At 65.1% G+C, this 54,729-nt stretch carries 61 protein-coding genes (1 of these 61 only partly in view); 33 read left to right on the forward strand and 28 right to left on the reverse strand.

What is annotated here, in order from left to right:
* Positions 1-313, reverse strand: a 313-nt coding sequence (locus EEB15_RS22020; protein ID WP_141512096.1) for a LysR family transcriptional regulator, incomplete at its 3' end; no start/stop codon positions are given.
* Between the two features lie 99 nt (positions 314-412).
* Between EEB15_RS22020 and EEB15_RS22025 the strand changes: the two genes are divergently transcribed.
* The 21 genes from EEB15_RS22025 (at position 413) to EEB15_RS22125 (ending at position 22,704) form a co-directional block, all read left to right on the forward strand.
* Complete coding sequence (locus tag EEB15_RS22025) at positions 413-1,369, forward strand: tripartite tricarboxylate transporter substrate binding protein (RefSeq protein WP_141512097.1); 957 nt, start codon at positions 413-415, stop codon at positions 1,367-1,369.
* Positions 1,370-1,386: 17 nt separating this feature from the next.
* Positions 1,387-2,430, forward strand: coding sequence for a 4-hydroxythreonine-4-phosphate dehydrogenase PdxA (locus EEB15_RS22030; RefSeq protein ID WP_141512098.1), 1,044 nt, complete (start codon positions 1,387-1,389; stop codon positions 2,428-2,430).
* Between the two features lie 15 nt (positions 2,431-2,445).
* Positions 2,446-3,621 (forward strand): L-rhamnonate dehydratase, encoded by a 1,176-nt coding sequence (locus EEB15_RS22035; RefSeq protein ID WP_141512099.1) that lies wholly within the window; start codon positions 2,446-2,448, stop codon positions 3,619-3,621.
* A 5-nt stretch (positions 3,622-3,626) separates the two neighbouring features.
* Positions 3,627-4,622, forward strand: a complete 996-nt coding sequence (gene araD1, locus EEB15_RS22040; RefSeq protein ID WP_141512100.1) for an AraD1 family protein — start codon at positions 3,627-3,629, stop codon at positions 4,620-4,622.
* A 31-nt stretch (positions 4,623-4,653) separates the two neighbouring features.
* Entirely contained in the window at positions 4,654-5,637 is a 984-nt protein-coding gene (locus EEB15_RS22045) for a TRAP transporter substrate-binding protein (protein ID WP_141512101.1), read from the forward strand.
* A gap of 40 nt (positions 5,638-5,677) precedes the next feature.
* The gene (locus EEB15_RS22050; RefSeq protein ID WP_141512102.1) at positions 5,678-6,181 is read left to right on the forward strand and encodes a TRAP transporter small permease; all 504 of its coding nucleotides are present in this window, start codon (positions 5,678-5,680) and stop codon (positions 6,179-6,181) included.
* A 16-nt stretch (positions 6,182-6,197) separates the two neighbouring features.
* Positions 6,198-7,475, forward strand: coding sequence for a TRAP transporter large permease (locus EEB15_RS22055; RefSeq protein WP_141512103.1), 1,278 nt, complete (start codon positions 6,198-6,200; stop codon positions 7,473-7,475).
* A 12-nt stretch (positions 7,476-7,487) separates the two neighbouring features.
* Positions 7,488-8,450, forward strand: a complete 963-nt coding sequence (locus EEB15_RS22060; protein WP_233259576.1) for a YncE family protein — start codon at positions 7,488-7,490, stop codon at positions 8,448-8,450.
* A gap of 1 nt (position 8,451) precedes the next feature.
* Positions 8,452-9,399 carry an amidohydrolase gene (locus EEB15_RS22065; protein ID WP_141512104.1) on the forward strand — a complete coding sequence of 316 codons (948 nt, stop codon included), beginning with the start codon at positions 8,452-8,454 and terminating at the stop codon, positions 9,397-9,399.
* The gene (locus EEB15_RS22070) at positions 9,396-10,829 is read left to right on the forward strand and encodes an aldehyde dehydrogenase family protein (protein WP_141512105.1); all 1,434 of its coding nucleotides are present in this window, start codon (positions 9,396-9,398) and stop codon (positions 10,827-10,829) included. The genes EEB15_RS22065 and EEB15_RS22070 overlap by 4 nt, the downstream gene beginning before the upstream one ends.
* An 8-nt stretch (positions 10,830-10,837) precedes the next feature.
* A complete protein-coding gene (locus EEB15_RS22075) occupies positions 10,838-11,758 on the forward strand; it encodes an SMP-30/gluconolactonase/LRE family protein (protein ID WP_141512106.1) in 921 nt (306 codons plus the stop codon).
* The gene (locus EEB15_RS22080; RefSeq protein ID WP_141512107.1) at positions 11,755-12,684 is read left to right on the forward strand and encodes a YncE family protein; all 930 of its coding nucleotides are present in this window, start codon (positions 11,755-11,757) and stop codon (positions 12,682-12,684) included. The genes EEB15_RS22075 and EEB15_RS22080 overlap by 4 nt, the downstream gene beginning before the upstream one ends.
* Positions 12,681-14,210 carry a sugar ABC transporter ATP-binding protein gene (locus EEB15_RS22085; RefSeq protein ID WP_141512108.1) on the forward strand — a complete coding sequence of 510 codons (1,530 nt, stop codon included), beginning with the start codon at positions 12,681-12,683 and terminating at the stop codon, positions 14,208-14,210. The genes EEB15_RS22080 and EEB15_RS22085 overlap by 4 nt, the downstream gene beginning before the upstream one ends.
* Positions 14,207-15,304, forward strand: coding sequence for an ABC transporter permease (locus tag EEB15_RS22090; RefSeq protein ID WP_141512109.1), 1,098 nt, complete (start codon positions 14,207-14,209; stop codon positions 15,302-15,304). The genes EEB15_RS22085 and EEB15_RS22090 overlap by 4 nt, the downstream gene beginning before the upstream one ends.
* A gap of 38 nt (positions 15,305-15,342) precedes the next feature.
* Positions 15,343-16,452: a substrate-binding domain-containing protein gene (locus tag EEB15_RS22095; RefSeq protein WP_199236596.1), complete on the forward strand. Its 1,110-nt coding sequence runs from the start codon at positions 15,343-15,345 to the stop codon at positions 16,450-16,452.
* A gap of 93 nt (positions 16,453-16,545) precedes the next feature.
* On the forward strand, positions 16,546-17,724 hold the full coding sequence (locus EEB15_RS22100; RefSeq protein ID WP_141512110.1) for a substrate-binding domain-containing protein: 1,179 nt from the start codon (positions 16,546-16,548) through the stop codon (positions 17,722-17,724).
* A gap of 57 nt (positions 17,725-17,781) precedes the next feature.
* Positions 17,782-18,534, forward strand: a complete 753-nt coding sequence (locus EEB15_RS22105; RefSeq protein WP_233259577.1) for a cytochrome b561 domain-containing protein — start codon at positions 17,782-17,784, stop codon at positions 18,532-18,534.
* A complete protein-coding gene (locus EEB15_RS22110) occupies positions 18,531-19,631 on the forward strand; it encodes an ABC transporter ATP-binding protein (RefSeq protein WP_141512111.1) in 1,101 nt (366 codons plus the stop codon). The genes EEB15_RS22105 and EEB15_RS22110 overlap by 4 nt, the downstream gene beginning before the upstream one ends.
* Before the next feature lie 31 nt (positions 19,632-19,662).
* Positions 19,663-20,997 (forward strand): ABC transporter substrate-binding protein, encoded by a 1,335-nt coding sequence (locus tag EEB15_RS22115; protein ID WP_141512112.1) that lies wholly within the window; start codon positions 19,663-19,665, stop codon positions 20,995-20,997.
* Positions 20,998-21,001: 4 nt separating this feature from the next.
* Positions 21,002-21,883 carry a carbohydrate ABC transporter permease gene (locus EEB15_RS22120; RefSeq protein WP_141512113.1) on the forward strand — a complete coding sequence of 294 codons (882 nt, stop codon included), beginning with the start codon at positions 21,002-21,004 and terminating at the stop codon, positions 21,881-21,883.
* The gene (locus tag EEB15_RS22125) at positions 21,880-22,704 is read left to right on the forward strand and encodes a carbohydrate ABC transporter permease (RefSeq protein ID WP_141512114.1); all 825 of its coding nucleotides are present in this window, start codon (positions 21,880-21,882) and stop codon (positions 22,702-22,704) included. The genes EEB15_RS22120 and EEB15_RS22125 overlap by 4 nt, the downstream gene beginning before the upstream one ends.
* Here EEB15_RS22125 and EEB15_RS22130 read toward each other — a convergent pair.
* Positions 22,701-23,030 carry a hypothetical protein gene (locus EEB15_RS22130; protein WP_141512115.1) on the reverse strand — a complete coding sequence of 110 codons (330 nt, stop codon included), beginning with the start codon at positions 23,028-23,030 and terminating at the stop codon, positions 22,701-22,703. The genes EEB15_RS22125 and EEB15_RS22130 overlap by 4 nt on opposite strands.
* A 256-nt stretch (positions 23,031-23,286) precedes the next feature.
* Between EEB15_RS22130 and EEB15_RS22135 the strand changes: the two genes are divergently transcribed.
* A complete protein-coding gene (locus EEB15_RS22135) occupies positions 23,287-24,201 on the forward strand; it encodes a LysR family transcriptional regulator (RefSeq protein ID WP_141512116.1) in 915 nt (304 codons plus the stop codon).
* Here EEB15_RS22135 and fahA read toward each other — a convergent pair.
* Positions 24,172-25,485: a fumarylacetoacetase gene (gene fahA / locus EEB15_RS22140; RefSeq protein WP_141512117.1), complete on the reverse strand. Its 1,314-nt coding sequence runs from the start codon at positions 25,483-25,485 to the stop codon at positions 24,172-24,174. The genes EEB15_RS22135 and fahA overlap by 30 nt on opposite strands.
* Before the next feature lie 83 nt (positions 25,486-25,568).
* Here fahA and EEB15_RS22145 point away from each other — a divergent pair, with 83 nt between their 5' ends.
* The 6 genes from EEB15_RS22145 to EEB15_RS22170 all read left to right on the forward strand — a co-directional run bounded on the left by EEB15_RS22145 (position 25,569) and on the right by EEB15_RS22170 (position 31,109).
* Positions 25,569-26,534: a tripartite tricarboxylate transporter substrate-binding protein gene (locus tag EEB15_RS22145; protein WP_141512118.1), complete on the forward strand. Its 966-nt coding sequence runs from the start codon at positions 25,569-25,571 to the stop codon at positions 26,532-26,534.
* Positions 26,534-27,265, forward strand: a complete 732-nt coding sequence (locus EEB15_RS22150) for a TetR/AcrR family transcriptional regulator (protein WP_141512119.1) — start codon at positions 26,534-26,536, stop codon at positions 27,263-27,265. Before EEB15_RS22145 ends, EEB15_RS22150 begins: the two co-directional genes overlap by 1 nt.
* Positions 27,262-28,035 (forward strand): cyclase family protein, encoded by a 774-nt coding sequence (locus tag EEB15_RS22155; protein ID WP_141512120.1) that lies wholly within the window; start codon positions 27,262-27,264, stop codon positions 28,033-28,035. The genes EEB15_RS22150 and EEB15_RS22155 overlap by 4 nt, the downstream gene beginning before the upstream one ends.
* A 123-nt stretch (positions 28,036-28,158) precedes the next feature.
* A complete protein-coding gene (locus tag EEB15_RS22160; RefSeq protein WP_141512121.1) occupies positions 28,159-28,371 on the forward strand; it encodes a hypothetical protein in 213 nt (70 codons plus the stop codon).
* The gene (locus EEB15_RS22165) at positions 28,368-30,494 is read left to right on the forward strand and encodes a hypothetical protein (RefSeq protein WP_141512122.1); all 2,127 of its coding nucleotides are present in this window, start codon (positions 28,368-28,370) and stop codon (positions 30,492-30,494) included. The genes EEB15_RS22160 and EEB15_RS22165 overlap by 4 nt, the downstream gene beginning before the upstream one ends.
* Positions 30,495-30,518: 24 nt before the next feature.
* A complete protein-coding gene (locus tag EEB15_RS22170) occupies positions 30,519-31,109 on the forward strand; it encodes a thioredoxin fold domain-containing protein (protein WP_141512123.1) in 591 nt (196 codons plus the stop codon).
* Here EEB15_RS22170 and EEB15_RS22175 read toward each other — a convergent pair.
* From EEB15_RS22175 to EEB15_RS22245, 16 genes are all read right to left on the reverse strand, one after another.
* Entirely contained in the window at positions 31,106-31,672 is a 567-nt protein-coding gene (locus tag EEB15_RS22175; protein WP_141512124.1) for a hypothetical protein, read from the reverse strand. The genes EEB15_RS22170 and EEB15_RS22175 overlap by 4 nt on opposite strands.
* Before the next feature lie 77 nt (positions 31,673-31,749).
* Complete coding sequence (locus EEB15_RS22180) at positions 31,750-32,541, reverse strand: SDR family NAD(P)-dependent oxidoreductase (protein WP_141512125.1); 792 nt, start codon at positions 32,539-32,541, stop codon at positions 31,750-31,752.
* Positions 32,538-33,176 (reverse strand): 2-dehydro-3-deoxy-6-phosphogalactonate aldolase, encoded by a 639-nt coding sequence (locus EEB15_RS22185; protein ID WP_141512126.1) that lies wholly within the window; start codon positions 33,174-33,176, stop codon positions 32,538-32,540. The genes EEB15_RS22180 and EEB15_RS22185 overlap by 4 nt, the downstream gene beginning before the upstream one ends.
* An 88-nt stretch (positions 33,177-33,264) precedes the next feature.
* Complete coding sequence (locus EEB15_RS22190; protein WP_141512127.1) at positions 33,265-33,654, reverse strand: VOC family protein; 390 nt, start codon at positions 33,652-33,654, stop codon at positions 33,265-33,267.
* Positions 33,651-33,941, reverse strand: a complete 291-nt coding sequence (locus EEB15_RS22195) for a putative quinol monooxygenase (RefSeq protein WP_141512128.1) — start codon at positions 33,939-33,941, stop codon at positions 33,651-33,653. Before EEB15_RS22195 ends, EEB15_RS22190 begins: the two co-directional genes overlap by 4 nt.
* 22 nt (positions 33,942-33,963) lie before the next feature.
* The gene (locus tag EEB15_RS22200) at positions 33,964-34,566 is read right to left on the reverse strand and encodes a DUF6151 family protein (protein WP_141512129.1); all 603 of its coding nucleotides are present in this window, start codon (positions 34,564-34,566) and stop codon (positions 33,964-33,966) included.
* Positions 34,567-34,681: 115 nt separating this feature from the next.
* Positions 34,682-35,344, reverse strand: coding sequence for a hypothetical protein (locus EEB15_RS22205; protein WP_141512130.1), 663 nt, complete (start codon positions 35,342-35,344; stop codon positions 34,682-34,684).
* Between the two features lie 49 nt (positions 35,345-35,393).
* Entirely contained in the window at positions 35,394-35,654 is a 261-nt protein-coding gene (locus tag EEB15_RS22210) for a hypothetical protein (protein ID WP_141512131.1), read from the reverse strand.
* Complete coding sequence (locus tag EEB15_RS22215; protein WP_233259578.1) at positions 35,626-36,261, reverse strand: LysE family translocator; 636 nt, start codon at positions 36,259-36,261, stop codon at positions 35,626-35,628. Before EEB15_RS22215 ends, EEB15_RS22210 begins: the two co-directional genes overlap by 29 nt.
* A gap of 17 nt (positions 36,262-36,278) precedes the next feature.
* Positions 36,279-36,929: a glutathione S-transferase family protein gene (locus tag EEB15_RS22220; protein ID WP_141512132.1), complete on the reverse strand. Its 651-nt coding sequence runs from the start codon at positions 36,927-36,929 to the stop codon at positions 36,279-36,281.
* The gene (locus EEB15_RS22225) at positions 36,926-38,083 is read right to left on the reverse strand and encodes an acyltransferase (protein ID WP_141512133.1); all 1,158 of its coding nucleotides are present in this window, start codon (positions 38,081-38,083) and stop codon (positions 36,926-36,928) included. The genes EEB15_RS22220 and EEB15_RS22225 overlap by 4 nt, the downstream gene beginning before the upstream one ends.
* Before the next feature lie 99 nt (positions 38,084-38,182).
* Positions 38,183-38,893, reverse strand: coding sequence for a hypothetical protein (locus EEB15_RS22230; protein WP_141512134.1), 711 nt, complete (start codon positions 38,891-38,893; stop codon positions 38,183-38,185).
* Between the two features lie 10 nt (positions 38,894-38,903).
* Positions 38,904-39,323 (reverse strand): hypothetical protein, encoded by a 420-nt coding sequence (locus tag EEB15_RS22235; protein ID WP_158290194.1) that lies wholly within the window; start codon positions 39,321-39,323, stop codon positions 38,904-38,906.
* A gap of 666 nt (positions 39,324-39,989) precedes the next feature.
* On the reverse strand, positions 39,990-40,160 hold the full coding sequence (locus tag EEB15_RS33770; protein WP_158290195.1) for a hypothetical protein: 171 nt from the start codon (positions 40,158-40,160) through the stop codon (positions 39,990-39,992).
* A gap of 21 nt (positions 40,161-40,181) precedes the next feature.
* Positions 40,182-40,523: a hypothetical protein gene (locus tag EEB15_RS22240; protein WP_141512136.1), complete on the reverse strand. Its 342-nt coding sequence runs from the start codon at positions 40,521-40,523 to the stop codon at positions 40,182-40,184.
* Positions 40,524-40,623: 100 nt separating this feature from the next.
* A complete protein-coding gene (locus EEB15_RS22245) occupies positions 40,624-41,508 on the reverse strand; it encodes a restriction endonuclease (protein WP_141512137.1) in 885 nt (294 codons plus the stop codon).
* Between the two features lie 974 nt (positions 41,509-42,482).
* Between EEB15_RS22245 and ltrA the strand changes: the two genes are divergently transcribed.
* Positions 42,483-43,796 carry a group II intron reverse transcriptase/maturase gene (ltrA, locus tag EEB15_RS22250; RefSeq protein ID WP_199236597.1) on the forward strand — a complete coding sequence of 438 codons (1,314 nt, stop codon included), beginning with the start codon at positions 42,483-42,485 and terminating at the stop codon, positions 43,794-43,796.
* Between the two features lie 240 nt (positions 43,797-44,036).
* On the opposite strand, the gene EEB15_RS22255 is transcribed toward ltrA, so the two are convergent.
* The 3 genes from EEB15_RS22255 to EEB15_RS22265 are packed head-to-tail and all read right to left on the reverse strand — an operon-like array spanning position 44,037 to position 46,263.
* Complete coding sequence (locus tag EEB15_RS22255) at positions 44,037-44,930, reverse strand: 2-dehydro-3-deoxygalactonokinase (protein WP_141512139.1); 894 nt, start codon at positions 44,928-44,930, stop codon at positions 44,037-44,039.
* Positions 44,927-45,844, reverse strand: coding sequence for a sugar kinase (locus tag EEB15_RS22260; protein ID WP_141512140.1), 918 nt, complete (start codon positions 45,842-45,844; stop codon positions 44,927-44,929). Before EEB15_RS22260 ends, EEB15_RS22255 begins: the two co-directional genes overlap by 4 nt.
* A 26-nt stretch (positions 45,845-45,870) precedes the next feature.
* Entirely contained in the window at positions 45,871-46,263 is a 393-nt protein-coding gene (locus EEB15_RS22265; protein ID WP_141512141.1) for a RidA family protein, read from the reverse strand.
* A 113-nt stretch (positions 46,264-46,376) separates the two neighbouring features.
* On the opposite strand from EEB15_RS22265, the gene EEB15_RS22270 reads away from it, so the two are divergent.
* Entirely contained in the window at positions 46,377-47,648 is a 1,272-nt protein-coding gene (locus EEB15_RS22270) for an amino acid deaminase (RefSeq protein WP_141512142.1), read from the forward strand.
* Between the two features lie 40 nt (positions 47,649-47,688).
* On the opposite strand, the gene EEB15_RS22275 is transcribed toward EEB15_RS22270, so the two are convergent.
* The 6 genes from EEB15_RS22275 to EEB15_RS22300 are packed head-to-tail and all read right to left on the reverse strand — an operon-like array spanning position 47,689 to position 53,021.
* On the reverse strand, positions 47,689-48,723 hold the full coding sequence (locus EEB15_RS22275; RefSeq protein WP_141512143.1) for an L-idonate 5-dehydrogenase: 1,035 nt from the start codon (positions 48,721-48,723) through the stop codon (positions 47,689-47,691).
* Positions 48,724-48,736: 13 nt separating this feature from the next.
* A complete protein-coding gene (locus tag EEB15_RS22280) occupies positions 48,737-49,510 on the reverse strand; it encodes a glucose 1-dehydrogenase (protein WP_141512144.1) in 774 nt (257 codons plus the stop codon).
* Between the two features lie 31 nt (positions 49,511-49,541).
* Positions 49,542-50,105 carry a gluconokinase gene (locus tag EEB15_RS22285; RefSeq protein WP_233259580.1) on the reverse strand — a complete coding sequence of 188 codons (564 nt, stop codon included), beginning with the start codon at positions 50,103-50,105 and terminating at the stop codon, positions 49,542-49,544.
* Complete coding sequence (locus EEB15_RS22290) at positions 50,102-51,097, reverse strand: D-glycerate dehydrogenase (protein WP_141512145.1); 996 nt, start codon at positions 51,095-51,097, stop codon at positions 50,102-50,104. Before EEB15_RS22290 ends, EEB15_RS22285 begins: the two co-directional genes overlap by 4 nt.
* Positions 51,098-51,107: 10 nt before the next feature.
* A complete protein-coding gene (locus tag EEB15_RS22295; RefSeq protein WP_141512146.1) occupies positions 51,108-51,782 on the reverse strand; it encodes an RraA family protein in 675 nt (224 codons plus the stop codon).
* 30 nt (positions 51,783-51,812) lie between these two features.
* Complete coding sequence (locus EEB15_RS22300; protein WP_141512147.1) at positions 51,813-53,021, reverse strand: aspartate transaminase; 1,209 nt, start codon at positions 53,019-53,021, stop codon at positions 51,813-51,815.
* A 152-nt stretch (positions 53,022-53,173) separates the two neighbouring features.
* Here EEB15_RS22300 and nac point away from each other — a divergent pair, with 152 nt between their 5' ends.
* The 3 genes from nac to accC form a co-directional block, all read left to right on the forward strand.
* Positions 53,174-54,106 carry a nitrogen assimilation transcriptional regulator NAC gene (gene nac / locus EEB15_RS22305; protein ID WP_141512148.1) on the forward strand — a complete coding sequence of 311 codons (933 nt, stop codon included), beginning with the start codon at positions 53,174-53,176 and terminating at the stop codon, positions 54,104-54,106.
* Between the two features lie 70 nt (positions 54,107-54,176).
* Positions 54,177-54,617, forward strand: coding sequence for an acetyl-CoA carboxylase biotin carboxyl carrier protein subunit (locus EEB15_RS22310; RefSeq protein WP_141512149.1), 441 nt, complete (start codon positions 54,177-54,179; stop codon positions 54,615-54,617).
* A gap of 17 nt (positions 54,618-54,634) precedes the next feature.
* Positions 54,635-54,729: the beginning of an acetyl-CoA carboxylase biotin carboxylase subunit gene (gene accC / locus EEB15_RS22315; RefSeq protein WP_141512234.1), read on the forward strand. Its footprint extends 1,258 nt past the window's final position; only the first 95 of its 1,353 coding nucleotides appear in the window; the start codon lies at positions 54,635-54,637; its stop codon lies off the right edge, out of view.

The raw sequence follows: 54,729 nt of genomic DNA on the forward strand, positions 1-54,729 counted from the left end.
CCCGTACCCGCCCGATGTGCCCGGCCTGCAAGCCGTCCAGCGTTTCCTGCAGGCGCTGGCTCTCGCTGATGGCCAGGCGCGCGTGCTGCACGGCGGCGGAGCCGACCTGCGTCGCTGTTACGCCTTTCGGGTGGCGCTCGAACAGCGTGGCGCCCATCTGCGACTCGATCTCCTGCAGCGCCTTGGTGACGGCGGGCTGCGAAATCGCGAGCTGCTCCGCGGCCTTGCGCAGATTGCCGAGGTCATTCAGCGCCACGAGGATCTCGCAGTGGCGCAGCCGCATGAAGCGCAATCGGGGTGGAACACCGGTCATGAAAGCGATTCTATTTGGTTATCAAGATTTTCCAATTATTCAGTGGATCGTTATTGCGTGGCTGCCTAAGCTTGCGTCCATAAACAGGAGACAAGCAGTATGTTGTTCAAGTTCCTAGCCCTTGCGTTGGGTGTGTTCGCGGCCACCGCGCAGGCCCAGACCTATCCCAGCAAGCCCATCCGGATGCTGGTGGGATCAGCGCCTGGCGGCGGGACCGATCTGATGGCGCGGGTTATCGGCGACAAGCTCGCCATCGACCTCAAGAACCCGGTGGTGGTGGAAAACCGTCCTGGCGTTTCCAACACCCTGGCCGCCGACGTGGCCGCCAAATCGCCGGCCGACGGCCACACGCTGCTGATGGGCGTGGTCACGTCCCAGGCCATCGCGCCGCATCTCTACAAGCTGAATTTCGACGTCAACAAGGACCTGGCGCCGATCGCGCTCGTATCCAACGTGCCGAACGTGCTCGTGGTCAACAACGCGGTGGCGGCCAAGTCGGTGAAGGAACTGGTCGCGCTGGCCAAGGCACAGCCGGGCAAGCTGTCCTATGCCTCCTCGGGTTCGGGCAGCACGCAGCACATCGCAGGCGAATCGTTCAAGCAATTGACGGGCACTTTCATCACGCACATCCCGTATCGCGGCTCCGGCCCGGCGCTGGTCGACCTGATCGGCGGCCAGACCCAGCTGAGTTTCGACACCATGCCTTCGGTCATCGGGCAGATCCAGGCCGGCAAGCTGCGCGCGCTGGCCGTCACGGGCTCCAAACGCTCGCCGCTGTTGCCCGACGTGCCGACGATGGCCGAGGCCGGGCTGCCGGCCCTGCAGGTTTCGGCCTGGTACGGCATCTATGCGCCGGCCGCGACGCCCAGGGCCATCCAGGAGCAGCTGCACAAGGAAGTCACGGCCATCCTGGCGATGCCCGACACCATCAAGAAGCTGGAAGCCGCCGGCGCCGAGCCGGGCCGCCTGAGCCAGGCGGCATTCGCCGAATTCCAGGCCAGCGAGTTCAAGCGCTACGGCAAGCTGATCAAAGACAACAACCTCAAGGTCGACTGAGCGTGAAGGAAACCGACATGAAACCGCGTATTGCATTGCTGCTGGGCGACCCCGCCGGCATCGGCCCCGAGCTGGTGGCTCGCCTGCTGGCCGACGAAACGAACCGCCAGCGCGCAGACATCTTCCTGGTCGACGACCGTGACGAACTCGAGCACGGCATGAAGATCGCCGGCCTGCGATTCGACTACCTCACCGCGTCGTCGGCCGAACATGTTCGCTTCGAGGCAGGCGTGCCCGTACTGCTGCCGCTGCCGCGCCCCGCGGGGCTGGCGTTCAAGCGCTCGGTTGCGACGAAGGAAGGCGGCGCCCACACCCTGCGCACGCTGGCGGCCGCGATGGACCTCACGCGCAATGGCTTGGCCGACGCCGTCCTGTTCGCACCGCTGAACAAGACCTCGCTGCATCTGGCTGGCATGGACCACAACGACGAACTGCACTGGTTCGCGCAGTACCTGGGCCACGAAGGCCCGTTCTGCGAATTCAACACGCTGGATGGACTGTGGACTTCGCGCGTTACCTCGCATGTGGCGATCAAGGACGTGCCGAGCCTCATCACGCAAGCCGGCATCGTCGATGCGATCCGTCTGATCCACGACGGGCTGCAGCGCTTCGGCATTGCGACTCCACGAATCGGTGTGTGCGGCCTCAACCCGCACAACGGCGACAACGGCAGCTTCGGCCGCGAAGAGATCGACCTGATCGCACCGGCAGTGCAGACCGCGCGTGCCGCTGGCCTGAATGCCGAAGGCCCGTTCCCGGCCGACACCATCTTCCTCAAGGTGCAGGGCGAGCCGCACCAGCGCCAGTACGACGCCATCGTCACCATGTACCACGACCAGGGCCAGATAGCGATCAAGCTGATGGGCTTCTCGCGCGGCGTCACCGTGCAGGGCGGCCTGCCCATCCCCATCGTCACACCCGCCCACGGTACCGCGTTCGACATCAGCCAGAAAGGCATCGCCAACGTCGGCGCGATGGCCCAGGCCTTCGACGTGGCCTGTCGCATGGGCATCCATCACCGGACGCGGCGCGAAGAGCGCCCCGCCACCCAACCCGCTTAATCCAGGAGAAATGAATTGAAGATCACCCAGGTCCGCGCCCGCGTATTCGAATGGAAGGGAACCGTCGTTCCCCCGCAGGCGCACTTCTGCACCAACGCCACCGACATCCTGTTCGAGCGCGGCGACGCCATGGGCTCGTTCCGCTTTCACGGCTGGCTGGTCGTCGAAGTCGAAACCGACACGGGCCTGGTCGGCCTGGGCAACTGCGCCCTGGCTCCGCGCGTGGCCAAGGAAATTGTCGACCAGTACCTCGCCCCCGTCGTCATTGGCGAGGACCCGTTCGACAACGAATACCTGTGGCAGAAGATGTACCGCCGCACGCATGCATGGGGCCGCAAGGGCATCGGCATGGCCGCGATCTCCGCGGTGGACATCGCGCTGTGGGACCTGATGGGCAAGGCCGTCGGCAAGCCCGTGTTCAAGCTGCTGGGCGGGCGCACCAAGGAAAAGATCTGGTGCTACGCATCCAAGCTCTATAACAACGACAACCGCGACGCCTTCCTGGCCGAAGCCAAGGGCTACCTGGACCAGGGCTTCACCGCGATGAAGATGCGCTTCGGCTACGGCCCGAAGGACGGCCCCGCCGGCATGAAGAAGAACCTCGAGCAGGTCCGCCTGTTGCGCGAATTGGTGGGCGACGAGGTCGACATCATGCTGGAGTGCTACATGGGCTGGACACTGGAGTACGCCCGCCGCATGATCCCGCGCCTGGCGGAGTTCAATCCGCGCTGGCTGGAAGAGCCGGTGATCGCCGATGACATCGAAGGCTACGCTGAGCTCAAGAAGATGAGCCCGTTCCCGATCTCTGGCGGCGAGCACGAGTTCACCAGCTACGGCTTCAAGGACCTGCTGGAGCGCAGGGCCGTGGACGTGATCCAGTACGACACGAATCGCGTGGGCGGCATCACGGCCGCGCAGAAGGTCAACGCCATGGCCGAGGCCTACAGCGTGCCCGTGATCCCGCACGCCGGCCAGATGCACAACTACCACCTGACGATGGCCAGCACCGCGAGCCCGATGTCGGAGTTCTTCCCGGTGTTCGACGTCGAAGTCGGCAACGAGCTGTTCTATTACATCTTCGAGGGCGAGCCGCAGCCGGACAACGGCTACCTGCAGCTCGACGACAACCTGCCGGGCCTGGGCCTCACGTTGTCGACCAAGCACCTCAAGAACTTCAACATCATCGAGTAATCCCGATGCGACTCATTCAATTCGAAACGGCCAAGGGCCAGCGCCAGGTCGGCGTGGTGGAAGGCCTCAGCATCCTCGCGGTGAAGGGCGCGACCACCATGGTTGAACTCGCTACGCAGGCCATCGCCGAAAAGCGCAGCCTGGAGCAACAGGTCATGGCGCTGGGTACCGGCGCATCGCACGACTACGAAACCCTGCTGGCCGAGATGCGCGTGCTCGCACCGCTGGACCACGCGGACCCGGCCCACCTGCTGGTGTCTGGCACGGGCCTCACGCACCTGGGCAGCGCCGCCACGCGCGACAAGATGCACCAGAAGGCGGGCGTTGCGGAGGAAGAACTCACCGACTCCATGCGCATGTTCAAGTGGGGCGTCGAAGGCGGCCAGCCCGTGCGCGGCAAGGTGGGTGCCCAGCCGGAATGGTTCTACAAGGGCGACGGCGGCATCGTCGTGCGGCCGGGCCAGGCCTTTCCGGTGCCCGAGTTCGCGCAGGACGCGGGGGAAGAGCCGGAGATCGCAGGGCTTTACCTGGTGGGCCCCGACGGCACGCCGCATCGCCTTGGCTTCGCGGTGGGCAACGAGTTCTCCGACCACGTGATGGAGCGCCGCAACTACCTGTACCTGGCGCATTCGAAGCTGCGCTACTGCAGCTTCGGGCCCGAGCTGCGCACCGGGCCGCTACCGGTGCACCTGTCGGGCATCAGCCGCATCCGCCGCAACGGCCGCGTGATCTGGGAGAAGGAGTTCCTCTCCGGCGAAAAGAACATGTGCCACACGCTGGAGAACCTGGAGTTCCACCACTTCAAGTACGCGCAGTTCCTGCGGCCCGGCGACGCGCACGTGCATTTCTTCGGCACGGCCACGCTGTCTTTCGCCGACGGATTGGCGACGCAAGCCGGCGACGCGTTCGAGATCAGCGTGCCGGAGTTCGGCGCCACCCTCGTCAACGGAATCGAGTACCGAGAGAAGCCCCTGCCGCCCGGCGGCGTCGCATCCCTCTGAATCACACAACACGACATTGGAGACAGACAACATGAAGACACGTACCCTGTTCAAGCTGGCACTGGTCGCCGTTCTTGCCTGCGGCGGTCTGACGGCCCAGGCCCAGGCGACGAAAATCCGCTTTGCCCATGCCGGCCCCGAAACCGCGTCGCAGCACGTGGCCGCGCTGGAGTTCGCGCGCCTGGTCAAGGAGCGCAGCAAGGGCCAGCTGGAAGTGCAGGTCTACCCCAGCAGCCAGCTGGGCAACGACTCCACCACGCTGGGCGCGGTGCGCGGCGGCACCATCGACATGATGATGGCGGGCAGCGGCAACTTCTCGGGGCTGGTCTCCAAGTACGAGGTGCTGGACATCCCGTTCCTGTTCCGCAGCCCGGCGCATGCGTACAGCACCGTCGACGGTGACATCGGCCAGGGCCTGACGAAAGAGCTGGAGACGCACGGGCTGAAGCAGCTGGCGTTCTGGGAAGTGGGTTTTCGCTCCATCACCACCAAGAACCGGCCGGTGCGCACGCCCGACGACGTCAAGGGGCTGAAGATCCGCACCATGCCCAACCCGATCCACATCCAGGCGTGGAAGCTGCTCGGCAGCAACCCGCTGCCCATGCCGCTGGGTGAGTTGTACCAGGCGCTGGAGTCGGGTGCCGTGGACGCGCAGGAACATCCGGTCGACATCACCTACGCCGCCAAGTTCTACGAGGTGCAGAAGTACCTGACGATGACGCGGCATGCGTTCACGGCGATGCCGGTGGTGTTCAGCAAGCAGAAGTTCGATGCGCTCAAGCCCGAACTGCAGAAGGTGCTGCTGGAAAGCGCCAACGACGCCAAGCTGTTCCAGCGCGCGTCGAACCAGCGCAACGAGGCCGGCATCATCGCCGACCTGCGCAAGAACGGCATGACCGTGCTGGAGACCTACGACGCCACGCCGTTCAAGGCGATTGTCGGTGACACGGTGCGCAAGGCGTACGTCACCAAGAACGGGCCCGAGCTGCTGGCGGCAGTCGACGCCGTCAAGTAATCAGAAAAACAAGAACAGCACACCGCTGTCGGAGACAACCATGAAGTTCAACCTGCTCACGCGAGGCGTGGAGTGGCTGCTCATCGCCTTGCTCGCCACCATGGTGGTGCTGGTGTTCGGCAACGTCGTGCTGCGCTACGCGTTCAACTCAAGCATCGTGTTTTCAGAGGAAGTGTCGCGCTTCGTCTTCATGTGGCTCACCCTCATCGGTGCGCTGGTGGTGATGAAGGACAAAGCCCATCTGGGCATGTCGAGCGTCGTCGACCGGCTGGGCGAGACCGGCCAGCGTGTCTGCCGCTTTGCCTCCGACTCGCTGGTCTTCGCCTGCTGTGTCCTGCTCGCCCACGGCACCTGGAAGCAGGTCGTCATCGGCATGGACAATCGCGCGCCCGTCACCGACGTGCCCCTGGGCCTGGTCTACCTGTGCCTGCTGATCAGCAGTGCCGGCATGGCCATGCTGGTCGCGCATTCGATGTGGCGGCAATTGGCGGGGCGCATGACGCGCGAAGAGCTGGTGCCGAACGCGGCCGCGGCTGTCGAATGATCGGGGGAGCGCTTTCATGACCATCTCCGTCTTCCTCTTCTCGCTGCTGGGCGCCATGGCGCTGGGCATGCCCATCGCCTTCGCGCTGCTGGCCTGCGGCGTGGCCCTGATGGTGCATCTCAACACCTTCGACACGCAGATCCTCGCGCAGAACCTGCTCGAGGGCGTCAACAACTACCCGCTGATGGCCGTGCCATTCTTCATGCTGGCGGGTGAACTGATGAATGCCGGCGGTCTCTCGCGCCGCATCGTCACCGTGGCCGAAGCCCTGGTGGGGCATGTGCGCGGCGGCCTGGGCTACGTGGCCATCCTGGCCTGCGTGATCGTCGCCAGCATCTCGGGCTCGGCCGTGGCCGATACGGCCGCCGTCGCGGCGCTGCTGATCCCCATGATGCGCACTGCCGGCTACGACGTGCCGCGCTCGGCCGGATTGATCGCCGCCGGCGGCATCATCGCGCCCATCATCCCGCCCTCGATCGCATTCGTGGTGTTCGGTGTGGCGGCGCAGGTGTCGATCACCAAGCTGTTCCTGGCCGGCATCTTCCCGGGCCTGATGATGGCGGTGGCGCTGGCGTTTACCTGGTGGATCTGCGCCAAGAAGCAGCCGCTCGCACCCGGCGCGAAGTTCGATTTCGGCAAGCTCCGCAGCGCGCTGGTGGACGGTGTGTGGGCGCTGGCCCTGCCCGGCGTGATCATCGGCGGCATGAAGGTCGGCGTGTTCACGCCGACGGAAGCCGCGGTGGTTGCCGTCGTCTATGCATTGCTGGTCGGCCGCTTCGTCTACGGCGAGCTCAAGTGGCACGCGCTGCCGGAGTTGATGGTCACCTCCGCAAAGACCTCGGCGACCGTCATGTTCCTGGTGGCCTGCGCGCTGGTGTCGGCCTGGTTGATCACCATCGCAGATATCCCGGCGCAGGCCACCGCGCTCCTGGAGCCCTTCATGGGCAACAAGATCGCCTTGATGTTCGTCATCATGATCCTGGTGATCCTGGTCGGCACCGCGCTGGACCTGATGCCCACGGTGCTGATCCTCACGCCGATCCTGATGCCGGTGATCAAGCAGGCCGGCATCGACCCGATCTACTTCGGCGTGATGTTCATCATGAACAACGCGATCGGGCTGCTCACTCCGCCGGTGGGCACGGTGCTCAACGTCGTCGCCGGCGTCGGCAAGGTCAGCCTGGACTCGGTGATCAAGGGTGTCTGGCCGTTCCTGCTGGCGCAGACCACGCTGATGTTCCTGTTCGTCCTGTTTCCCCAATTGGTGATGGTCCCAGCCGGCTGGTTCCGTTAAAGCATTCCAGCCATGAATTCCATGACCGACCCCACATCCCGCGAAACCTTGTTGCTGGTGCAGAAATGCGCCCATACCTTCAGCTTCTACGATTTGGCCACCGGCCAGCCGGAAAAACACATCGTGCTGCCGAATTTTCCGCACGAGTTCACCGTCGATCCGGTGCGCAAGCTCGCCTACGTCGGCCACTACGGCATCGAGACGGCCAACCACCTCGGTGACATGGGCGGCCACTCCGTCTTCGTCATCGACCTCGAAGCGCGCGAGCACGTGGACACGCTCAACCTCTGGCCCTTCTACCGGCCCCACGGCCTGCACGTGGACGGGCAGGGCCGCCTGTTCGTGATGTCCGAGGCGCACAACACGCTGCTGCGCTTCTCCGACCCGCTGGCCCGCCAGGTGCCGGACCTCGCCGTGGCGAGCGGCGGCCACAAGACCCACTTGTTCGCGTTGACGCGGGACGCGGAAACCGCTTACGCATTGAACCTGCTGTCGAACACCGTCACCAAGATCAAGCCCAACGACCCGGCGTTCCAGCCCGTCGCCGTGGTCCCCGGGCCTACGCCCGAGGGCAACGTGCTGTCGTCGGACGAGTCGTTGCTCTACGTGGCCAACCGCGGCGACGACACCATTGTGGCGATCGACACCGCGACCATGAAGGTGGTGGCCGGCGGCAAGACCCGGCGCGACCCGAATCGCGTCTATCGCACGACGGACAGCGAAGGCCGCGACCGGCTCCTGGCCACCAACTCGGGCGAGCAGAGCCTGTCGGTGTTCGACACCAACCTGAAGGAGCGGCGCTGCGTGGAACTGCCGGCCAATCCGCTGGCCCTGTCGTTCCACCCGACCGAGCGCGCGGCCTTCATCTCATTCCAGGACGAGAAAGTGCGGCGGCTGAACCTGGACACCTTCGAGTTCGAGCAGCAGATCGCCACGCTGCGCGAGCCCGATTCGTCCTACGCCTGGATCCAGTGACATGCAGATCGTCGACGCGCACCATCACCTGTGGGATCTGTCGCGCGGGCGCTATCCCTGGTTGCAGCAGGACTACGACGCGGACAAGTTCTTCCTCGGCGACTACCGGCCGCTGTGCACCAACTTCCTTCCCGCGGACTTCTGTGCGGCCGCGGGCGGCTGCGACGTTTTGGCGACGGTGCATGTGGAAGCCGAGCGCGACCGTGCTGAACAGGTTGCCGAGACCGCCTGGCTGCACGAGCAGCATGCGGCGCACGGTTTTCCGAATGCCATCGTCGCGCATGCCTGGCTGGACCAGCCCGAGACGGAGGAGCGCCTGCGGGAACACCTGAAGTTTCCCCTGGTGCGTGGTATCCGCAGCAAACCGGTGACCTCCTCGTCGCCGGATGAATCGGTCCAGGGGCAGCGCGGCACGATGCAGGACGACAACTGGCTGCGTGGCCTGGCACTGTTGCCGCGACTGGGCCTGAGCTGGGACCTGCGTGTTCCGTATTGGCACCTGGCCGAAGCGGCGGAGGTTGCGGCGCAGCTTCCCAAGCTGCCCATCGTGCTGAACCACCACGGCTTTGCCTGGGACCGCAGCGAGCAGGGCCTGAAGCACTGGCGCGACGCAATGGCCGTGCTCGCGCGGCAACCCAACGTGCACGTGAAGCTGTCGGAGTTCGGGTTGCGCGACCGGCCGTGGAGCTGGGAAGACAACGCCTATGTCGTCCGCGAAACGCTTGCCATCTTCGGCTGGGAGCGCTGCATGTTCGCCAGCAACTTTCCCGTCGCGGGGCTGCGCATCGGGTACGGGCCCCTGGTCCAGGGAATGCTGCGCATGCTGGACGGTTTGCCACTGGAACAGCGCTGCGCCGTCATGGGCGGCAACGCGCTGCGCTTCTACCGGATCGACACGACGACGACAACAACAACCACAACAGCCACTACGGCTGAATGCGCCTCATGAACAACTTCAAGAACTACATCAACGGTGAATGGGTGGCCGGCGTTGCCGAAGCGCCCAACATCAATCCCTCCGACACCTCAGACGTGATCGGCCTGTACGCGCAGGGTAACCAGGCGCATGCGGAGGCCGCCATCGCGGCAGCGCGCTCGGCCATTCCGCGTTGGGCGTTCTCGACGCCGCAGCAGCGCTTCGATGTGCTGGACGCGGTGGGCAACGAGATTCTGGCGCGCAAGGACGAGATCGGCAGGCTGCTGTCGCGGGAGGAGGGCAAGACTTTGCCTGAAGGCATCGGCGAAACCGTGCGTGCCGCGATGATCTTCAAGTTCTTCGCCGGCGAGGCGCTGCGGGTCGGCGGCGAGTCGCTGCCTTCGGTGCGGCCGGGCGTGGGCGTGGAGATGTCGCGCGAGCCGGTCGGCGTCGTCGGCTTGATCACGCCGTGGAACTTCCCGATCGCCATCCCCGCCTGGAAGATCGCACCGGCGCTGGCCTACGGCAACTGCGTGGTGTTCAAACCGGCTGAGCTGGTGCCCGGCTGTGCTTGGACGATCGCCGAAATCCTGAGCCGCACGGCCCTGCCCAAGGGCGTGTTCAACCTGGTGATGGGCCCAGGCTCCAAGGTGGGCAATACCTTCGTCAACTCGCCGCAGGTGGATGCCATCAGCTTCACCGGGTCCCAGGCCACGGGGCAGCGCATCATCGCCGCCTGCGCCGCGCGCCAGGCCAAGATGCAGTGCGAGATGGGCGGCAAGAACCCGATGATCGTGCTTGACGACGCCGACCTGGACGTGGCCGTGAACGCCGCGGTGCAAAGCGCGTACTTTTCCACCGGGCAGCGCTGCACCGCGTCGAGCCGCATCATCGTGACCGAGGGCGTCCACGACGCCTTCGTGGGCGCGGTGCTGGGGAAGATGGCCAAGCTCAAGATCGACAACGCGGTGCTGCCGGGCACCGACATCGGCCCGGTGGTGGACGAACGCCAACTCGCCGGCAACCTGGGGTATGTCGCCAAGGCGCGCGAAGAGGGCGGCAACGTCGTCGGCGGAGAAGCGGTGGAGCGCGCGACACGCGGTTTCTACCAATTGCCGGCGCTGGTCACCGAAACGACCGCAGCGATGACGATCAACCGCGAAGAGGTGTTCGGGCCGGTGGCCAGCGTCATCCGCGTCAAGAACTACGACGAGGCCCTGGCCATGGCCAACGACACGCCGTTCGGCCTGTCCGCAGGCATCGCCACCACCAGCCTGAAGTACGCCACGCATTTCAAGCGCCACAGCCAGGCGGGCATGGTGATGGTCAACCTGCCCACTGCCGGGGTGGACTACCACGTGCCGTTCGGCGGCCGCAAGGGTTCCAGCTATGGGCCGCGCGAGCAGGGCCGCTACGCGCAGGAATTCTTCACCACGGTGAAGACGGCATACACGTTGGCTTGAAGACGGCCATGATCGACATCCTCGACGACCGTTTCGCCCCCGTGGCCGAAGGCGCAAGCCTGGAGCGCTTGTGCACCGGCGCGGTCTGGAGCGAAGGGCCGGTGTGGCTGGCCGAGGAAGACGCCGTGCTGTGGAGCGACATCCCGAACAACCGCATGCTGCGGTGGTCGGAGCGTGACGGCATGACGGTGTGGCGCGAGGGCGTGGAGTTCACCAACGGCCACACGCGCGACCGCAATGGCGACCTGCTGCATTGCTCGCACGGGCTGCGCGCCATCGCGCGCACGCCGATGGTGGGCGGGCGCGTCCTGCCCGCCACACCCGATGAAATCGTGGTGGACCGCTACCGGGGCAAACGCCTGAATTCGCCCAACGACATCGTGGTCAAGCGCGACGGCACGATCTGGTTCACCGATCCGCCCTACGGCATCGCGAGCGACCGCGAGGGGCATCGGGCTGAAAGCGAACTGGGCGCCAACCACGTCTTTCGCTATGACCTGGCGACACGAGAGCTCGCGATCGCCAGCGACTTCATCGAAGAACCCAACGGCCTGGCGTTCTCACCCGACGAGTCGCTGCTGTACGTCAGCGACACGTCGGCGGCGCTGCGCAGTGACGACGGCGGCAACCACCACATCGTCGTATTCGATGTCGCCGGCAACGTTCTGCTGAATCCGCGCGTCTTCGCGGTGATCGAGCCGGGCCTGGCCGATGGCTTCAGGCTGGACGCGCAGGGCTGGGTCTACACCAGCAGCGAAGACAGCGTCCAGGTGTTTCACCCCGATGGCTCCCGCCTGGCCAAGATCCGCGTGCCCGAAAAGGTGGGCAACCTGTGCTTCGGCGGGCCCGAACACAACCAGCTTTTCATCGCGGCCAGCAGCTCGCTCTACCGCATCACCCTGAACACTCAAGGAGCGCAACCCGCATGACGCGAGAAATCCTTCTGCTCGTGGAAAAGTGCAGCCACTGCTTCAGCTACTACGACATCGCCAGCGGCGAGCGGCTGCACAGCATTGGTTTGCCGGAGTTCCCGCACGAATTCGTGGTCGATGCGGCCAGCCGCTATGCGTACGTCGGCCACTACGGCGTGGAAACGTCCGGCCATCCGGGTGCGGGCGGCACCAGCATCTTCCAGATCGACCTGGCCCAGCGCAAGCTCGCGCGCACCATCGACATCGCGCCTTTCAACCGCTTGCACGGCATGCAGATGGACTCGCACGGCCGCCTGTACGCGCTGAGCGAGGAGAAGGCGCAGCTGGTGGTGCTGGACCAGCCAGAGACCGACTCTGCGCCGCGCCGCGCCGTGCCCACAGGCGGCGTCAAGAGCCACCTGTTCGCCCTGACGCGCGACGGCCAGACGGCCTATGCGATGAACTTGCTCTCGCACACGGTGACCAAGATCCGCCCCCACGACGCAACGTTCACACCCGTGGCCTGTTCGCCCGGCGAGAAGCCCGAAGGCTACGCGCTGAGCGACGACGAGAAGACGCTCTACGTCACCTGCCGCTGGAGCAACACGCTGTGCGCCATCGACACGGACAGCATGCAGGTGAAGTACAGCGCGCCGTCTCGCGACGACGCAACGCGGTTGTACCTGCATGCGAGCGGGCGCCTCGTCGCCACCAATTACGGCGAACGCAGCCTGTCGGTTCTGGACCCGGCAACCCTGAAAGAAACCGCGCACATCAAGATGGAGGCACGCGCCATCGCGCTCAGCTACCACCCGAGCAAGCCGCTGGCCTTCGTGAGCCAGGACAACGACAAGCTGGGCTACTTCAACATGGAAACGCTGGCGTTCGAGCGTTTCATCGGGACGCAGCGCGAGCCCGACGTGTCCCGGGTGGTGATGCTGTGAGCGCCGATCCCGTACTTCGCATCCAGAACCTGGGCAAGCGCTTCGGTGGCACTCAGGCTGTCGACGCGGTGTCGCTCGACCTGCATGCCGGCGAAATCCTCGCGCTGCTGGGCGAAAACGGCGCGGGCAAGTCCACGCTCATCAAGATTTTGGCCGGCGTGGTGCGGCAGGACACCGGCAGCGTGGAACTGCTGGGCATGGGCGAGCACGAATGGCGCGCCCGGCCCAAGGCCGACATTCCTATGGCCTTCATACACCAGGACCTGGGCCTGGTGGAGTGGATGACCGTGGCTGAGAACGTGGCGCTGGGCATGGGTTTCCCCATGCGGCTGGGCCGCATCGACTGGCGCGAGGCCGACGCCTTGGCGCGGCGCGTGCTGGAACACGTGGGTTGCGACATCGATCCGCGCCGGCGCGTCTTCACGCTCACGCGTGCCGAGAAGTCGCTGCTGGCCATCGGCCGCGCCCTGGAAACGAAAGCCAAAGTCCTGGTGCTGGACGAGCCGACCGCGAGCCTGCCGATGGCCGACGTGCAGCGCATGTTCGCGCTGCTGCGCAAACTGCGCGGCATGGGCGTGGCGATGATCTACGTCTCGCACCGGCTCGACGAGATCATGGACATCTCCGACCGTGCCGCCGTCATGCGCGACGGCAAGCTGGTCGGCGTGCGCCAGACCGCGCAGGCCACTGAGCATGAACTGGTGGAACTGATCATCGGCCGCAAGTTCGAAGGTTCTGCGGTCAAGGCGCGCACGCATGGTGGCGAGGAGCTGCTGCGGCTGGAGGGCGTCTACACCGCCAATGCCGGGCCGGTGACGTTCACAGCCCACAAGGGCGAGGTGCTGGGCCTGATCGGCCTGCGTGGCGCCGGCCACGAAGCGGTGAGCCGCGCGCTGTTTGGTCTGGCCGAGATCGCGCGGGGCACTGTGCGGCTCAATGGTGAAGTCGTCCGCCCGCGCAATCCGGCCCAGGCCGTCGCGCTCGGCATCGCCTTGGTAGCTGCCGACCGGCTGGAAGAAAACCTCGCGGGCTCGCTCACCGTCAAGGAAAACCTGTTCCCGCACCCGGCCCTGATCTTCGGCCGGCTGATGGCGCGGCTCTCGCGCGGCGCCGAGAGTGCGCAGGCGCAGGCGCTGATCCAGCGCTTCGACGTGAACCCGCCGGCGCCCCAAGCCGACGTGCAGACCCTCAGCGGCGGCAACCAGCAGAAGGTGGTGCTGGCGCGCTGGATGCACCTGAACAAGCCGCTGCTGATCCTCGAAGAGCCCACGGCCGGTGTCGATGTGGGCGCCAAGCGGCAGATTTACGAAATCCTGCGCCAGCAGGCCGAAGCCGGCGTGTGCGTGCTGGTGGTCTCCACCGATTTCGAAGAGATCGCCAACGTCTGCAACCGTGCCCTGGTGTTCCGCGACGGCCTGGTGGCCGACGAACTCAGCGGTGAGCGGCTCAGCATCGGCGGTTTGCTCGTGGCCGCGTCGGGCCAGGGTTCACCGCTTCCCAACTCCAAAGAAGAGCAAGAGACATGACCACATCCATCAAGGCGACGGCGCTCGAGCCCGATCCCTCTTTCGACGGCGCCGTGCGCGGCATCGCGCGCCTGGGCCAGTACCTGCCGGTGTATGGCCTGCCCGTGCTCACCGTGGCGCTCATCGTGCTGTTTTCGCTGCTGTTGCCGCAGTCTTTCCCGACGCTGTTCAACCTGCGTTCGATTCTCGCCGACAAGTCCGTGATCGCCTTGCTGGCCTTGGCCGCAACCATCCCGATGATGACGGGCAAGATCGACCTGACGGTGGGCTACGGCATCGTGCTGTGGCACATCCTGGCGATCAGTTTGCAGACGCAGTTCGGGCTGTCCTGGCCGGTGGCCGTGGCCATCGTGCTGATGTGCGGCGCGTTGTTCGGCCTGCTCAACGGCGTGCTGGTGGAACAGGCGCAGATCGATTCCTTCATCGCGACGCTGGGCACAGGCACCGTGCTGTACGCCATCGCTCTGTGGCACAGCGGCGGCCGGCAAGTGCTGGGCGACCTGCCCAACGGTTTTCTTGCCATCGCGGGCGGCGAGTTGTTCGGCTTGCCCGTCACGGCCTTCTACGTGCTGGCGATCGCGCTGGCGATGTGGATCGTCAGCGAGCACATGCCCATCGGCCGCGCGCTGTACGTGATCGGCTCCAACCCGAAGGCAGCCGTGCTCAACGGCATCCCGCTGCAGAAGTGCGTGATGGGCGCGTTCGTCGCATCGGGCACGCTGTCGGCCTTCGCCGGTGTGGTGCTGGCCTCGCGCCTACAGATCGGCCAGGCGGGCGTGGGCCTGGAGTTCCTGCTGCCGGCCCTGGTCGGCGCCTTCCTGGGCTCTACGACCATCCGGCCCGGGCGCGTCAACGTCTGGGGCACGCTGGTCGGCGTGGCAATCCTGGCCGTCGGCATCTCGGGCATCCAGCAATTCGGCGGCGCCTTCTTCGTCGAGCCGCTGTTCAACGGCCTGACCTTATTGGTGTCCATCGGCATCGCGGGCTATGCGCAGCGCAGGCGCGGCCAGTCGATCCGCCGGCGCATCGCGCAGCAGCAGATGGCCGCTTCCCCAACCCCCTCGGTGCCGGCGCAGTCAGCCGGCACCGTTTGACAAACCGCCTCGTCGAGGCAATTCACGGAGACAAGAAGATGAAGAACGGATTCCATTTCACGCGCCGCGCCCTGACGGCGGCCATCGCAGCTGTTGGCCTGGCCGGCTTGGCCGGCATGGCCCACGCCGACGACTTCCTGGCACTCGCCAAGCAGAAGGTGACGGCGGCCACCGCTTCCAAAACCAAGTGGGATGGCCCCACCACCGGCCCCAAGGCCGTGGCCGACAAGACCATCGTCTTCGTCGCCTCCGACATGCGCAACGGCGGCGTGCTCGGCGTGTCCAAGGGCGTTGAAGAAGCTGCCAAGGCCATCGGCTGGAAGGTGCGCGTGCTCGACGGCCAGGGTTCGGTGCAGGGCCGCACCGCGGCCTTCAACCAGGCCATCGCTCTCAAGCCGGTGGGCATCCTGCTGGGCGGCTTCGACGCCAAGGAGCAGGCCACGGGCGTGAAGGCCGCGACCGAAAGCAAGATTCCCGTCGTCGGCTGGCACGCCGCCAAAGAAGCGGGCGCGGTGGACGGCATGTTCTTCAACGTGACCACCAACGCGCAGGACGTGGCCGAGATCGCAGCGCTGCACGCAGTCGCGACGTCCAACGGCAAGGCCGGTGTGGTCGTGTTCACCGATTCGGCTTACGCGGTCGCCATCGCCAAGTCCAACGCCATGGCCGAGGTCATCAAGAAGTGCGTGGGCTGCACGCTGCTGGGCATCGAAGACACGCCGCTGGCCGACACCTCCAACCGCATGCCGCAGCTCACCACGTCGCTGATCCAGCGCCATGGCGCCAAGTGGACGCACTCGCTGGGCATCAATGACCTGTACTTCGACTTCATGGGCCCCACGCTGCAATCCGCCGGCGGCACGGCCAAGGACCTGAAGAACCTGTCGGGCGGCGACGGTTCCGAATCGGCCTACCAGCGCATCCGCAACAACCGCTTCCAGGCCGGCACCGTGCCGGAGCCGCTGAACCTGCACGGCTGGCAGATGGTCGACGAGATCAACCGCGCGCTCGCCGGGCAGAAGGCCAGCGGCTATTCGACGCCCGTGCACCTGGTCACGGCCGACAACATCAAGGGGGACGGCGGGCCGAAGAACAGTTTCGACCCGGACAACGGCTACCGCGACGCCTACAAGAAGATCTGGAAGTAGTTTCGCGCCCGTAGACCCGCGCCTCACGGTTTGGGGCTCTGTCGATCCGCGGCTGCAGTGCGGGGCCGAGTGTTCACGTTCATGGAGACTCACATGCATTCATTGTTTTCGCGTCTTACGCTCGCCGGCGGCCTGCTGGCAGGCCTGTTGCTCTCATTGCCGGCGGCGGCGCAACAGCAGCCGGCCGCGGCTTCCCAGAAAAAGGACAAAGCCACCGTCACGGCCCCCGCCGATGGCACCCCATTGCGCGACAGCTCCGCGCGCGACACCGAGCGAAAGGTGCTCGCCGCGTTGGCTCGCAAGAAGGTGTGGGATGGTCCGACGACCGGGCCCAAGGCGCAGCCCGGAAAGACCGTGATCTTCATCGCGGCCGACATGAAGAATGGCGGCATCGTCGGCGTCTCCAAGGGCGTCGAGGAAGCAACCAAAGCCATCGGCTGGCAACTGCGTATCCTCGACGGCCAGGGCAGCGTGCAGGGCCGCACGGCCGCCATGAACCAGGCATTGACCGTCAAACCGGACGGCATCGTGCTGGGCGGCTTCGATGCCGAGGAGCAGGCAACAGCGCTGCGCGAAGCCGCGAGGAACAAGGTGCCTGTTGTCGGCTGGCATGCCGGCCGCGAGGCCACCGGCAACAACGGCCTGTTCTACAACGTCACGACCAAGGCGCAGGACGTGGCCGACATCGCCGCGCTCTATGCGGTGATGGAGTCCAAAGGCAAGGCGGGCGTGGTGATCTTCACCGACTCGGCCTACTCGGTCGCGATCGCCAAGTCGGACGCCATGGCCGAGGTCATCCGCAACTGCAAGGGCTGCACGCTGCTGGGCATCGAGGACACGCCGCTGGCCGACACCTCCAAGCGGATGCCCGGCCTGACGGCGGCGCTGCTGCAGAAATATGGCGACAAGTGGACGCATTCGCTGGGCATCAACGACCTGTACTTCGACTTCATGGGGCCCACACTGGCAGCGGCTGGCACTGCGGGCAAGCGGCTGGTCAATCTCTCGGGCGGCGACGGGTCCGAGTCGGCATATGCCCGCATCCGCAAGAGCCAGTTCCAGGCCGGTACCGTGCCCGAGCCGCTGAACCTGCATGGGTGGCAGGCGGTGGACGAACTCAATCGCGCCATCGCCGGCCAGCCACCCAGCGGTTACATGACGCCCGTGCATCTGGTGACGCCGCAGACCATCGTCTTCGATGGCGGCCCGAAGAACAGCTTCGACCCGGATAACGGGTACCGCGAGGCCTACAAGAAGATCTGGAAAAAGTAGAGCTCCCCCCGAGGCGCCTGCGGCGCTTCCCCCGCGAATTCTTTGAAAGGCGTGTTCATGGCTGGCGAATGGTCGGCTTGGCTGCTCACGCCCGTGAGCGGCCGGGCCGTGCACGAAATTGCTCTCTGGGCTTCCTGGCATGGCCGGCTCATGGTGCTGGCCTGGGGCGTCGCGCTGCCGCTCGGCGTGCTGGTGGCGCGGTTTTTCAAGGTGACGCCGCGGCAGGACTGGCCGCGGGAACTGGACAACAAGCTGTGGTGGCACGCGCATCGCGGCTTGCAGTGGGGTGGGGTGCTGCTGATGACGGCGGGCGCGTGGCTGGCGTGGGGGCAGGGCCGAGGCGCCACCGCGGCGGCGCAGTGGCACGCCGCGCTGGGCTGGACGCTGCTGGCACTGGGATGGCTGCAGGTGATGGGCGGTCTCGCGCGCGGCAGCAAGGGCGGGCCGACCGATGCGCAATTGCGCGGAGACCACTACGACATGACGCGGTGGCGTTGCGTGTTCGAGCGGCTGCACAAGGGGCTCGGCTATACGGCGCTGCTGGCGGCGGCGGTGGCCATCACGCTGGGCCTGTGGGTGGCGGACGCGCCGCGCTGGATGTGGCTGGGCATTGGCCTGTGGTGGGTGGTGTGGATCGGCGCATTCGCGGTCTTGCAGCTGCGGGGCCGCTGCGTCGACACCTACCAGGCGATCTGGGGGCCGGCGCTGGAGCATCCGGGCAACCGGCGGCCGGCGATTGGATGGGGCGTGCGGCGTATCGCCGCGCATCCGGTGAAGAGAACGACAACAAGAGACAAGGACTCGATATGAATCAAACCGCTTCCGCCGGCCTTTCGCTGCGCGGCGTGGTCAAGCGCTTCGGCGATGTGGCCGTGGTGCAGGAGCTGGACCTGGAGGTAGAGCAGGGCGAATTCGTGGTGCTGCTGGGCGAATCGGGCTGCGGCAAGTCGACCACGCTGCGCATGATCGCGGGGCTGGAGAGCGTGACCGAAGGCAGCATCTCCATCGGCGGGCGCGACGTGACGCACGCCGGGCCGGTGCAACGCGACATCGCCATGGTGTTCCAGAACTACGCGCTGTACCCGCACATGGACGTGGCGCAGAACATGTCGTTCGCGCTGCGCCTGGCCGGCCAGCCCAAGGCGGAGATCGACAGGCGTGTGCAGGACGCCGCGCGAATCCTCAACATCACGCCGCTGCTGTCGCGCAAGCCGCGCGAGTTGTCGGGCGGGCAGCGCCAGCGCGTGGCCATTGGCCGCTGCATCGTGCGCGAGCCCAAGCTGTTCCTGTTCGACGAGCCGCTGTCCAATCTGGACGCCAAGCTGCGCGGCCACATGCGCACCGAGCTGGCCGTGCTGCACGAGCGGCTGGGCAAGACGACGGTGTACGTGACGCACGACCAGGTCGAGGCCATGACGCTGGCCTCGCGCATAGTGATTTTCGACAAGGGACGCATCCAGCAGGTGGGCACGCCGTCGGAGGTGTTCAACCGCCCGGCCAACCTGTTCGTGGCCGGCTTCATCGGATCGCCCGGCATGAACTTCATCCAGTGCCATGCGGCGCAAGGTCCCGCCGGCGTCGTGTTGCAGGCGGAGGGCGTGAGCCTGTCGGTGCTGCCCGCCATGGGCACGCTGAAGATCGGCAAGGACTACGTCGCCGGTGTTCGGCCGCAAGCGCTGCGGCTGGCCGAGGGGGCGAGCCAACTGGTGCTGCAGGTCGACGTGGTCGAGTACCTGGGCACCGAGACCGTGCTGGTGGGCCAGCTTGCCGGCCAGCCTGGAAGCCGTATCACGGCGGTGGTGCCTGGCGACCGGCACGACCTGCTGCACACCCGCGTGGAGCTGCAAGCCGACCCTTCGCGCATCAACGTGTTCGACCCGCAGTCGCAGCGCAATTTGTGCCTGTGACTGTTCATTCCCAACCAAGAGGAGACAAACCATGAAACGCAGAGAACTTCTTCAAACCGCGGCCCTGTCGGTGTTCGGCGCGGGCCTGCCCATCGCATCCAGCTGGGCACAAGACCGCTTCGCCAAGTACAAGGGCCAGACCCTGGTGATGAGCATCCCATCGCATCCGCACTACGACGCGATGGTCAAGCTGCTGCCCGAGTTCACGAAGCAGACCGGCATCAAGGTGGAAGTGGACCGCCTGGCCGTGCCGCGCATGAAGGACAAGCAGTTGCTCGAGATGGCCAAGTCGCAGGGCGACTACGACCTGGTGTGCTACGTGGTGATGTGGAAAGGCGAGTACGTCAAGAAGAACCTGATCCGCGAGATCGAGCCCTTCTTCAAGAACGCGGCGCTGGCCGACCCGGCCTACGACATGAAGGACATCGTGCCCGGCTACCTGGAGAACCTGGGACTGGTCGGCGGCTGGCGCGGCTACCTCGCCGGCCCGACGGCCAAGCTGTACGGCCTGCCGTACGGCGCCGAAACCTCGATCCTGGCCTACCGCCGCGACATCTTCGAGAAGCACAAGCTAAAAGCCCCGGAAACGTACTACGAGCTGCAGAAGCTGCTGCCGCAGATCAAGGAGAAGGAAGGCATCGGCGCGCTCACATCGCGCGGCCAGGCCGGCCACCAGTGCGTACACGCCTGGCTGCTGCACCTGAACCCCATGGGCGGCAAGGTGTTTGACGTGGCGTGGCGCCCGCGCTTCAATGACGAAGCCGGCGTGCGCGCGCTGAAGTTCCTGAAGGACGTCGTGGACACGGGCCCCGTGGGCATCCCCGGCTACGGCCAGGGCGAGATGATGACGGCCTTCCTGCAAGGGCAAGCCGCGATGTACCTGGACGCCACGGTGATCTTTGGGCCTGTGAAAGACCCGGCCCGTTCCAAGATCGACGGCAAGGTGAGCTATGCGCGCCATCCCAAGGGTTCGAAGTACGCGTCGCAAACCGGCGGCCTGGGCCTGGCCATCCCCAAGAACGCGAAGAACGCCGACGCCGCCTTCCTGCTGATGCAGTGGCTCACTTCGAAGGAGCAGGACAAGGCGGTGTGCCGCCTGGGTGGTGGACCGACCCGCATGTCCACGTTGCAAGACGTGGACCTGATTCGCCAGTACCCCGAGTACATCATCCTGCGCGACCAGCTGCGCGATGCCGATCCGGACTGGCGGCCGATCATCGCCGAGTGGGACGAGATCAACATCCAGGCGCTGGGCGTCGCGATCTCCGAGGCGTTGACCGGCAAGAAAACGCCGGAGGAAGCGCTGAACGGCATGGTGCCCAAGGTGACGGACATCATGAAGCGCGGCGGCTACATCAAGGCCTGAAAGCATGCGCACTCCTTCCTGGGTTCTATGGGTATTTCTGGGCCCGGCGGCCGCCGTGATGGCGGCTGCCTGCCTGTATCCGGTCTTGACGTCCCTGCAACTGAGCTTTTACGACTGGAGCATGGGCACGCCCTGGTCCGAGGCGCGCTGGGTGGGGCTGGAAGCCTTCGTGCGCGCGTTCCAGGACGAGGCCGTCTGGCGCTCGCTGAAGACCACGCTGATGTTCGCCTTCGTCTCGGTGGCGAGCGAAATGGTGTTGGGCATCGCGCTCGCGCTGGCGCTGGAGGGCAACCTGCGCGGCATGGCGGTGTACCGCACGCTGTTCATCCTGCCGATGATGATCGCGCCGATCGCGGTGGGCCTGACCTGGCGCTACCTGTTCGACGCGCAGTTCGGCTTGCTCAACGCGATTCTCGGCGTGGTCGGCGTGGAGCCGCTGGGTTGGCTCGCCAACGAGAACCTGGCGTTCGCGGCCATCATCGTCGCCGACATCTGGCAGTGGACGCCGTTCGTCTTCATCATGATGATCGCGGCGCTGGCCAATGTGGATAGCGGCGTGCTGGAGGCCGCGCGCATCGATGGCGCGAGCTGGCTGCAGAGCACCTTCCTGGTGAAGCTGCCGATGGTGATGCACGTCATCGCCATCACGTTGCTGATGCGGCTGATCGACGCCTTCCGCGTGCTCGAGGTGATCTACATCCTCACGTTCGGCGGGCCGGGTGACTCCACGGAGATCCTCTCGCTGTTCATCTACAAGACGGCCTTCGTCGGCCAGAAGCTGGGATCGGCGGCGGCTATCTCGGTGCTGCTGCTGGCGGTGGTCGCGCTGCTGTCGTGGTTCGCGCTCAAGCTGTCCAACCCCCTGAAGAGAGAGGAGCGGCCATGAACCGGTCCACGTTCGCCGTCACGCTGCACTACGGCGCGCTGACGTTTCTCGCGCTGTTGTGCGTCGCGCCGATCGCGGTGATGTTCGCCACTTCGTTCAAGCTGCAGACGCAGATCTTCAACACCGGGCTGAACTTCCTGTTCACGCCCACGCTGGAGAACTACCGCGACGTGCTGGGCGAGAACAACTTCGACCGTTACCTGGTCAACAGCCTCGTCGTGGGCATCGTCTCCACGGTCATCACGCTGGTGCTTGGCGCCATGTCGGCGTATGCGCTGGTGCGCTTCCGCTTTGCCGGGCGTAAGACTCTCGCCTACACCACGCTGCTGCTGCGCACGGTGCCCCTGGCGGTGCTGGCGGTGCCGGTGTTCATGATCTGGAACCAGGCGGGCATCGCGGGTAGTCTCTCGGGGCTGGTTCTGTTGTACGTGGCCGTCAACCTGCCCTTCACGATCTGGCTGTTGTACGGCTTCATCCTGCAAGTGCCGATTGAACTGGAAGAGGCCGCCGCCATCGACGGGTGCGGCCCGCTGCGGACCTTTTTCACCGTGGTGCTGCCGTTGATCAAGCCCGGCATTGCCGCAGCGTCGATCTTCACCTTCCGCATCGCCTGGAACGAGTTCATCCTGGCGCTGGTGCTGACCGATCGCGGAACACGCACCTTGCCGGTGGCCGCATCGCTCTACATCACCGACATCGGGGTGGACTGGGGCAAGATCATGGCGCTGGGCAGCCTGATCGCGATTCCGCCTTTGATTTTTACCCTGGTGGCCGCGAAGCAGATCATCACCGGGCTGACCGCGGGGGCAGTGAAGGGTTAGCGCGAGCGCGCGTTGTTCAGACTCTCCCTGGCCTGTCCCATGACGTAGTAGAGACTTTCACGACGCAGTTCAACGAATACGTCATCGAAACGGACCAGGACTGTACGGGGCGAGCAGAGCGTTTGCACGATCCCCTCTTGTCCTGCCAGCAAAGTGGAGGACCATTCCACCGGTACCGTCCTCAGCGTGACCCGGTTGCCCGTCGCAAGCGGTGCCCAGCACGGAAAGCACATGAGAATCGTGCCACCGTATCGGGACCAGTCGGAGAGGGTTTCTTGCTCCCAAGCTACCGCACCGTTGTTGGCCGTCGCGTTGAAGAACTCCATGCAAGACGGGCACCGCGACCAGTGTGTCTGATTTCCCCGCGTGGACGATGGGGGCGGACTCGCCCGAAACCCGGTGTCGGAGCAGGGACTCTTCAGATCAGCGAGCAACATGCCTCGCCTTTCGCTTCCGGATCGTGTGGTTCGCTACCATTCGCGGCAGGCTACGACAATGCCCAGCTTTCGTCCAATGAGGCTTTAGGTCACTCCATGTCAAAGCCGCATAGGCAGCTGCGGCAGGGTCAACCAGGATCGCACCATGAATCTCCGGCAGGTAGAGGTATTTCAGGCCGTCATGCAGACGGGCAGCATGAGTGCGGCCGGGCGCCTGATACATCTGAGTCAGCCGGCCGTGAGCCGAATCATTTCCAGCGCGGAAGCTTCGCTTGGGTACGCGCTTTTCCAGCGCACCGGCGGACGCCTGGCCCCAACGCAGGAAGGACTGGTGCTGTTCGAGGCGAGCACCGCCCTCCTGGAGAAAATGCAGGCCTTCACTCGCGTGTCGAGCCAACTTCGAGGCGGCGACAAGGGGCGCCTCAGCATTTCAGCAATTCCGGCGATTTGCCACAGGCTACTCCCGTGGGTGATAGCCGAATTCCGCCGCAGTCATCCCGATGTCGTTTGCGAGGTCCATGTGCTGCACAAGCGCCAGATCGTCGAGGATCTGCTTGGCGGAGGTGTGGATATGGGTTTCGACTTCTACGGAATCAGCCATCCGGGAATTGATTCGCGCGTTCTTGGTACGGGGCCACTGTACGTTCAGCTGCCCGTGGCGATGTTGCCGCGGAAGATTGCCGGAGCCGAGGCGGATTCCTGGCTGCGTGCGTTCATGACGAGAACTCCGATGATCGCGTTGGTCGACGCCGACCCCATTGCCATCGCATTCACACAGTACTGTGATCGGATCGGTTTGCAGATTTCTTCCCGCACGCAAGTCCAGACGTCAGAACTCGCGGAGGAGCTCGTGTCGGCTGGGCTTGGCTGGACCGTCACGGATTTCATCAGTGCCGTCACGTCGCGTGAAGGTGTTGCGGCCTGGCCCCTGCAACCCCTTATGACGTGCACTCTGAATTCGTTTGTTGTGCGAGGAGGCTCGCCTTCTCTCGTGGCGCGCAAGTTCGCGGCCCTGGTGCAATCGCGTGTTTCAGATCTCGCGGCGCGCAAGGCTCCCTAGCACGGTCCCCCGGCATTCGCCAAAACCGATGCGCGCATGGCCGGCGCGCTCGCACCAGCCGCGCATGATGACGGTGTCGCCGTCCTCGAGGAAGGTTCGCGTCTCGCCATTGGCGAGGCGCACCGGCTCGCGCCCGCCCCAGCTCAGTTCCAGCAGGCAGCCTTCCTCGCCGCGCGTAGGCCCCGATTGCGTGCCGGTGCCGATCAGGTCACCCGGCCGCAGGTTGCAGCCGCCCTCGGTGTGGTGAGCGAGCATCTGCGCCAATGACCAATAGCCGTGGCTGGCGCTGCTGCGGCTCAGTGGCATTTCGGTGGTGCCGGACGACAGCGTTTGCAGCGAGACTTCGAGCTGGATGTCGAGGCCGCCTTGCACATGCCCGTCGCGCGGCTGCAGGTGCGCGAGGGTGGGTGGGTCGCTCGCCTCGCGCGGCAGCGCACAGCGGTAGGGTGCCAGCGCTTCCATCGTCACGATCCACGGTGAAACGCTGGTCATGAAGTTCTTCGCCAGGAAGGGGCCGAGCGGCATCGACTCCCAGGCCTGCACGTCGCGCGCCGACCAGTCGTTGAGCAGGCACACGCCGAAGATGTGGTCCTCCGCCTCGTCGATGGCAATGGGCTCGCCGCGCCGATTGCCCGCGCCGACGAAGAAGCCTAACTCCATCTCATAGTCCAATCGCTTGCTGGGCCCGAACACCGGTTGGCCGGCGCCCGGCGGGCGCGTCTGCCCCAGAGGCCGATGGAAGTTCGCGCCGCTCACCTCCACCGAAGACGAGCGGCCGTGATACGCGATCGGCAACCACTTGAAATGCGGCAGTTCCGGCGCGTCGGGCTGGAAGATCTTGCCGGCGTTGCGCATGTGGTGCGCCGACGTGAGGAAGTCGGTGTAGTCGCCGATCTGCGCCGGCACCGCGTGCTCGGCCGACTCTTGCGCGACGAGGCAGGAGCGAAGCGAGTCCGCCTCGGTCCCGCCCGTGCGCAGCGTTCGCGAGAGGGCCAGGCGCAGCGCCGACCAGGCGGTGGGGCCCATCGCCATCAAGCCATTGAGCGTCGACGCGCTGGCCGCTTCAGCTGCTTGCCCTGCCAGCCCGTTGAACACGCCCAGGCCGCAAGCCGCACGCAGGTCCACGATCATGTCGCCGATCGCCACACCGCCGCGCCAGGGCTCATAGGCGCCACGCGTACGGAACACGCCGAACGGCAAATTCTGGACAGGGAAGTCGCCGCCCGATCGATCGGCGCCGGGCACCCAGCTTGTCAACTTCGGGTCGTGGGTTTCGTTCAACATGGTGTCTCCTGGTGGCCTAGGGTTTGCACGAGTGTACAAGTAATTGTACGAACGTACAATTAACGCATCGCCAGGAGAAACGCATGCTCAATCGCCGCCAATTCACTTACCTCGCCGCCGGCGCCTTCGCGCCGTTCGCTCACGCTCAGCCCTCGTTGGACACGGCCCGCATCATCTCGGGCTTCCCGCCCGGCGGCACCATCGACGTGCTGGCCCGCCGCGTCGCTGACAAGCTGCGCGGCAACTACGCGGCCAACATGCTGGTCGAAAACAAGCCTGGCGCCGCCGGCCAGATCGGCATCCTCACGGTCAAGGACGCCAACCCCGACGGCAGCGCGATGCTGCTCACGCCCTCGTCGATGCTGTCGATCTACCCGTACACCTATCCCAAGCTGCAGTACAAGCTCGACGACGTGGCGCCGGTGTCGCTGGGCGGGTACATCAACCACGGCATCGCGGTGGGGCCGGGCGTTCCCGCCACGGTCAAGACGCTCAAGGACTTCCTGGCCTGGGCCAAGGCCAACGACGCCAAGGCCAACTTCGGCAGCCCCGGCGCGGGCTCGATGCCGCACATGATCGGCATCCTGTTGGGCAAGTTCACCGGCGTGGACCTGAAGCACATCCCGTATCGCGGCACCGTGCCCGGCGTGCAGGATCTGCTGGGTGGCCAGATCTCCTCGTTCTGCGGGCCGACGGGTGACTACCTGCCGCACGTCAAGACCGGCAAGCTGCGTGTGCTCGCGATCTCCGGCAAGGGTCGCTCACCGTTCCTGCCCGAAACGCCGACGTTGCGCGAACTGGGCCACCCGCTCACGGTGCGCGAGTGGTATGGCTTCTTCCTGCCGGGCAAGGCCAGTGCGGACGTAGCGCGGCGCGCCGCCGCCTACCTGCAGCCGGCCCTGGCGCATCCGGATCTCGCGGAATTCGGCAAGCAGTACGCGCTCGACGTTCAATCGTCTTCGGCGTCCGCGCTGGCCGACCTGCTCAAGGCCGATGCGGAAGAATGGCGCAGGCTGATCAAACAAGTGGGCTTTACCGCGGAATCCTGATGGCAACGACACCGAAGACCACCCTCAAGGCAACCGCCCCGCGCGCCGCTGCGCGCCCCGCAGTAGCGGCCAAGCCGGACCGCCGGCAGAACATCCTGCTGGCGGCGGAAAAGCTCTTCGCCAAGTTCGGCTACCACGCGGTGTCGATCCGCAACATCGCCGACGAGGCGGAGGTGCCGCTCGCCCTGGTGGGCTACTACTTCGGCGCCAAACAGGACCTGTACCGTGCGATCTTCGAGCACTGGAGCACGATGATCGGCGAGCGACTGGCCGGGCTGAAGGAGGCCATGGCGCAAAAGGACGGCGACCGGCTCACGCGCCTGGTCGAGGCCTTCATCTCGCCGGTGATCCGCCTGCGCGCCAGCGCCGAGGGCGAGTACTACGCGCTGCTGATGACGCGCGGCCTGACGCACCAGAGCGAGGAAGAAGACCTGATCATCCGCGAGTTCTTCGACCCCATGGCCAAGGCGTTCATCGACGCCTTCCACACCACCCTGGCGGCGGAGTTCAAGGGCGTGACGCGCGCCCAGGTCGCTTGGTGCTACCAATTCGCGCTGGGCTCGCTGCTGCACCACATCAGCGACTCGCGCGTGCATCGCCTGTCGCAAGGCGAGAACCGCCCGAGCGATCCGGCGGTGATGCCGCAACTGGTCGCCTTCATCGCGCACGGCATTCGCGGCGCGGTCATGCAATGGCATCCCCCGGCAGCAACCAGAAAGAAGAAGGCATGACCCGCCGCATCGTCGACATCTCCATGCACCTCGAAAACGACGTGCAATCCGATCCGCCCGGCCTGGGCCCGAAGATCAGCTACATCAACCACCAGATGAGCTACCCGGATCTCGCGCAGTTCTTCCCCGGCATCAAGAAGGAAGACCTGCCCGACGGCGAAGCCTGGGCCGTGGAAGATGTGCAGCTCAACACGCACAACGGGACGCACCTGGACGCGCCGTACCACTTCGCATCGACGATGGATGGGGGCGAACGCGCTTTGACCATCGACGAGGTCAACCTGGACTGGTGCCTGCAGCCCGGCGTGAAACTGGACTTCCGCCACCTGCCCGATGGCTATGTGGTGCAGCCTACCGACGTGCAAGCCGAACTCGCGCGGATCGACCATGAACTGAAGCCACTAGAGATCGTCGTCGTGAACACGCGCGCCGGCACCGCCTACGGCAGCGCCGACTACACCCGCGCTGGCTGCGGCATGGGCTACGAAGCGACGATGTACCTGCTGGAGCGCGGCGTGCGCCTCACCGGCACCGACGCCTGGAGCTGGGACGCGCCCTTTGCCTACACTGCGAAGAAGTACGCCGAGACCGGCGACGCCGGCCTGATCTGGGAAGGCCATAAGGCCGGCCGTGACATCGGCTATTGCCACCTCGAAAAATTGCACAACCTCGAGGCCCTACCGGGGCACGGGTTCACCATCGCCTGCTTCCCCGTGAAGATCCGCGGAGCCTCGGCGGGCTGGACACGCGCGGTCGCGATCTTCGACTGACGCACACATCAGCGCTAACGGCTGAGCCTCAAAGGGCTACCAAGAAACCGCGCGGCGCGGCCCCACGCGCTGCCCGGCCGTTCGATAATTTGGCTGTCGTCTCACTCGTGGAGAACACAGAGCGTGGCCCCCGAAACACAGCCATCCCTGCGCGCCAGCCGCGGCCAAGAATGGATCGCGCGCTTGCGGCGCCTTCGCCTGCCGCGCGCGCGATGGGTGTATGTGCTCGTCGCCTTGGCGCTGCTCGCAGCGTCGCAGGTGCTCTGGCTCTGGCATTCGTGGCCGGTGCGCGAAATCCTCGAAAGCGAAAAGCTCGTGGTTGGGGCGACGGTATGAAGCTTGTCGTGCCGCGCGACTGGCTGGCGATGCTGGCACCGCGGCGCTGGCCGCTGCGCCACATCGCGGCGGCATTGCTGGGCACGTGGATGGTGGGGCTGGTCGTGGCCGCGGTTCAACTGAGCGCATGGAACGACGAACTGGTGCGTCTGCTGGTGCAGATTCGCGCGGATGCAGTGTTCCGCACGCGCATGGCGCAGTACCACGAGACGATTCCGCGCGAGTGGTACCGAAGCAAGGCGCTGTCGCTGCTGGCGGCCAGCGACAAACTTCAGGACGACGGGCGCTGGATGCTCTTCCTGCCCGGGTCGTGGCGGCCGTTCGACGACCTGCGCGAGCGCCTGGCCGTGCGCATCGAACGCGAGTTCAGCGAGATCGCGGTGGACACGATGCGGCGCGAGCTGTTCTTCCGCGCCAGCCGGCTCACGGGCATGCCGCAGGACAGCAAGACCGCGCAATTGCTTCCCGGCGGCAACTGCGCACAGCCGGCGGTGCCCACGGATGCCGCCTCTTCGGCCCGCGGCCTGCCTGAACTCATTGCAGTGCAAACGCACCTGGACGCGCTGGAGCAGCTCGACCAGGCGGTGCGCGCTCTGCTGGCGCTGCAGGATCCCGCGACGGCGGATGCGCAGCATCTGCGGGCGCTGGTGCACTACACGCTGGGCGCCGAAGTGCCGGGCCGTCTTTCGCGCGGCGCTGCGTTCTTTCGCAACGCGCGCACGCCTGGTGACGACCTCCAGAACGCGATGACCCTGGCTCAGCTGCAGTACGCCGCACGCTGCAGCGTGGGCAAGGCCATGGCGGCGCTGGACACCCGCTTGTTCGAGCGCAACGACCTGCTGGCGGCGGAATCGTTCATAGCGCAGCGGGCGGCCCGCCTGTTCGCGCCCGGCGCCAAACCGCACCTGCTGCCCTATGCGGAAAGGGTGCAGGGGTTGCGCGAGGTGGTTGCCGCCATCGACCAGCAGCAGGCGTTGCTGGAGCAGGGCACCTATGCGTGGTTGAACCGGGGCAAACCCAGCCTCGGCTCGGCGCACGAAGCGCTGCTGACGCGTGTGGCCGGCATGCGGCTGCTGGGGCCGGAGGCGGTGGAGCAGGTCCGGCGGCGCTCGGATGGGATGCTCATGCAGTTTCGCGGCCAGTTCACGCAGGCGTTCAAGGGCACGGCAGAACCCGGGCTGGCCTGGGACGAAGCTCGCGGGCGCCTTGCGCTGTCTCCGCAACGCATCGCCTTGCGCGAGGGCCTGGCGGCGCTGCTGCGCGAACCTTTCATGGCCGAACCGGCGGGCCGCGACATTCCCGCGACCGCACCCCCGCCGCTCACGTGGGAGCCGCGCCGGCTCGAGCAGGCCTTGGTGGCGGCCGAAGTGCGCAAGCGGTTCGCGGCCGAAAGCCTGGTGCAGTTCCCCGCCTCGGTGCAGCCCGGGATCGCCCAGCTTGTCAACCACCAGTTGGCGCAACTGGTGCAGGACGTGACGGTGGAGGCGATGATCGCGGGCAGCGCCACGGAAACCGCCGTCGCATTCGACGCCGCGGCCTACCGGGCGCAGCGCGAGCAGCTGGCCAAAGTGCAGGCGCTGCTGGCGCAACTGGGCAGCCAAGCCCGGGCCGAGAAGCTGCGCGCCTTGCTCGCGAACGACGTCCGGGAGCGGCTGGCGCTGGCAGAGCGGGCGCTGTGGCACTCACCGATCTTCTCGGCGCGCACACAAGATTTTTCGTGGTGGCAGGGGGAGGGCTCGCCGATCCTGCAGGCTTTCGGGGCCATGGACGGCCTGGGCCTGCGTGCCTCGCTGGCGCAGCAGATCGCCGAGATGGAGCAACCCGCGCGGCAAGCCACCGCCTTGCTGCCTTTCGTCGATGCTTCCATTGCTTCCAATCCGGGTGTGCTGCGCTGGAAGGGCATGCTGCCGGAGCTGGAACGCTATCGCGCGCGCACGGGCAGCCTGTTCGCGCTGGAGCGCTATTTGCTGATCGGCCCGGAGCTGAACCGGGCGAACTGCCTGGAGCGCCTGGCGCTGGTGCCGGTGGCGGAAGCCCCGGCCGACGAATTCGGCCGGCGGCAGCTGCACATCCATCGCGCGCTGGCGGCGCGGTGCGCGGAATTACGCGGCCTGCGGAGTTGAGGCTGTCTTTGGTATCGTCGGGGGATGAAAAGACGCCTCCTCCTCACCACCCCCCTGGCCGCAGCCCTGGTGCTTGCCGGCTGCAAGGACGCTCCCTCCTCTGGCACACCCGCCAAGGCTGCTGCGGTACCGGTCTCCATCGCGGCGATCGAGGCCGAAGGCAAGGGGTTCGTGCTGGGCTCGCCGATGAGCGTGCGCACGGTCTATGTGTTCTTCGATGCGCAGTGCTCGCACTGCGCCGCGCTGTGGCGTGCGGCCAAGCCGCTCAAGTCGCAGGCAAAGTTCGTCTGGATGCCCGTGGGCATCCTCAACAAGGCGAGCGAAGCGCAGGGCGCCGCGCTGCTGGCGGCCAAGGACCCGGTGGCCACGATGGACGAGCACGAAGCGTCGATGAACGCCAAACAGGGCGGCATCTCGGCGACGGGCGATCTCGACGCGCAGCGTGAGATCGTGAAGAAGAACACCGCGCTCATGAACCGGTTCGGCTTCGCGTCCATTCCAACGGTCGTCGGGCTGCATGCACAGACCGGCGCGCTCGTCTCGCGGGAAGGGTCGATGCCGACGGCGGAACTGGCAGCCCTGCTGGGCCTGCAGGTTCCGGCCGCGGGATCTTAAACGCCGCTCGCGGGGCCGATCTGCGAGACGCTGCGGCTGTTGCCGAAGGCGAAGTCGCTGCCGGTTTCGCGCCAAGGCTGGCGCGCATCGCCGATCACTTCGCGGCAGATGTCGATCATCTCGCCGATCAGATCTTCCTGGGCGCCGCGCAGTTGCTGGTACTGCGGATCTTCATAGGCGGGGCGCCAACCTGAGCCCTGGCTCAGCCGCAGCAGGTTCTGCTGCCAGAGGTATTCGATCACCCGGCTGTGGGCTTGCAGCAGCCGCACCATGTGTTGCCCGAGCGTGGGGAAGTGTTCGCGCTTGATGCGGCGGGCTTCGGTGAGCGGTTCGGGTGAGGTGAGCTCGTCCAGGCTGCGGGCGGTGAAGGGCAGGTCGCGCTGGTATTCGATCCAGGCCGAATACTCGCGCAGGGCAAATATGAGGCGGTAGCCCTGCTGCTTGACCTGTTCGGCGCGCACGCGGCTCAGGTGACGCATCCAGCGGTAGACCCCGCCCGCGGCCAGCACGAGGCTCAATGCCCCGATCAGGGCTGCAAGGAGGGTGTCGTCGACAGGTTGCATACGGGGCGCCAAGCTCTATGCTGAGCCCGGGCGATGGAGCGGCTTGTAGGACAAGACGCCGTCCGCTGCCGGCGCCATCATGTCGGCACGGTGTAGTTGAGCGTCATCCGCCCGCCATCCACCACCACGATCTCGCCGGTGATGTAGCTGGCCGCGTCGCTGGCCAGGTAGGCCACCGTGTCAGCGATCTCCTCCGGCTCGCCCAGCCGCTTCATCGGCGTGCGGCTCATGATGCGGGCCTTGGCCTCTTCGCTGGTCAGCACGGCTTTGGCGGCCAGCTCGGTCGCGATGGTCCCAGGCGCCACCGCGTTCACACGCACGCCCTTGTCGGCCAGCGCCAGCGCCATCACGCGCGTGAGCTGGTTGATGCCGCCCTTGCTGACGTTGTAGCTGGAGATGGTGGGAATGGTGAGCACGCCGTTGACCGAGCTCATGTTGACGATGGCGCCGCGCGCCGCCTTCACCATCTCGCGCGCGACGGCCTGCCCCATCAGAAAAGCGCCCTTGAGGTTGACGCGCAGCACCGCGTCGAAGTCCGCCTCGGTCACGTCCAGGAAATCGGCGGCCTTGAAGATGCCCGCATTGTTGACCAGCACGTCGATGCGGCCATGGGCCTGAATGGTCTTGGCCACCAGCGCGTCAACCTGCGCCTTGTCGCCCACGTCGCAATGCACGTAGAGCCCGCCCAGTTCGGCGGCCAGCGCCTCGCCGTGGGCATCGTCGACGTCGGCGATCACGGGCTTGCCGCCCTCGCGCGCAAAGCGCCGCGCGCATGCCGCGCCGATGCCTTGCGCACCGCCAGTGACGATGCAGACGCGGCCGGCGAGGCCGAACGAAATAGGGGAGGCGGGTGCAGTACTGGGGTTCATGCGGGAATGGTACCCGCCCAGGCGGCCAGAAAGTCTTGGGCGTTGCTGCGCACCTCGGCCGCTTGCATGCCCGGCTTGTAGAGCGCCGACCCGATGCCGAAACCATCGGCACCGGCCGCGCGATACACAGCCATGTTCGTGGGCGTCACCCCGCCCACGGGCAGCAGCAGTGTTTGCGGTGGCAGCACCGCACGCAGCGCCTTCACCGCGGCGGGCGGAATCATCTCGGCCGGGAACAGCTTCAAGCCGTTGGCGCCGGCTTCCAGCGCAGCGAAGGCCTCGGTCGCGGTACCCACGCCGGGCAGGCAGACCATGCCCAGCCGCACGGCTTCGTGCACCACATCGGCATTGAAGTTGGGGGACACGATCAGCTCGCCACCGGCCGAATGGACGTCGCGCACTTGCTGCGCGGTGAGCACCGTGCCGGCGCCGACCAGCGCATCGGGATGCGCCTTCGCGAGCAGGGCGATGCTCACCAGCGGTTCCGGCGAGTTGAGCGGCACCTCGATGAGATTCCAGCCGCTGTCGACCAGCGCTTCACCGATGGCGGGTGCATCCGCAGGCGTCAGACCGCGCAGGATGGCGACGAGGGGGCAGGCCGCGAGGGCGGCAGAGAATTTTTTCGATGGTGTCATGGTGTGCCGAGATTTTTGTACCAGAGCAATTGGATTTCGTCGGGGAAGGCTGGGTAAGCCGGGCCGTGGACGCGCTTGATCTCCAGCGTCACTTCGGCGCGCGGGCGTAGCTGGCCGTGAGGATTTCCCACTGGTGGCCGTCGGGCTCGTTCCAGTAGAGCATGCGGCCGCCGTAGTCGGTGTTGATCTTCATGTTCACCGGGCCGCGCACGTCGCTGCGGTAGTCGATGCCGGCCATCTGGATGCGGCCGAGGATGCGGTCGAAATCCTGTTCGGTGACGCGAAACGCGAAGTGGTAGATCGGGAAATCCTCATCTGTCTGGATGAAGTCCAGCGTCAGGCCGTCGTTGACGTAGACCGCGAAGAACGGGCCGGCCTGCGCCGGGCCGCAGGGCACGTCCAGCAACTCGGCCAACTGCTTTGCGGATTCATCGCGAGTGTGGGACGGGACGATGGTGTGGTCGAGATGGATGGTCATAGTCCATGGCCTCCCATTGGCTCCGTCGTGTTGAATTCGCCGAAGCTCGCGATCAACGGCTTGCCGCGTGCGATGGCCTGCTGCACCGACGGCAGCGAGAGCGATGCTCGGTGACTTTGCTGGCTGTCCCACACCTCGGTGACCCAGATCGCGTCGGCATCCTTGGCGTCCTTCGCCACCACGTAGCTGTGGCATCCAGGCATCTGCCCGGCGTTTTCCAGCAGGATGGCGATCAGCGCATCGCGCTGGCCGGCGACGGCGTTGAATTTTCCGATTAGTCCGAACATTCGTGATTCTCTTTCAAGGGTGTCAGGAAGAAACGGTCTTCATCAATTGCTCCCGCTCGCCGCGAGCGAGAACCGTCGGCGGCACGATGGGGCCTTCCCCGCCAGGCTTGAAGAAGGGGTTGGTTTTGTAGCTTCCATCCAGCCGTGCGCCCAACAGCAACTTCATGAATCGCAGCACCGCCTTGGCCGTGCTCACCGGCATGGCCTTGGGTTTGCCCTTTGCATGCTTCGTGTTCACCCGCAGGCGGACCGGACCGAACGGCTCGTCCAGGCTTCTTCTCCCATCTTCCAGGCAGGTGTGGATCAGCCCGACGTGGCACAACTTGATGTCGCGTGCCGTGTTACCGATGGCTGTGTTGCAGCAACGCGCGTACCACCGATACATGCCCTTGTCGGTGAGGGACATGCAGGCGAGTTGCTCCAGCCCGTGGGTGAAGCTCACGTACTTGGGAAGGGTTGCAACAACGTCCGTGCCACCCATTTCGTCCAGGACGTCATCGGGCTTGCCCAGGAAGTGCGCAAATGCCTGGCAGTCCCTGCAGTAGCAGACGCCGCGGCTCACTTTTTCGGGATGGCTGACGTTGCCCTTCAGGGTGCCGCAGCGGCAGCGCAGTGGGTGGATCATCGGGGTAGCCTGCAGGTGGAGAGTTCAGAGAGTACGTTCGCGCATCTGGATGACGTTTCCTTCGGTGTCGTGCCCATCGCATATCTTGTACGAACCGAACAGCCATTCGCGGTCGTCAGGCATCTTCATTGCGGCTTCGCGTGTTCCGGGAGAGCTTCTCCAGCAGTGCAGCCGCTTCCTTCGCCGATGCATCTTCCAGCTCGCGGCGTTTCGCCTTCGAGAGACCCTTCTCAGGATCCACCTTGCGCGCGTTCGCCGCTTTCCGGCGCTGGCGCATCCTGTCGCGCGTCCGCGGGATCACGGCCCAGGCGCGGCGGCCGTCGAAGGGGCCGATGGGCAGCAAAGCCACGACCATCATGAAGATGTTGACCTGGATGAAGACGAACAGCACCGGCACGGCAATGGTCGAGACGATCGGCGTGCTGGAAATGCCCGGCACAAAGCTGATGGCGATCGCGACAAGGAGCAGCACCAGTTGCGCCGCGACGCCGCCCCAGGCGATGAGGATCTCGTTGACGGCGGATGCCCAGGAGTATTCCGTCGAACCATGCAGCCCGAAGAACGTGATGCGCTCCACTTCGATCTTCTTCCAGCGGAGCATCGCGGCGTGCCCCAGCTCGTGCACCACCAGCAGCCCGAAGAACGCGAACGACGCGATGACCGTCGCCAGGAAATCGCGGAAGAAGAAGTACAGCCAGACGAACACGAACAGCACCGTCCAGTGCAAGGCGACGGGCACACCGCGCCATGCGCCCAATTGCCAGAAGTTCTTGTCCATGCGCGCCTCCGTGACTGCAGGCAATCACTATAGCGCGCTATGGACAGCATTACAGGTGCCGTGTCTCGGCAGCTTCCACCCACCAGGCGTTGTCGCGACCATTCGCAACCCGCACCGGCGCCGCGATCAGCTCTTCGGGCGTAGCGTCGTCCAGCGTGCTGAGCATGATGGCGACGTAATCGCCACCGATCTGCTCGACGTAGCCGCGGCCGAAGGGGCGGATGCCGCAGTGCTTGCAGAAGAGGGGCGGCCCGTCGTAACTTTTGGTGAAAGCTGTCGGCCTAGCGGTCCCGCCCCGAAAGCGCGACATAGGCGCCCAGAAGCATCAGGGTGACGCCCGAGCCCGCGGCCAGGATTCTCGCCCTCACGGCGCTGGCGGCTGAACTGCGAGAGAGCCGCGACACTCCCGCGACTGCCAGCAGATCGGCGGAGGTGTTGAGGGCGACGCAGATCGTTCCGAGAAAGATGAACTGCGAGGCCGGTGAGGCATTCGCGTCGACGAACTGCGGGATGAACGCCAGAAAGAACAGGGCGGTTTTCACGTTAAGCAATTCGACCAACACGCCTTCCCAGAACGCACGGGCCGGGCCAGCGGCGCGTACGGCCACGCTTGCCGGCGCCGGCTCGCTGGCGAACAGGATGCGCATGCCGAGATAAAGCAAGTAGCAGGCGCCGACGTACTTGACGACGGTGAATGCGGTCGCGGACTGCGCGACGAGCGCCGACAGGCCGAGCGCTGCCGCAACGACGTGGCCCATGCCGCCCAAGGCCGTGCCGAGCGAGGAGGCGACGCCTTCGCGGGCGCCTCCCGCCGCGGTGCGTGCGACGACATAGGCAAGTCCCGGGCCGGGCGTGATGGCCAGGACGACGGCGGCGGCGAGGAACACGGCAAAGTGGGTGGACATCAGGTTCTGCATGGTGCTCGATTCTGCATTCACTCGAGCGGAAAGCGCTCGCGCCAGAACGCTGCGAGACGAGGTTCCTGGTCGACGAGCCGGACCACCGGTGTCATCCGGGGCGCGACCTCGTAGAAGCGATCCCGCCAGGGGCCGAAACGGGAGACGACGGTGACATACAGGTCGAGCACCGACAGTTGATCGCCCAGCAGGTACCGGCCGGGCTGCAACTGGCTGTCCATATTGGCCCAGCAGAAAGCGATCCGCTCGTGCACGGCGTTGACGACCGACTCTCGTGCGCTTGCCGGCGCGCCTATGCGCGCAACTTCCGGCTTGATCCAGTGCAGGGAGTAGATGGCGGACGAGACGTAAAGCATCCATCGCAGGAACTGCCGCCGCGCGGGGTCTTGCGGCAAAGGGGCGAGCCGCGCATCGGGGTACATGTCGGCGAGGTAGATCAGGATCGCGGCGCTCTCGGTCATGACTTCGCCGTCCGGCATGACCAGGGTGGGGATCTGCCGCATCGGGTTGACGGGCGCGACACGGTCCCTGGCCTCTTCTTCGGCCCAGGTCGCCCCCTCGACGAGCGTGTAAGGCATGTTCAGCAGCGTCAGTGCCGCTTCGACGGCAATCGATCCCGATGCCTGCGCGCCGTAGAGGGTGAGCCGGGGCTGTTCTGTCTTCTTCATGGCCGAGCGGTTGCAGGCAGCAGGGGTTTGGCGGCGAATGTGCTGGGGAAGTAGCGGTCCCGAACGGCCATGAATGGGCTTTCGATCAGCCAATACAGAGCCGCGCCGGTCATCACCGAGAGCAAGGTGACGGCAACGGCAGTCGTTGTGGGCGAGAGCGACTGGGCCTGGGCATAGCCATTGAATACATGGCCCACGGCCTTGTGGGTGAGGTAGATCGAGTACGACCAGAGGGCCAGATGGTAGGCGCCGGGGATGCGGACTCTGGCCAGCAGCGAGACCGGGCTCTGCGCGGCGATGATCAGCAACGAGAAGGCGACCGCGGCCAGCGAATAGCCGAACACCGACATGAAGAATCCATACCCGTAGCCGTCGATGTAGTAGAAGTTGTAGGCGCCATAGAAGATGGCTCCGCACGCGGCCAGGCCGACGAGCAGCAGCAACTGCCCGTGCCGTTGAACCCGACTCCACGCTCCGGGGTGGAAGTTCTTGAGCAACGCCACGGCAATGCCCGGCAGGAATTCGTCGAAGCGGCACAGCGTGGCGTAGTACACGTTGGGGTAGTAGCGCTCGATCTGCCCGCTTTCCTCTCGGCCATAGGCGGACCACAACACCGCCCGAGAAATGACGCCCACGGCGAGCAGCGCCGCGAGAAGCATCCAGGCCCTGGCCCGCCCGCCGCCGACGCGCAGGGCGATGAGCACGAACAAGGGCAGAACGAAGTAGAACTGCTCCTCGATGCACAGCGACCAGGCATGCGAAAACGCCGTGCCCGGTTGCAAGCCGAAGTTCTGCGTGAACGTCAGGAACGACCAGAGCGGCGGCGGTTGCTTCCCACCCATGACCGCGGGAAAGAGGAAGTACAGCGCGAGCACGACCCAGAACGCCGGCCATGTGCGCAAACCCCTGCGCGCATAGAAATTCTTGAGCGACAACTGCTCCCCGCGCACCATGCCGGCGAAGAGCTGGTTGCCGATCAGGTAGCCGCTGAGAACGAAGAACAGGTCGACGCCCAGCCAGCCGACGACGCTCACCCAGCCGAACGTGGGCTCGCGGCTGACGAAGACCATGTAGTGGTAGGTGAAGACCAGCGCGATGGCCAGCGCGCGGAGGGTGTCGAGGCCGGTGGAGCGGCGTTGCAGGTGATTTGGCATTTCGTTAATAGTGATGCGGTTCGGGCGCGGAGTTCCGCCCACGGACGCCGCAATTGACGGCATCGTCATCAACCTTTGCGATTCAACGGTTCGGCGCCGTCACCAGAAGCGCCACCAGGGCTTGACCACCGGTGCAATGCTTGCCAGCACTTGGGGCGAAACTGGCGGCGGGCCGGTTGCTTCGTCGCGGTCAATGCCGTTCCAGTCGTCAAGCCAGTCAGTGAGGCGATAGTGTTTCGCGACCGCGCGAGCAGACTCGCGAGCATCGATCATCGGGTAGCTCTCAGAAGCTCTAATGAGGCGCTGGCCATAGATCTCGGACAGTCGTTCGTAGTCCGGATCGTCAGGACGGCAGTCGGCCAGAACTTCCATTGAACTTGGAGGGAAGAACGCTGGCGTCTCCCAAGGCTCGGAGCCTCCGGCTACTTCTTCCCAAAGCCCTTGCTCAACGTACATCCCGTACTGAATGTGTCGCAAGGTCTTGCCGTGCATGGAATGCGTGAACTGAAGCGAGTCAGTGACGCTTGAGAATGCCAGATAAATAATCTCGGTGTTGAGCTCGTGTGAATTGCGCTCGCCGTCTGATGGCGTAAAGCGCTCGGCGGGTTCAACGACGGTACTGGCAAACAAGGACGGCGCTTCAATGTGCGCTTCCGGATAGCGAGCGCGAATCGTCGCAAGGAACGATTCGTTTTCGCACCTTATGTAGAGTCGGGTCATGGAGCCCATATGACGCCTAAACATGAAGATGACCGAACCACCAACACACGCGGCGAAGCCGCAGATTTCTGCCTTGGCCGCGCGATCCATCCGAGAGTCGTCATTGATTCACCTCGAGAGGTTTGATCTCAAATGCAACCTTTGCCGCCCCAACTCTTGAGCGAAGCTTCTCGAGCAACTTGAAGATTTTGGGATCTGATCTTGGATGAATGTGCACGACGATAGCCGTATTCTTTGGCGTTGGCTGCCCAAATTGGGCAGAGTAGCCATTTGAGTTGATAGCGCGGAGATAGTTTTCGATTTTCCTAGTGAGCCTTTGCCGCGAATGCTCGTCGCCCTGGAGGGGCGTTGCTATTACAACGTTCAGGTCCGAGCCACCGCCCTTGCGAACGGCGTGAACGTCAACGACACCCAAATGGGGGATAGGATGCCCCGGTTCTTCATCAGAAAAGTCCGGCGTGGCCATTGCGACAGCTGCGCTCAGTGCAGTAGTTGTGAGGAGGGTGAAGACGCGAAACATTTCTGGCAAGGCCTAGCGTAAAGCTGACCGGACCACGACACTTGCGGCGGAGCCGCCTACCTGCTGTTGTGGGGCCGAGTCGAGCGACCAGTTACGAGTTCTCAAATTGTTTTCTCCGCGCCAAAAACATGCGCCATGCCACAAAGACCAATGCAACAGGTAATGCGACAGATAGGCATATTCCGAGTACTGGCGTCACATTTACTGAAAGCGCAAAAAGCCCAAAACAGCCAAAAGCAATTAAGGCGCAAATGAAACACTGTATTAGGCGACTTCCCTTTGGCGCGGAAACAAGCAGAAGAGTGGTCGACACAAGTAGCGAAATAGGCCATAGAAAATAGCCAAGGACCATGACAAGAGTCGGTCCTCCATGGGCATGTGCAACCGACGCCCAACTTAGGCTTAAAACGGCTAGCGAGAGCCTTTTGATTCCAGTCTCCTAAAGAGGTTGTGCAAAAAGGTTGGCTTCGGGACAACACGGTCGATTTCCGGGGTCCTTGGCCCCTTCCAAGGTGCACGATCGTCGCTTGTAGGCCGTTCTGAGAGGTCGAATTTCTTGGCGCATCGATGTCATTGCCTTCGTTTTAGTTTTTGCACAACCTCAACGTGCGTGTGACCGGCGACTAGCTTGTTAGCCCTCAGTTGCACGGCGGCGCCTCGCGATGGCTACTCGATGTACACAACCTTCTCCGGTAGCGACCGGAAATCAGACGGGTGCATGTCTCCGACGTACGCACGGGGGCCGACTGGACTGCGCTCTACCACCCAGACCTGCAAGTCGCCTCCATGCGCGGCTCGAAGTTGCAGCAACTGTGCGATGAATTCGTTGAGAGTCATAGGGGTATTTTCCTAGGCCGGCTAGCTGCCGTTGACTGTTGGCGAGACTGAAATGCCATTCCGCCCGAGGACTGCGGCCTGGACGGGCTTCTTCACGAACGGATCGTTGCAGGGACTATCAATGGTGAGCACGTTCGCTGCCACCTTCGACAAATATGACTTGACTGCGACGATCGCCTCATTGAATGCGACTTCCGCAGATGCGTGAACAATTGGCACGTCGACTCTACTGAGTGCGAACTGCGGCTCCCGCCAGAAGACTTCCAGTTCGAATTGCGTACTGCCTTGGGCGCTCGAGATGTAGACGGTGAATCGACTGCCGTCGGTAACCGTAACGATGACTTCTTGGACATACGTGCTCATTATGTGCTTCCTCCTGAGGGCTAAACGTGAAGATGACCGGACCACCAACATGAGCGGCGAAGCCGCAGCCTGCTGTTGTGGGTCCGTGTCGATTGACAAGTTAAGCCTCGCGGATTTTCGGTTCTGTGACGAAGACAACTTGCCCACCTTCGCCTTCCTTGTACACGATGACGAATTTCCCCTTCACGGAGCCCAGGTCCATTTCAGCAATTGCCGCCTCGGTGATGAGACCTCCAGGCGTGTCGTTCGTGTAGCTTGCTAGTTTGAACGGTTCGAACTTGTCCAGAACTTCATAGTGGACCACCGCCTCCGCGTGCCCAATCCTGTGGCGAATCCCTGTAGTTCGATCAAGCAAGAACAGCCCAGGTGTGCCGAAAGTGAAACGGTGCAAATGGTCACCCGGTGCCTGATGCTCTTGTCGAGTGAGATTCGTGAACGCCTCCTGGACGGAGGGGGCAAACGCATTCGATTTCAGATCCCTTCCATCTTCGGTCTGGATGCCGAAGTCAGTTGGCGCTGGATTCAGCAGCACTTCAGGATAGAAAGTCCAATTGGTGTGCTTCGGTCGCCGAATTCGCATTCGCATTCCCCGAGCCAACAGCCAATTGAAAGCTTGCGCCTCGACGACACGAAGACAGCGAATGCTCCGGTGCGCTGATTTGGCCAGTGCGGCCTTTGTGAATCCCCTTGGCGATACCATGACACCTTGGCTCACACCTGTGTCTAGGCACTTGGTCCAGAAGGACTCCACGTCATTCACGGTGACCTTCCTTGATCGGTCACGGCACTCGAAAGCGATTGTCAATGTGTGATGGCTACCTTGGATCGTAAGTAGGACGTCGTGCTCACGTGGCTCACCCGTAATGCGGTCTGAGAGATGCGCCGGCGATTGGACGCTAATGTTCGAGCCGACTCCAAGCGCACGTTCGATTGTCGATATGAGCACCTCAAGAGAACGGCCAGGACGTCGGGTTCTTTTGGGCATGGCGAGTTCTTGCTAGCGCCTAACGCAATGCAGCCAGCCGTCTAGTCTGGCATTTCCAGAATAGCCCGTCGCCCAACTTCGGGTAGTCCGGCCGGAAGTAAGGGGGAACTCCTTGCGCAAGCTTGAACACGGGCGGCGTAGGCCCCTTGCCGCCTGCAGTTTCAGTCTTTGACGTTGCCACGTTGGGTCTCCTCCCTATCACCAGCAATGTTGGTCACTATAGCCCGGCTCGTGTGGTGACTGTGCACATCAACCTTTGCTGGATTGGGGTGGTAGGGCGCTCTGCGCGGCGAAGTAAAGGAGGAGGCCCCTCCCGGGCCGGGGGAGTGTGTCTGGCATGACCAGCAAACAGGAGGTGAAAGTCCAAACCTGAGGCCCTGGCAAAGGGAACTCAACACCGAGGAGGCAAGTGCGCTGCTGTGGGGTACCACGGCTCGGCCAGAGGGATGCCAAACGCTGGAAGGCCCGCGAGGGGGTGTGCGGTAGAAGCCGTAGGTGCGAACACCTGTCGAACGAGAGTGAAACGCCGTAAGGCGTGTGCGGCGGATGAGCCCGCTCCCAGGGGCGAAATCCGATATTTGCCGCTGGCCGCATGCGTAGTGGCGACGACAGGGGATCGAAGTTTGCGTGAGTCTTACCCAGAGAGATCTGCTGGGCTGCGCTGGAAGCGCAAGTTTCCAGCGCTAACCCTTAGGACGCAAGAACGAGGGGCCAGTGGCCCAGCAGAAGTCAGACGACTGTGTAGTAGCGCAAGGCCGGTGAAAGCCGGTCCAAACCCGAACTGGCGCAGCCCATGAGGGGGAGCGAAGGCGGTCGCGGTCGAAAGAATGTCGATGCAACTTGAGTTGTCATTTGAGTCAGCCGAAGGGGAGGCAAGAGCTCCCGGCAACGGCGCAAGGGCTGTCCAGCCAAGGACGGCGCGAGCGTGCGAGCCGCCAGTGTCAAAGGACAAACGAGAGAGTGCAGAGGCAGCGATGCTGCAAGAGGTGACAGGGCGGTTGGAAAGCGCGTTTGAGGCAGTGGCGGCGAACAAGGGTGCCGGTGGTCCGGACGGGCAAAGCATCGAACAGGTGCGCCAGCACCTGCCGGTGTTGCTGCCCGTGCTGCGCCAAGACCTGCTGCAGGGCAAGTACGAGCCCGGAGACATCCGGCGAGTATGGATACCCAAGGCAGGAGGAGGCCAGCGGGGGCTGGGCATTCCCAACGTGATCGACCGGGTGGTGCAGGAGGCGGTGCGGCAGGTATTGGAGCCGCTGTACGAGCCGACCTTCCATCCGGGCAGCCATGGGTTTCGAGCCGGGCGAAGCTGTCACACGGCAATACGGCAAGCGCTGGAGCACCTGGCACAGGGGCGCGACTGGGTGGTGGACATCGACCTGGAGAATTTCTTCAACGCAGTCAACCACCAGCGGCTGATGTCAAGGCTCGCGTTGCGGGTCCAGGACAAGAGGCTGTTGCGGCTCATAAGCCGGATGCTCAAGGCGCGAGTTGTGATGCCGGACGGCTTGGTGGTGGGCAACGATGAGGGGGTGCCGCAAGGCGGCCCGCTCAGCCCGCTGCTGAGCAACATCGTGCTGGACGAACTCGATTGGGAGCTGCACGCACGGGGCCTGAGCTTCGTGCGGTACGCGGATGACGCCAACATCTATGTGCGAAGCGAACGCGCCGGGCAGCGCGTCATGGCCAGTGTGAGCCGGTTCATAGAAGGGCGGTTGCGCCTGAAGGTGAACCCCGGCAAGAGTGCCGTGGCGCGGCCAGAAGAACGCCACTTCCTGGGCTTCAGCCTTCGGTGGGAGCCACTGGACGGGAGCGTGCGAGTGGGGCTGTCGCAGCGAACGAAAGATCGCATGGACGACAAGCTGCGCGAGCTGACTCCCCGACCGTGGGGGAACTCACTGAAGGCCTGCGTGAAGGCGATCAACGTCTACGTGACGGGGTGGATAGGGTTCTTTGGCATCTGCACGGTGCAAATCGAGCCAGCGCTGCAAAGGTGGGATGCGCACATCCGAAGACGGCTAAGGGCTATCGAGCTCAAGCACTGGAAAAGCAGACGAAGCATCGCCAGGAAACTGATCAAGTGCGGAGTGGGGCGCAGAACCGCGTGGCGAACAGTCCAGTCGGGGCGTCGCTCCATCTGGGCCTTGAGCCACACGCCGGCAGTCGACAGAGCACTGAAGAACTCCCTGTGGGAGGAACGCGGGCTCACGACGCTGTCGCAACGGTACTGGGCACACCCCGCACGGCAGCACGCCCTCGAACCGGAGCCATATGCTCTGGCCTGGGGATAGTCGAGATCGAAAGGTCAGCTGCGGGGTTTAGAACCCGCAGTTCCGAAGAGCCGTATGTGAACAGCACAAGTACGGTTCTGTGAGAGGGGCCCGCAGTGATGCGGGTCCCTACTCGATCATTCGCTGCGCAGAGTGCCCTGCCGCCCCAATCTCGCCCACGGCCTAGGCGCGCAAAGATGGATTGCGGATCAAGTCCGCAATGACAGCCTGGGATGGATGGCAGATCGAGTCCGCAATGAGCTACGCAGCCTCCAAACCCTTCGCAATCCCCCACAACCCCCGCCAAGTCGCCTCCGCCCCCACCGCTTTCGCCGGAATATCCAGCAGTTGCATCGCCAGCTCATACCGCTTCGAAAGCCCTGGCCCCGCCACGATCACGATCGGGTCGGCGATGCGGCTCAGGTGCTGCGAACGCAATTCCTCACCGATCACCAGGCCCGAGAGGTAGCTGGGCATGGCCGCCGCCGCCATCTTGTCGAACAGCGCCAGCGCACGCACGCTGAAGGCGGTGTGCATCAGGTTGCCGGTGTGCATGGCGTAGTGCACGCCGCGCTCGAAGGCATGGACGTCGATCTCACCGTCTTCCGGCGGCAGTGTGCGCGACAGGATCGAATGCTGGCGCAGCAACGCGTAGAACTCGCCCGTCATGAAGGTCGAGAAGCTCTTGATCCGGCCGTCCGACACATGCGCCCACTTGCTGTGTGTGCCGGGCAGCACGAACAGGCCCTTCGTGATGCCGAGCAATTGCATCGCGCCGAACACTTGTGTCTCTTCGCCGCGCATCACGTCCGGCACGCCCTCCTGCTCATAGGACATACCGGGGACGATGGCGATGCGGCCGGGCTCGACCCATGCCAAGGCGGCCGCGATGTCGCCGAAACCGGCGGGGCAGGGGCAGTAGGGCGCTTCTTTCCAGCCCTGGCGGCTGCCGACCATGCCGCTCAAAAGGAACAGGGTGTCCTTGTCGGCGGGCCATTGCGCCGTAGCCTCTGCAAACACCTTGGGAAACTCGCCGGCCGGCACGGTGAGAATGCCGCGCGGCAGCGAACGCTCTTCAATCACGCCGCCTTGTGCATCCAGCCGCGCGGCGCGCAGCGACGAAGTTCCCCAATCCAGCGCGACGAGTTGTTTCATAGCAAAGCCCTCACTTGATCCGCGCGCGGCAGCGGCGCGACCGCGCCGAAACCTTGCACCGCAATGGCCGCCGCGGCATTGGCATAGCGCGCCGCATCGAACAGCGAATCGCCCAGCGCGATGCGCGCGAGCAAGTTGCCGCAGAAGCAGTCGCCCGCGCCGGTGGCATCGACCAGTTCCACCCGATGGCCCTTGACCATCTCGCGGCGCTTGCCGTCGCTGACCAGTGCGCCGTCGGCGCCGAGCTTCAGCACCACCTGTTTCGCGCCGAGTTGATGGCTCCAGTCGATGATGGCTTGCGGATCGCTGTGGCCCGAAAGTACATTGACGTCGTCTACACTGGGCAGGAAGAGGTCGCACAGGCCGATGGCACGGGTGATCCCGGCGCGCGCGTCTTCCAGCGACCAGAGCTTGAGGCGCAGGTTGGAATCGAACGACACCAGTGTGCCTGCTTCGCGTGCCTGCGCCATCGCCTCAAAAGCGGTTTCGCGCGCTGTCGCCGAGATGGCCAGCGAGATGCCAGACACATGCAGTATCTTCGATTGGGCCACCCGCTCGCGCGGCAACCATGCCGGCGTCATCCGGCTCGCCGCCGAGCCGGCGCGCAGGTAGCTGAACTCGTGGCCGGTGGCGCCGTGCGTGACGAAGTAGATGCCCGTCGGTGCCTGCGTGTCGCGCTCGATGCTCGATGTGTCCACGCCTTCGCCTTGCCACAGGCCCATCAGCAGATCGCCGAAACGATCCGCGCCGAGCCGCGTGATGTAGGTGGTTTTCACGCCTGCGCGCGCCGCGGCGATCACGGCATTGCTGGTGTCCCCACCGAAGCCCTGCAGGTATTGGGGCTGGCCCGGGTGCGTCTGGTTGAGTTCCACCATCGCCTCGCCCAGCGCCGCAACATCGAAGATCTTTTCCATCCGAAGACTCCCCGGTGGACGAGCGCTCAGCCGCGCGGCTTGTAGGCAGTCACATCGATCTCGACCTTGGCATCGATCATCAGCCGCGCTTCCACGGTCGAGCGCGCGGGCCGGTGGTCACCGAAGCACTCCATGTAGACACGGTTGAAGCTGCCGAAGTCGCGCGCATCGTCGAGCCACACGCTCGCCTTGCACACGTCGGACAGCGTGCAACCGGCCAGCGCCAGTGCCGCCTCGATGCGCTTGAAGACCTGGCGCGTCTGGGCTTCGATGCCGCCCGCGATCACCTGGCCCTGGTCATCCGTGGGCACCTGGCCCGAAACAAAGACGAAGTCACCGGCGCGGGTGGCAGGGGACAGGGGCCGGGCCAGCCGGTCGGACGCCACGGGGGCTTGGCCGAGCATTTCTACAGACGACATGAATTTCTCCGTTGATGCAAGAACACGGCGGCGAGAGGGCGCATCAATGACTCGACCGCGAAAATGGGATGAACTAGCATCCGTGACTGTAATGTTTTACTGCGGGAGCCGCCGTGTCATCCGATTTTCTGATCGACCATCGCTGCAAGAGCTATCCACTGTCGGCCCAGCCGTGCCGCGCGAGCGAAATCGGCGCCAAGGGCTGGAACGTGCTGGCCGGCGACTTGCCGCTTCCGCTCGCGGTGCTGCGCCGCAGCGCGCTGGATCACAACCTGGCATGGATGCAGGACTTTTCCGCGCGCAAGGGTGTCTCGTTCGCACCGCATGGCAAGACAACCATGTCGCCGGAACTGTTTGCCAAGCAGCTGGCCGCGGGAGCCTGGGGTTTGACCTTCGCCACGATGTTCCAGGCGGCCATCGGCATCGATGCGGGAGCCCGCCGCATCGTCATCGCCAACCAGGTGGTCTGCGATGCGGACTTCAACGCGCTGGCGCTGCTGCTGAAGCAGCACGCCGATCTGCGCGTGTGGTTCCTCGTCGATTCGCTGGCGCAGTTGACGCTGATCGAGCAGTGGGCACAAACGCATCCGAGCGCGCCGTGTTTCGATGTACTGCTGGAGATGGGCATCCCGGGCCAACGCACGGGGTGCCGCACCCTGCAACAGGCTGTCGAGCTTGCACAGGCCATCTCGCGATCTGCAGCCGTGAAGCTGGGCGGCATCGAATGCTATGAAGGCGGTGTCGCCACTTGCGACAGCGAACACGATTCGCTGGAAGTCACGGCGCTGGTGCGACGGGTCATCGAAGCCGCGAAGGCATGCGACGCGGAAGGCCTGTTCGCGGGCGACGAAGTGCTCATCACGGCCGGCGGCTCAGCGGTGTTCGACCTCGTGATACCGCTGCTGCGTATGCAAGGCCTCTCCAAGCCCGTGCGTGGCGTGCTGCGCTCGGGTTGCTACATCACCCATGACCACGGCAACTACTCACGCTTTCTGAAGCAGGTCGAGCGGCGCGAAGGCCTGGATGAATCGCTGCGCCCCGCGCTGGAGGTGTGGTCCATGGTGCAGTCCGTGCCCGAGCCGGGCCTGGCACTGCTGACGTGTGGTCGGCGCGACATTTCGTACGACCTGGAGATGCCGATCCCGTTGCGGCACGCTGCGCGCGGGACGCGGCAGGCCGATGCCGTCCCCGCCGGATGGAAAATCAGCGCGCTGAACGACCAGCACGCCTATCTGCGATTCGATCCCGCGACGCCGCCGCCGCAAGTTGGCGACCGGGTGGTGCTGGGCATCTCCCATCCCTGTACGACGTTCGACAAGTGGCGTTGGTTGCCGGTCATCGAAGACGACGGCGCGGTCAGCAGCGCGGTTCAGACCTGTTTCTGAAATCTTCATTGGCCACGGCGGCCAAGCCGTGCAGTAAGCTTCAGCCGAAGTCCAGCAGCACCTTCATCGCCTGCGAGCGGTCGGCCGCCAGGGCGAAAGCCCGCCCCGCGTCACGGTAAGACACGGTGGCCGATATCAAGGGCTTGACGTCCACCAGGCCCTTGTTCAGCAGCTCCACCGCCATCGCGAACTCTTCGTGGAAGCGGAAGGTGCCGCGCAGGTCGAACTCCTTGGCGACGATGGCGTTGATCGGCAATGTCATCTCGCCGCCCAGACCCACCTGCACGATGATGCCGCGAGGACGCAGCGCGTCGAATGCCGCTCGCAGCGCCCGCTCGTTGCCGCTGGCTTCGAACAGCACGTCGAACTGGCCCTTGTCCACCGCGAAGGGCGTCATCAACTCAGGTTGACGCGCCACGTTGATGGCCTGGTCGGCGCCGATCTTCATCGCACTGCGCAGCGGGTAGTCGCCGATGTCGGTGACGACGATGTTGGTGGCGCCGGCGCGCCGCGCCGCGATCACCACCAGCGCGCCGATGGGCCCGCAGCCGGTGACCAGCACGTTCTTGCCCAGCAGCGGGCCGGCCCGGCGAACCGCGTGCAGCGCCACAGCCAGCGGCTCGGCCATTGCGCCTTCTTCGTCGCTCACCGAATCCGCCAGCTTGTGCGCTTGCCCCTTCTCCACCACGATCTCGCGGCGGAAGGCGCCTTGCACGTGCGGCGTGCGCATGGCGCTGCCGAAGTAGCGCATGTCGAGGCAATGGTTTTGCAAGCCCTGCTGGCAGTAGCGGCACATGCCGCAGGGCAGGCTGGGGCTGATGGCGATGCGCTCGCCGGACGCGAAGCCCGAGACGGCACTGCCCACTTCTTCGATCATGCCCGCCACTTCATGGCCCAGCACCATGGGCTCTTTCACGCGGATGGTGCCGAAGCCGCCATCCTGGAAGTAGTGCAGATCGGAGCCGCAGATGCCGCCGAAGCGAACCTTCACGCGCAGCTGGTGCGCCAGGACTTCGGGGGTGGGCACGTCCTCGACGCGAAGGTCGCGGGCGGCGTGGATGACGAGAGCGTCCATGCTTTGTGTCTTCTTAAAGGGTGGCGGTCACGCCGCCATCCACGTACAGGATGTGGCCGTTGACGAAGTTCGATGCCTCGCTGGCCAGGAAGACGGCCGCGCCGACCAGGTCGTCCAGGTCGCCCCAGCGGCGCGACGGCGTGCGATTGACGAGCCAGCCGCTGAATTCGGGATTGTTCACCAGCGCCTCGTTGAGTTCGGTCTTGAAGTAGCCTGGGCCCAGGCCGTTGACCTGGATGCCGTGCGGACCCCAGTCGATCGCCATGCCCTTGGTCAGCATCTTCACGGCGCCTTTGCTGGCCGCATAGGGCGCGATGTTGGGGCGGCCGAGTTCACTTTGCACCGAGCAGATATTGATGATCTTGCCGCGGCCACGTGGGATCATCTGACGCGCCACGGCTTGGCCGACCAGGAACACGCTGTCGACGTTGGTCTTCATCAGTTCGTGCCAGTGCGCTTCCTCGAACTGTTCCAGCGGCGCGCGGCGCTGCATGCCAGCGTTGTTGACGAGGATGTCGATAGCACCGATCTCAGCCTCGATCTTCGCGATGGCGGCCGTGACGGCAGCACCGTCGGTGACGTCGAATGGCATGGCAACCACGTTCGCGCCTTCAGCCCGCAGCTTCTCCGCGGCGCGTTCCAGCTTGGCCGCATCGCGGCCATTCAGCACGATGCGCGCACCCGCGCCGGCAAGCCCGACGGCCAATGCATGGCCGATGCCGGAACTCGATCCGGTGATGAGGGCCGTGCGGCCGGTGAGGTCGAATTTCTGAAGTACGGGATTCACACAACTCCTTTTTTTTGACGACGGGCCGCCCCTAGGCAAAAAAGCCCCCTCGGGGGGCAGCGAAGCGTGGGGGCGAATTCATTTCCGTGATGCTACGGCTAAGCCAGTCCATGATCGTACCCGCCTGCATCGGCAAAGCCCGGTGGGCCGGCAGTTGCAGGACGTCGGCCTCACCAAGAGGCGCCTCGAGCGATGCGAACTGGCTCACCACCAGGCCCGGCGGAAAAAAATGATCCTTGCGGGCCGCCACGCGGCAGTGCGCCTCGGCCAGCGAGATTTCCAGGTAGACGATACGCAGATCAGGCTCGGCCGCGCGCAGCCGGTCGCGATAGCTCCGCTTGAGCGCGGAGCAGGCCAATACGGCGCTGCCCGGGGCCTGCGCGAGCAGCGCGCCCAGCTTGTCCAGCCACGGCTCGCGATCGCTGTCCAGCAGGGCAATGCCGGCCCGCATCTTTTCCTGGCTGAGCCGCGGATGATGCTCGTCGCCCTCGATCAAGGTTGCGCCCAGTTGCGCGGCCAGCATGCCGGCAACAGTCGACTTGCCGCATCCGGCCACGCCCATGACCAGCACTTTGTGACGCGGGGCGGCGTTCATGAGAGAAGCACCTGTGGATTGACCGGCGTCAGCGGGCGGCCGGCATTGGGCCCGTGGCCGAGCGCCGCGACCAGGTTGTCCGCGGTCAGTTGCGCCATGGCGCGCCGGGTGCGCACCGATGCGCTGCCGATGTGCGGCGTGAGGACGATGTTGGGCACTTCCAGCAGATCCGGGTGAACACGGGGCTCGCCCTCGAACACATCCAGCCCGGCGGCGGCGATGGTGCCCGCGCGCAGCGCCGCGGCCAGTGCGGCGTCGTCGACGATGCCGCCACGGGCGATGTTCGTCAGCGTGGCGGTGGGCTTCATCATTGCCAGCTCGTTCGCGCCGATGGCGTGGTGGGACTGCGGCGAATAGGGCAGCACCAGCACCAGATGGTCGGCTTCGCGCAGCAGCGTGTCCTTGTCCACGTACTCCGCTTGCGAACCGTCCTCCAGCTCGGGCGCCAGGCGGCTGCGGTTGTGATAGATCACGCGCATGCCGAAGCCCACCGCGCCACGCCGCGCGATGGCCTGGCCGATGCGGCCCATGCCGAGGATGCCGAGGGTGGCGCCGTAGACGTCGCCGCCCGCGAACTGATCGTAGATGCCCGTCTTGGTCCACTCGCCGCGGCGCACGAATCGTTCGGCCTCCGCTATCCGCCGGGCAGTCGCCATCATGAGCGCGAAGCCGAAGTCGGCGGTGGTCTCGGTCAGCACGTCGGGCGTGTTGGTGACGAGCACGCCGCGCGCGGTGCACGCCGCCACGTCGACGTTGTTGTAGCCGACGCCGACGTTGCAGACGGCCTTCAGTTGCGGGCAGGCATCGAGCAGCGCGGCGTCGATCCGCTCGCTGCCGGTGCTCATTACGCCCTGCTTGCCTTGCAGACGGTCCGTCAGCTCCGCGGGGCTCAGTACCGTGTCACCTGGGTTGTCCGTGACGTCGAAGTGCTGGCGCAGGCGATCGGCGATATCGGGGAAGGTCGCGCGGGTGACGAGGATCGCAGGGCGCATGGAATGGCTTTCAGTTGTTGCAGCGCGCTTCCAGCGCGTCGATGAAGGAGCGGTCCCAGCGGCCTTCCTTCATGGCCTGGATGGTGTTCGCCTCGGCCTGAAGGTGGGCGAGCGCCTTTTCGATCAGCGCTTCGATGCCTTGCTGCGGGATCGCCAGCAAGCCGTCCTGGTCGCCGACAACGATGTCGCCAGGGTTCACCACCATGCCGCCGACACAGATGGGCACGTTGATTTCGCCCGGACCGTCTTTGTACGGGCCGCGATGCGTGACGCCGCGCGCATACACGGGGAAGTCCCGCTCCCTGATCTCGGCCACGTCACGCAGCGCCCCATCGAGCACGACACCTGCAACGCCGACGTGGGCGGCGTAGAACGACAAGATGCCGCCCACGCCCGCGTTGTTGAGGTCGCCGCCGGCGTCAATTACCAGCACGTCACCGGGGCGGCAATACTCCAGAGCACGCAGGTAGGTCAGGTTGTCGCCGCAGCGCGAGCGCGCCGTGACGGCCGTGCCCGCCATCGTCTGTTTGCCCGGGCGGTGGTAAGGGTGAAGGCCCACGGTCCCGATGTTGCGGTGCATGTTGTCGCTGAGTGCGGCGACGGGGATGTCGCGCAGCGCGGCGAGGACCTTGGCGTTCGCTTGAGGAGCGGAAGGGACTTTGCGGATGGCTTTGTAGGTGCTCATGGGGCTTCCTGCGGGTATGCGGATGAAAAATCAGTGCAGCGCCGCAACCGCGCGTGCGATGCGGGTGCAACCTTCTTCCAGGATGTCGATCGATGTCGCGATCGACAGGCGGAAGTACGGCGACAGGCCATAAGCAGTGCCGGCGACGACGGCCACGCCCACGCTTTCCAGCAGGTACATCACCACGTCGCCGTCTTCGGCCAGCACCTTGCCTTCGGGCGTCGTCTTGCCGATGAGGCCCGCGCAGTTGATGTAGAGGTAGAAGGCGCCGTCGGGGCAGAGGCAGCTCAAACCGGGGATGGCGTTGATGCGGGCCAACGTGGCATCGCGTCGCTGCCGGTAAACCGCCAGGCTCTCGGCGACGAAGCCCTGGTCGCCGTTCAAGGCGGCGGCCGCTGCGGCCTGGCTGACCGAGCAGCAGTTGCCTGCGGACTGGGACAGCAGGGTGTCCATGGCCTGCACCAGGTCGCGCGGGCCGGCGGCCCAGCCGATGCGCCAGCCGGTCATCGCGTAGGTCTTGGACACACCGTTGATCGCCAGCGTCCGGTCGCGCAGCTCGGGCGCGGCGTTCAGCAGATGGGGCGTGCGCTCGCCGTCGAAGCGGATGTGTTCGTAGATGTCGTCGGTCATCACCAGCACATCGGGATGCGCGGCCAGCACTTCGGCGAGGGCGCGGTACTCGGCGACCGTATAGCTCGCACCGGTGGGGTTGCTGGGCGAATTGAGCAGCAGCCAGCGCGTGCGCGGCGTGATCGCCGCCGCCAGCTGCGCGGGGGTGATCTTGAAGCCGTTGGCTTCGGGGCAGGCCACCGTGACGGGCACGCCGTCGCTGGCGAGCACCATGTCCGGGTAAGACACCCAATACGGCGCGGGAATGATCACCTCGTCGCCCGGCTGCAGCGTGATCGCTAGCGCCGTGTAGATCGCGCTCTTGGCGCCGCTGGTGGCGATGATCTCGTTGAGTGCGTAGGCCAGGCCATTCTCGCGCTCGAGCTTGGCGGCGATCGCCTGGCGCAACTCGACCGTACCGGCCATCAGCGTGTAGCGGGTGGCGCCTTTCTCCATCGCTTCGGCAGCCGCGCGGCGGATATGGGCCGGCGTATCGAAGTCCGGCTCGCCGACGACGAGGTTGACGATGGACTTGCCCTGGCGCCGCAGCTCGTTGGCGCGGTCGGCGGCCGAGGTGCTTGGCGATGGCTTGATGCGCCTGACGCGCTCGGCAATGCGGGACGGATTCACGGAGGTCCTTTTGGCGGCCTTGGAGACAGGCGTAACAGTAAGACGCCTTCGCATCGCGCGCCAAGACGAGTTCGGTCTGCCCAAATAGGCAACGCTTATGGATAGCGCGGGGTTCGTGGCATCATCAGGAATCACTCCGCCCGCCGGACCGCATGAACCTCAGGCGCCTGAAATATTTCGTGAAAATCGTGGACGTCGGCAGCCTCACGCAGGCCGCCGACCTCTTGCACATTGCCCAGCCGGCCCTGAGTCAGCAACTGGCGACGCTCGAAGGCGAAGTGCGCCAGCAGCTGCTGGTGCGAACCAAGCGCGGCGTCACGCCCACGGAGGCCGGCAAGGTGCTCTACCGCCATGCCCAGCTGATCCTTCGCCAATGCGAGCAGGCACGCGTCGACATGGAGGCGGCCGGGCGGGGGTTGTCAGGCGCGGTGTCGGTCGGCCTGGCGCCGGGCACCGCCGCGGCGGCACTGGCCTTGCCTTTGATACGCACGGTGCGGGCTCGCCATCCCGGCATCCTGCTCTACCTGAACGAAACCTACGGCACCACGCTGTCGGAATTGATCATGAACGGTCGCATGGATCTGGCCGTGCTCTACGGCGGCAAGATTTCGGTCCATGGCCTGTCGTTCCTGCCGTTGCTTAAAGAGCCGCTCTTCGTGGTCGGCCCCAACAGCATGCCGTCCCCGCCCGACCAGGTGCCGCTGCGCATGCTGGGCGAGATGGACCTGTATCTGGCGCGTCCTTACAACGTGGTGCGCCGGATGGTGGACGAAGCTTTCGCCGCCGCCGGCATGGTGCCGCGGGTCGTCGGCGAGATCGAATCCGCCAGCACGCTCAAGGCAGTGATCGCCGATGGGCTCGGTGCCACCATCCTTCCGGCGTCGATGGCAGCCGAAGTGGTCGCGTCCTGCGACGCTTGGCAATGCCGCATCATCGAGCCGGTGATAGAAGCGCCATTGGCGCTGTGCCAGTCGGACCACCTGCCGCTGTCAGAACCGGCGCAGGCCGTGAAGGAAATCCTGCTCGAGCTCGTGACGGGTCTGCCGCACAGCCTGCTCGCTGGCGAGCATCACGCCGCGTCATAAGCCTCCCTTATCGGGGTAGAGACATTCCGTCTTGGCGCACCGGCGCCCGCGCCGCTACTGTTGCGGGCATATGGAGCTGCAGCAGATCAAGGCATTCATCGACGCGATGGCCTCATCGGACGTCGCCGAGATGGAGTTCAGCCAGGACGGCTGGACGCTGCGCCTGGCGCGGGGGACGGGCGGCACGCAAGTGGCTGCGCCACGCGTCGCTGCGGCCCGTGCGAGGCCGGCGACCACCATCGCTGCGGCGCCACGTGAAGACGCCGTTCGCCCTGGAGAAAACTTGGTTCGCGCGCCGCTCTATGGCGTCGTCCACCTGCAGCCTACGCCCGGCGAGCCACCTTTTGTGGCGCCGGGACTGGCCGTGAAGGCGGGCCAGACGCTGTGCGTGATCGAGGCCATGAAGGTCTTCAACGAAGTCCGGGCGGAGCATGACGCGACTGTCGACGCGGTGCTCGTCGCCTCCGGCCAGGAAGTGGAAGCCGGCCAGCCGCTGGTGCGCTTTGCCTGAGGCCGCTCATGCCCGCCATGTTCGACACCGTCCTGATCGCCAATCGCGGTGAAATCGCGTTGCGCATCCAGCGCGCCTGCAAAGGGCTGGGTCTGCGCACGGTCGCCGTCCA

This window comes from Ramlibacter sp. WS9, from assembly GCF_003797765.1.
In the GTDB taxonomy this organism is placed as follows: domain Bacteria; phylum Pseudomonadota; class Gammaproteobacteria; order Burkholderiales; family Burkholderiaceae_C; genus Ramlibacter.

Excerpts from the sequence above, each read along its gene's own strand:
- EEB15_RS22025 (WP_141512097.1), top strand. The coding sequence starts at position 413 with ATGTTGTTCAAGTTCCTAGCCCTTGCGTTGGGTGTGTTCGCGGCCACC.
- EEB15_RS22030 (WP_141512098.1), top strand. The coding sequence starts at position 1,387 with ATGAAACCGCGTATTGCATTGCTGCTGGGCGACCCCGCCGGCATCGGC.
- araD1 (WP_141512100.1), top strand. The coding sequence starts at position 3,627 with ATGCGACTCATTCAATTCGAAACGGCCAAGGGCCAGCGCCAGGTCGGC.
- EEB15_RS22045 (WP_141512101.1), top strand. The coding sequence starts at position 4,654 with ATGAAGACACGTACCCTGTTCAAGCTGGCACTGGTCGCCGTTCTTGCC.
- EEB15_RS22050 (WP_141512102.1), top strand. The coding sequence starts at position 5,678 with ATGAAGTTCAACCTGCTCACGCGAGGCGTGGAGTGGCTGCTCATCGCC.
- EEB15_RS22055 (WP_141512103.1), top strand. The coding sequence starts at position 6,198 with ATGACCATCTCCGTCTTCCTCTTCTCGCTGCTGGGCGCCATGGCGCTG.
- EEB15_RS22060 (WP_233259576.1), top strand. The coding sequence starts at position 7,488 with ATGAATTCCATGACCGACCCCACATCCCGCGAAACCTTGTTGCTGGTG.
- EEB15_RS22065 (WP_141512104.1), top strand. The coding sequence starts at position 8,452 with ATGCAGATCGTCGACGCGCACCATCACCTGTGGGATCTGTCGCGCGGG.
- EEB15_RS22070 (WP_141512105.1), top strand. The coding sequence starts at position 9,396 with ATGAACAACTTCAAGAACTACATCAACGGTGAATGGGTGGCCGGCGTT.
- EEB15_RS22075 (WP_141512106.1), top strand. The coding sequence starts at position 10,838 with ATGATCGACATCCTCGACGACCGTTTCGCCCCCGTGGCCGAAGGCGCA.
- EEB15_RS22080 (WP_141512107.1), top strand. The coding sequence starts at position 11,755 with ATGACGCGAGAAATCCTTCTGCTCGTGGAAAAGTGCAGCCACTGCTTC.
- EEB15_RS22090 (WP_141512109.1), top strand. The coding sequence starts at position 14,207 with ATGACCACATCCATCAAGGCGACGGCGCTCGAGCCCGATCCCTCTTTC.
- EEB15_RS22095 (WP_199236596.1), top strand. The coding sequence starts at position 15,343 with ATGAAGAACGGATTCCATTTCACGCGCCGCGCCCTGACGGCGGCCATC.
- EEB15_RS22100 (WP_141512110.1), top strand. The coding sequence starts at position 16,546 with ATGCATTCATTGTTTTCGCGTCTTACGCTCGCCGGCGGCCTGCTGGCA.
- EEB15_RS22105 (WP_233259577.1), top strand. The coding sequence starts at position 17,782 with ATGGCTGGCGAATGGTCGGCTTGGCTGCTCACGCCCGTGAGCGGCCGG.
- EEB15_RS22110 (WP_141512111.1), top strand. The coding sequence starts at position 18,531 with ATGAATCAAACCGCTTCCGCCGGCCTTTCGCTGCGCGGCGTGGTCAAG.
- EEB15_RS22115 (WP_141512112.1), top strand. The coding sequence starts at position 19,663 with ATGAAACGCAGAGAACTTCTTCAAACCGCGGCCCTGTCGGTGTTCGGC.
- EEB15_RS22120 (WP_141512113.1), top strand. The coding sequence starts at position 21,002 with ATGCGCACTCCTTCCTGGGTTCTATGGGTATTTCTGGGCCCGGCGGCC.
- EEB15_RS22125 (WP_141512114.1), top strand. The coding sequence starts at position 21,880 with ATGAACCGGTCCACGTTCGCCGTCACGCTGCACTACGGCGCGCTGACG.
- EEB15_RS22130 (WP_141512115.1), bottom strand. The coding sequence starts at position 23,030 with ATGGAGTTCTTCAACGCGACGGCCAACAACGGTGCGGTAGCTTGGGAG.
- EEB15_RS22135 (WP_141512116.1), top strand. The coding sequence starts at position 23,287 with ATGAATCTCCGGCAGGTAGAGGTATTTCAGGCCGTCATGCAGACGGGC.
- fahA (WP_141512117.1), bottom strand. The coding sequence starts at position 25,485 with ATGTTGAACGAAACCCACGACCCGAAGTTGACAAGCTGGGTGCCCGGC.
- EEB15_RS22145 (WP_141512118.1), top strand. The coding sequence starts at position 25,569 with ATGCTCAATCGCCGCCAATTCACTTACCTCGCCGCCGGCGCCTTCGCG.
- EEB15_RS22150 (WP_141512119.1), top strand. The coding sequence starts at position 26,534 with ATGGCAACGACACCGAAGACCACCCTCAAGGCAACCGCCCCGCGCGCC.
- EEB15_RS22155 (WP_141512120.1), top strand. The coding sequence starts at position 27,262 with ATGACCCGCCGCATCGTCGACATCTCCATGCACCTCGAAAACGACGTG.
- EEB15_RS22165 (WP_141512122.1), top strand. The coding sequence starts at position 28,368 with ATGAAGCTTGTCGTGCCGCGCGACTGGCTGGCGATGCTGGCACCGCGG.
- EEB15_RS22170 (WP_141512123.1), top strand. The coding sequence starts at position 30,519 with ATGAAAAGACGCCTCCTCCTCACCACCCCCCTGGCCGCAGCCCTGGTG.
- EEB15_RS22175 (WP_141512124.1), bottom strand. The coding sequence starts at position 31,672 with ATGCAACCTGTCGACGACACCCTCCTTGCAGCCCTGATCGGGGCATTG.
- EEB15_RS22180 (WP_141512125.1), bottom strand. The coding sequence starts at position 32,541 with ATGAACCCCAGTACTGCACCCGCCTCCCCTATTTCGTTCGGCCTCGCC.
- EEB15_RS22185 (WP_141512126.1), bottom strand. The coding sequence starts at position 33,176 with ATGACACCATCGAAAAAATTCTCTGCCGCCCTCGCGGCCTGCCCCCTC.
- EEB15_RS22190 (WP_141512127.1), bottom strand. The coding sequence starts at position 33,654 with ATGACCATCCATCTCGACCACACCATCGTCCCGTCCCACACTCGCGAT.
- EEB15_RS22195 (WP_141512128.1), bottom strand. The coding sequence starts at position 33,941 with ATGTTCGGACTAATCGGAAAATTCAACGCCGTCGCCGGCCAGCGCGAT.
- EEB15_RS22200 (WP_141512129.1), bottom strand. The coding sequence starts at position 34,566 with ATGATCCACCCACTGCGCTGCCGCTGCGGCACCCTGAAGGGCAACGTC.
- EEB15_RS22205 (WP_141512130.1), bottom strand. The coding sequence starts at position 35,344 with ATGGACAAGAACTTCTGGCAATTGGGCGCATGGCGCGGTGTGCCCGTC.
- EEB15_RS22210 (WP_141512131.1), bottom strand. The coding sequence starts at position 35,654 with ATGTCGCGCTTTCGGGGCGGGACCGCTAGGCCGACAGCTTTCACCAAA.
- EEB15_RS22215 (WP_233259578.1), bottom strand. The coding sequence starts at position 36,261 with ATGCAGAACCTGATGTCCACCCACTTTGCCGTGTTCCTCGCCGCCGCC.
- EEB15_RS22220 (WP_141512132.1), bottom strand. The coding sequence starts at position 36,929 with ATGAAGAAGACAGAACAGCCCCGGCTCACCCTCTACGGCGCGCAGGCA.
- EEB15_RS22225 (WP_141512133.1), bottom strand. The coding sequence starts at position 38,083 with ATGCCAAATCACCTGCAACGCCGCTCCACCGGCCTCGACACCCTCCGC.
- EEB15_RS22230 (WP_141512134.1), bottom strand. The coding sequence starts at position 38,893 with ATGGATCGCGCGGCCAAGGCAGAAATCTGCGGCTTCGCCGCGTGTGTT.
- EEB15_RS22235 (WP_158290194.1), bottom strand. The coding sequence starts at position 39,323 with ATGTTTCGCGTCTTCACCCTCCTCACAACTACTGCACTGAGCGCAGCT.
- EEB15_RS33770 (WP_158290195.1), bottom strand. The coding sequence starts at position 40,160 with ATGACTCTCAACGAATTCATCGCACAGTTGCTGCAACTTCGAGCCGCG.
- EEB15_RS22240 (WP_141512136.1), bottom strand. The coding sequence starts at position 40,523 with ATGAGCACGTATGTCCAAGAAGTCATCGTTACGGTTACCGACGGCAGT.
- EEB15_RS22245 (WP_141512137.1), bottom strand. The coding sequence starts at position 41,508 with ATGCCCAAAAGAACCCGACGTCCTGGCCGTTCTCTTGAGGTGCTCATA.
- ltrA (WP_199236597.1), top strand. The coding sequence starts at position 42,483 with ATGCTGCAAGAGGTGACAGGGCGGTTGGAAAGCGCGTTTGAGGCAGTG.
- EEB15_RS22255 (WP_141512139.1), bottom strand. The coding sequence starts at position 44,930 with ATGAAACAACTCGTCGCGCTGGATTGGGGAACTTCGTCGCTGCGCGCC.
- EEB15_RS22260 (WP_141512140.1), bottom strand. The coding sequence starts at position 45,844 with ATGGAAAAGATCTTCGATGTTGCGGCGCTGGGCGAGGCGATGGTGGAA.
- EEB15_RS22265 (WP_141512141.1), bottom strand. The coding sequence starts at position 46,263 with ATGTCGTCTGTAGAAATGCTCGGCCAAGCCCCCGTGGCGTCCGACCGG.
- EEB15_RS22275 (WP_141512143.1), bottom strand. The coding sequence starts at position 48,723 with ATGGACGCTCTCGTCATCCACGCCGCCCGCGACCTTCGCGTCGAGGAC.
- EEB15_RS22285 (WP_233259580.1), bottom strand. The coding sequence starts at position 50,105 with ATGAACGCCGCCCCGCGTCACAAAGTGCTGGTCATGGGCGTGGCCGGA.
- EEB15_RS22290 (WP_141512145.1), bottom strand. The coding sequence starts at position 51,097 with ATGCGCCCTGCGATCCTCGTCACCCGCGCGACCTTCCCCGATATCGCC.
- EEB15_RS22295 (WP_141512146.1), bottom strand. The coding sequence starts at position 51,782 with ATGAGCACCTACAAAGCCATCCGCAAAGTCCCTTCCGCTCCTCAAGCG.
- nac (WP_141512148.1), top strand. The coding sequence starts at position 53,174 with ATGAACCTCAGGCGCCTGAAATATTTCGTGAAAATCGTGGACGTCGGC.
- EEB15_RS22310 (WP_141512149.1), top strand. The coding sequence starts at position 54,177 with ATGGAGCTGCAGCAGATCAAGGCATTCATCGACGCGATGGCCTCATCG.